Origin of the sequence: Pseudomonas sp. Pseusp16 (assembly GCF_047324915.1) — a bacterium.
In the GTDB taxonomy this organism is placed as follows: domain Bacteria; phylum Pseudomonadota; class Gammaproteobacteria; order Pseudomonadales; family Pseudomonadaceae; genus Aquipseudomonas; species Aquipseudomonas fluorescens_CD.
The window spans coordinates 2,793,646-2,849,031 of sequence record NZ_CP168522.1 but is presented as its reverse complement, the minus strand read 5'-3'; the positions used below and the strand labels follow the sequence as shown (position 1 = coordinate 2,849,031).

61 protein-coding genes and 1 pseudogene (2 of these 62 cut by a window edge) are annotated in these 55,386 nt (G+C 56.7%); 18 read left to right on the top strand and 44 right to left on the bottom strand.

The genetic code is table 11. The features are described from left to right. From ACEN8Q_RS12750 to ACEN8Q_RS12715, 8 genes are all read right to left on the bottom strand, one after another. Positions 1-111 carry the start of an aldose 1-epimerase gene (locus tag ACEN8Q_RS12750; RefSeq protein ID WP_413705286.1) on the bottom strand. It extends 801 nt beyond the left edge of the window, so 111 of the gene's 912 nt are visible here — the first part of the coding sequence; it begins with the start codon at positions 109-111; the stop codon falls past the left edge of the window. 14 nt (positions 112-125) lie between these two features. After that, complete coding sequence (locus ACEN8Q_RS12745; protein ID WP_222585632.1) at positions 126-1,217, bottom strand: mandelate racemase/muconate lactonizing enzyme family protein; 1,092 nt, start codon at positions 1,215-1,217, stop codon at positions 126-128. Then, positions 1,214-2,023: an NAD-dependent epimerase/dehydratase family protein gene (locus ACEN8Q_RS12740; protein WP_222585633.1), complete on the bottom strand. Its 810-nt coding sequence runs from the start codon at positions 2,021-2,023 to the stop codon at positions 1,214-1,216. Before ACEN8Q_RS12740 ends, ACEN8Q_RS12745 begins: the two co-directional genes overlap by 4 nt. 42 nt (positions 2,024-2,065) lie before the next feature. Next, positions 2,066-3,352, bottom strand: coding sequence for an MFS transporter (locus ACEN8Q_RS12735; protein WP_222585634.1), 1,287 nt, complete (start codon positions 3,350-3,352; stop codon positions 2,066-2,068). A gap of 151 nt (positions 3,353-3,503) precedes the next feature. Further along, the gene (locus ACEN8Q_RS12730; RefSeq protein WP_222585635.1) at positions 3,504-3,797 is read right to left on the bottom strand and encodes a Dabb family protein; all 294 of its coding nucleotides are present in this window, start codon (positions 3,795-3,797) and stop codon (positions 3,504-3,506) included. 12 nt (positions 3,798-3,809) lie between these two features. Further along, positions 3,810-5,216, bottom strand: coding sequence for an aldehyde dehydrogenase (NADP(+)) (locus ACEN8Q_RS12725; RefSeq protein WP_413705285.1), 1,407 nt, complete (start codon positions 5,214-5,216; stop codon positions 3,810-3,812). Next, complete coding sequence (locus ACEN8Q_RS12720) at positions 5,213-5,677, bottom strand: nuclear transport factor 2 family protein (RefSeq protein ID WP_222585637.1); 465 nt, start codon at positions 5,675-5,677, stop codon at positions 5,213-5,215. Before ACEN8Q_RS12720 ends, ACEN8Q_RS12725 begins: the two co-directional genes overlap by 4 nt. After that, complete coding sequence (locus ACEN8Q_RS12715) at positions 5,677-6,489, bottom strand: ribonuclease activity regulator RraA (RefSeq protein ID WP_222585638.1); 813 nt, start codon at positions 6,487-6,489, stop codon at positions 5,677-5,679. The genes ACEN8Q_RS12720 and ACEN8Q_RS12715 overlap by 1 nt, the downstream gene beginning before the upstream one ends. Positions 6,490-6,674: 185 nt before the next feature. Here ACEN8Q_RS12715 and ACEN8Q_RS12710 point away from each other — a divergent pair, with 185 nt between their 5' ends. Continuing rightward, entirely contained in the window at positions 6,675-8,285 is a 1,611-nt protein-coding gene (locus ACEN8Q_RS12710) for an IclR family transcriptional regulator C-terminal domain-containing protein (protein WP_222585639.1), read from the top strand. Positions 8,286-8,340: 55 nt separating this feature from the next. Next, positions 8,341-9,330: an alpha/beta hydrolase gene (locus ACEN8Q_RS12705; RefSeq protein WP_413705284.1), complete on the top strand. Its 990-nt coding sequence runs from the start codon at positions 8,341-8,343 to the stop codon at positions 9,328-9,330. A gap of 87 nt (positions 9,331-9,417) precedes the next feature. Here ACEN8Q_RS12705 and radC read toward each other — a convergent pair whose 3' ends face one another. The 11 genes from radC to ACEN8Q_RS12650 form a co-directional block, all read right to left on the bottom strand. Then, positions 9,418-9,912, bottom strand: a complete 495-nt coding sequence (gene radC / locus ACEN8Q_RS12700) for a RadC family protein (RefSeq protein WP_222585641.1) — start codon at positions 9,910-9,912, stop codon at positions 9,418-9,420. A 100-nt stretch (positions 9,913-10,012) separates the two neighbouring features. Beyond that, positions 10,013-10,270: a hypothetical protein gene (locus ACEN8Q_RS12695; RefSeq protein WP_222585642.1), complete on the bottom strand. Its 258-nt coding sequence runs from the start codon at positions 10,268-10,270 to the stop codon at positions 10,013-10,015. 71 nt (positions 10,271-10,341) lie between these two features. Next, positions 10,342-10,923 carry an STY4534 family ICE replication protein gene (locus tag ACEN8Q_RS12690; RefSeq protein WP_222585643.1) on the bottom strand — a complete coding sequence of 194 codons (582 nt, stop codon included), beginning with the start codon at positions 10,921-10,923 and terminating at the stop codon, positions 10,342-10,344. Between the two features lie 902 nt (positions 10,924-11,825). Beyond that, the gene (locus tag ACEN8Q_RS12685) at positions 11,826-12,080 is read right to left on the bottom strand and encodes a helix-turn-helix domain-containing protein (RefSeq protein WP_413705497.1); all 255 of its coding nucleotides are present in this window, start codon (positions 12,078-12,080) and stop codon (positions 11,826-11,828) included. Between the two features lie 476 nt (positions 12,081-12,556). Next, positions 12,557-13,474 (bottom strand): biotin-dependent carboxyltransferase family protein, encoded by a 918-nt coding sequence (locus ACEN8Q_RS12680; protein ID WP_222585644.1) that lies wholly within the window; start codon positions 13,472-13,474, stop codon positions 12,557-12,559. Beyond that, positions 13,471-14,175, bottom strand: coding sequence for a 5-oxoprolinase subunit B family protein (locus ACEN8Q_RS12675; RefSeq protein WP_222585645.1), 705 nt, complete (start codon positions 14,173-14,175; stop codon positions 13,471-13,473). Before ACEN8Q_RS12675 ends, ACEN8Q_RS12680 begins: the two co-directional genes overlap by 4 nt. Continuing rightward, the gene (locus tag ACEN8Q_RS12670) at positions 14,172-14,924 is read right to left on the bottom strand and encodes a 5-oxoprolinase subunit PxpA (RefSeq protein ID WP_222585646.1); all 753 of its coding nucleotides are present in this window, start codon (positions 14,922-14,924) and stop codon (positions 14,172-14,174) included. The genes ACEN8Q_RS12675 and ACEN8Q_RS12670 overlap by 4 nt, the downstream gene beginning before the upstream one ends. An 86-nt stretch (positions 14,925-15,010) precedes the next feature. After that, positions 15,011-15,862: an urea carboxylase-associated family protein gene (locus ACEN8Q_RS12665; RefSeq protein WP_413705283.1), complete on the bottom strand. Its 852-nt coding sequence runs from the start codon at positions 15,860-15,862 to the stop codon at positions 15,011-15,013. 15 nt (positions 15,863-15,877) lie between these two features. Beyond that, a complete protein-coding gene (locus ACEN8Q_RS12660) occupies positions 15,878-16,543 on the bottom strand; it encodes a GntR family transcriptional regulator (protein WP_222585648.1) in 666 nt (221 codons plus the stop codon). A gap of 17 nt (positions 16,544-16,560) precedes the next feature. Continuing rightward, a complete protein-coding gene (locus tag ACEN8Q_RS12655) occupies positions 16,561-18,069 on the bottom strand; it encodes an amino acid ABC transporter permease/ATP-binding protein (RefSeq protein WP_413705282.1) in 1,509 nt (502 codons plus the stop codon). A gap of 83 nt (positions 18,070-18,152) precedes the next feature. Next, positions 18,153-19,007, bottom strand: coding sequence for an ABC transporter substrate-binding protein (locus ACEN8Q_RS12650; protein ID WP_222585650.1), 855 nt, complete (start codon positions 19,005-19,007; stop codon positions 18,153-18,155). Between the two features lie 298 nt (positions 19,008-19,305). Here ACEN8Q_RS12650 and ACEN8Q_RS12645 point away from each other — a divergent pair, with 298 nt between their 5' ends. Then, on the top strand, positions 19,306-19,605 hold the full coding sequence (locus ACEN8Q_RS12645; RefSeq protein ID WP_261398003.1) for a hypothetical protein: 300 nt from the start codon (positions 19,306-19,308) through the stop codon (positions 19,603-19,605). A gap of 76 nt (positions 19,606-19,681) precedes the next feature. On the opposite strand, the gene ACEN8Q_RS12640 is transcribed toward ACEN8Q_RS12645, so the two are convergent. The 16 genes from ACEN8Q_RS12640 to ACEN8Q_RS12565 form a co-directional block, all read right to left on the bottom strand. Beyond that, entirely contained in the window at positions 19,682-21,649 is a 1,968-nt protein-coding gene (locus ACEN8Q_RS12640; protein WP_222585651.1) for a DNA topoisomerase III, read from the bottom strand. A gap of 224 nt (positions 21,650-21,873) precedes the next feature. Then, complete coding sequence (locus tag ACEN8Q_RS12635; RefSeq protein WP_222585652.1) at positions 21,874-22,344, bottom strand: single-stranded DNA-binding protein; 471 nt, start codon at positions 22,342-22,344, stop codon at positions 21,874-21,876. Beyond that, positions 22,341-22,859: a DUF3158 family protein gene (locus tag ACEN8Q_RS12630; protein ID WP_222585653.1), complete on the bottom strand. Its 519-nt coding sequence runs from the start codon at positions 22,857-22,859 to the stop codon at positions 22,341-22,343. Before ACEN8Q_RS12630 ends, ACEN8Q_RS12635 begins: the two co-directional genes overlap by 4 nt. Beyond that, positions 22,856-23,611, bottom strand: coding sequence for a PFL_4669 family integrating conjugative element protein (locus ACEN8Q_RS12625; RefSeq protein ID WP_222585654.1), 756 nt, complete (start codon positions 23,609-23,611; stop codon positions 22,856-22,858). The genes ACEN8Q_RS12630 and ACEN8Q_RS12625 overlap by 4 nt, the downstream gene beginning before the upstream one ends. Before the next feature lie 237 nt (positions 23,612-23,848). Then, entirely contained in the window at positions 23,849-25,039 is a 1,191-nt protein-coding gene (locus tag ACEN8Q_RS12620; protein ID WP_222585655.1) for an STY4528 family pathogenicity island replication protein, read from the bottom strand. Further along, entirely contained in the window at positions 25,036-25,584 is a 549-nt protein-coding gene (locus ACEN8Q_RS12615) for a DUF2857 domain-containing protein (protein ID WP_222585656.1), read from the bottom strand. The genes ACEN8Q_RS12620 and ACEN8Q_RS12615 overlap by 4 nt, the downstream gene beginning before the upstream one ends. After that, positions 25,581-27,167 (bottom strand): ParB family protein, encoded by a 1,587-nt coding sequence (locus ACEN8Q_RS12610; RefSeq protein ID WP_222585657.1) that lies wholly within the window; start codon positions 27,165-27,167, stop codon positions 25,581-25,583. The genes ACEN8Q_RS12615 and ACEN8Q_RS12610 overlap by 4 nt, the downstream gene beginning before the upstream one ends. Positions 27,168-27,181: 14 nt before the next feature. After that, positions 27,182-27,316 carry a hypothetical protein gene (locus tag ACEN8Q_RS12605; protein WP_261398004.1) on the bottom strand — a complete coding sequence of 45 codons (135 nt, stop codon included), beginning with the start codon at positions 27,314-27,316 and terminating at the stop codon, positions 27,182-27,184. A gap of 158 nt (positions 27,317-27,474) precedes the next feature. Then, entirely contained in the window at positions 27,475-28,317 is an 843-nt protein-coding gene (locus tag ACEN8Q_RS12600) for a ParA family protein (RefSeq protein ID WP_222590375.1), read from the bottom strand. 4 nt (positions 28,318-28,321) lie between these two features. Beyond that, complete coding sequence (locus ACEN8Q_RS12595; RefSeq protein WP_222585659.1) at positions 28,322-28,552, bottom strand: AlpA family phage regulatory protein; 231 nt, start codon at positions 28,550-28,552, stop codon at positions 28,322-28,324. A 115-nt stretch (positions 28,553-28,667) separates the two neighbouring features. Continuing rightward, on the bottom strand, positions 28,668-29,417 hold the full coding sequence (locus ACEN8Q_RS12590; RefSeq protein WP_222585660.1) for a hypothetical protein: 750 nt from the start codon (positions 29,415-29,417) through the stop codon (positions 28,668-28,670). A gap of 256 nt (positions 29,418-29,673) precedes the next feature. Continuing rightward, positions 29,674-29,967, bottom strand: a complete 294-nt coding sequence (locus ACEN8Q_RS12585; RefSeq protein WP_413705496.1) for a PhzF family phenazine biosynthesis protein — start codon at positions 29,965-29,967, stop codon at positions 29,674-29,676. Beyond that, positions 29,942-30,157, bottom strand: coding sequence for a hypothetical protein (locus tag ACEN8Q_RS12580; protein WP_222585661.1), 216 nt, complete (start codon positions 30,155-30,157; stop codon positions 29,942-29,944). Before ACEN8Q_RS12580 ends, ACEN8Q_RS12585 begins: the two co-directional genes overlap by 26 nt. A 120-nt stretch (positions 30,158-30,277) precedes the next feature. Continuing rightward, complete coding sequence (locus tag ACEN8Q_RS12575) at positions 30,278-30,553, bottom strand: hypothetical protein (protein ID WP_261398005.1); 276 nt, start codon at positions 30,551-30,553, stop codon at positions 30,278-30,280. Then, positions 30,544-30,807: a hypothetical protein gene (locus ACEN8Q_RS12570; protein ID WP_413424004.1), complete on the bottom strand. Its 264-nt coding sequence runs from the start codon at positions 30,805-30,807 to the stop codon at positions 30,544-30,546. The genes ACEN8Q_RS12575 and ACEN8Q_RS12570 overlap by 10 nt, the downstream gene beginning before the upstream one ends. A gap of 583 nt (positions 30,808-31,390) precedes the next feature. Continuing rightward, a complete protein-coding gene (locus ACEN8Q_RS12565) occupies positions 31,391-32,167 on the bottom strand; it encodes an IclR family transcriptional regulator (RefSeq protein WP_222585663.1) in 777 nt (258 codons plus the stop codon). Between the two features lie 167 nt (positions 32,168-32,334). On the opposite strand from ACEN8Q_RS12565, the gene ACEN8Q_RS12560 reads away from it, so the two are divergent. The 5 genes from ACEN8Q_RS12560 to ACEN8Q_RS12540 all read left to right on the top strand — a co-directional run bounded on the left by ACEN8Q_RS12560 (position 32,335) and on the right by ACEN8Q_RS12540 (position 36,281). After that, the gene (locus tag ACEN8Q_RS12560) at positions 32,335-33,093 is read left to right on the top strand and encodes an ABC transporter substrate-binding protein (protein ID WP_222585664.1); all 759 of its coding nucleotides are present in this window, start codon (positions 32,335-32,337) and stop codon (positions 33,091-33,093) included. Positions 33,094-33,142: 49 nt separating this feature from the next. Beyond that, positions 33,143-33,811, top strand: coding sequence for an amino acid ABC transporter permease (locus ACEN8Q_RS12555; protein WP_222585665.1), 669 nt, complete (start codon positions 33,143-33,145; stop codon positions 33,809-33,811). Then, positions 33,808-34,551: an amino acid ABC transporter ATP-binding protein gene (locus tag ACEN8Q_RS12550; protein WP_222585666.1), complete on the top strand. Its 744-nt coding sequence runs from the start codon at positions 33,808-33,810 to the stop codon at positions 34,549-34,551. Before ACEN8Q_RS12555 ends, ACEN8Q_RS12550 begins: the two co-directional genes overlap by 4 nt. After that, positions 34,548-35,834 carry an NAD(P)/FAD-dependent oxidoreductase gene (locus ACEN8Q_RS12545; RefSeq protein ID WP_222585667.1) on the top strand — a complete coding sequence of 429 codons (1,287 nt, stop codon included), beginning with the start codon at positions 34,548-34,550 and terminating at the stop codon, positions 35,832-35,834. Before ACEN8Q_RS12550 ends, ACEN8Q_RS12545 begins: the two co-directional genes overlap by 4 nt. Before the next feature lie 99 nt (positions 35,835-35,933). Then, positions 35,934-36,281: a cupin domain-containing protein gene (locus ACEN8Q_RS12540; RefSeq protein WP_222585668.1), complete on the top strand. Its 348-nt coding sequence runs from the start codon at positions 35,934-35,936 to the stop codon at positions 36,279-36,281. Between the two features lie 238 nt (positions 36,282-36,519). Here ACEN8Q_RS12540 and ACEN8Q_RS12535 read toward each other — a convergent pair whose 3' ends face one another. From ACEN8Q_RS12535 to ACEN8Q_RS12510, 6 genes are all read right to left on the bottom strand, one after another. After that, positions 36,520-36,975: a hypothetical protein gene (locus ACEN8Q_RS12535; protein WP_222585669.1), complete on the bottom strand. Its 456-nt coding sequence runs from the start codon at positions 36,973-36,975 to the stop codon at positions 36,520-36,522. Positions 36,976-37,218: 243 nt separating this feature from the next. Continuing rightward, a complete protein-coding gene (locus ACEN8Q_RS12530) occupies positions 37,219-37,947 on the bottom strand; it encodes an amino acid ABC transporter ATP-binding protein (RefSeq protein WP_222585670.1) in 729 nt (242 codons plus the stop codon). A gap of 10 nt (positions 37,948-37,957) precedes the next feature. After that, positions 37,958-38,653 carry an amino acid ABC transporter permease gene (locus tag ACEN8Q_RS12525; protein WP_222585671.1) on the bottom strand — a complete coding sequence of 232 codons (696 nt, stop codon included), beginning with the start codon at positions 38,651-38,653 and terminating at the stop codon, positions 37,958-37,960. 2 nt (positions 38,654-38,655) lie between these two features. After that, positions 38,656-39,390, bottom strand: a complete 735-nt coding sequence (locus tag ACEN8Q_RS12520; protein WP_222585672.1) for an amino acid ABC transporter permease — start codon at positions 39,388-39,390, stop codon at positions 38,656-38,658. Between the two features lie 92 nt (positions 39,391-39,482). Continuing rightward, on the bottom strand, positions 39,483-40,379 hold the full coding sequence (locus tag ACEN8Q_RS12515) for a transporter substrate-binding domain-containing protein (protein WP_222585673.1): 897 nt from the start codon (positions 40,377-40,379) through the stop codon (positions 39,483-39,485). A 202-nt stretch (positions 40,380-40,581) separates the two neighbouring features. Then, on the bottom strand, positions 40,582-41,487 hold the full coding sequence (locus ACEN8Q_RS12510; protein ID WP_222585674.1) for a MurR/RpiR family transcriptional regulator: 906 nt from the start codon (positions 41,485-41,487) through the stop codon (positions 40,582-40,584). A 229-nt stretch (positions 41,488-41,716) separates the two neighbouring features. Here ACEN8Q_RS12510 and ACEN8Q_RS12505 point away from each other — a divergent pair, with 229 nt between their 5' ends. The 3 genes from ACEN8Q_RS12505 to ACEN8Q_RS12495 all read left to right on the top strand — a co-directional run bounded on the left by ACEN8Q_RS12505 (position 41,717) and on the right by ACEN8Q_RS12495 (position 45,194). Next, positions 41,717-43,045: an aspartate aminotransferase family protein gene (locus ACEN8Q_RS12505; RefSeq protein ID WP_222585675.1), complete on the top strand. Its 1,329-nt coding sequence runs from the start codon at positions 41,717-41,719 to the stop codon at positions 43,043-43,045. 10 nt (positions 43,046-43,055) lie between these two features. After that, entirely contained in the window at positions 43,056-43,619 is a 564-nt protein-coding gene (locus ACEN8Q_RS12500) for a carboxymuconolactone decarboxylase family protein (protein ID WP_222585676.1), read from the top strand. Between the two features lie 312 nt (positions 43,620-43,931). Then, positions 43,932-45,194: an NAD-glutamate dehydrogenase domain-containing protein gene (locus ACEN8Q_RS12495; protein WP_222585677.1), complete on the top strand. Its 1,263-nt coding sequence runs from the start codon at positions 43,932-43,934 to the stop codon at positions 45,192-45,194. A 369-nt stretch (positions 45,195-45,563) separates the two neighbouring features. Here the strand turns inward: ACEN8Q_RS12495 and ACEN8Q_RS12490 are convergent, their stop codons facing one another. Then, entirely contained in the window at positions 45,564-46,112 is a 549-nt protein-coding gene (locus tag ACEN8Q_RS12490) for a helix-turn-helix domain-containing protein (protein WP_222585678.1), read from the bottom strand. Positions 46,113-46,495: 383 nt separating this feature from the next. Between ACEN8Q_RS12490 and ACEN8Q_RS12485 the strand changes: the two genes are divergently transcribed. Both ACEN8Q_RS12485 and ACEN8Q_RS12480 read left to right on the top strand, forming a co-directional pair. Next, on the top strand, positions 46,496-47,881 hold the full coding sequence (locus ACEN8Q_RS12485; RefSeq protein ID WP_413423992.1) for an NAD(P)/FAD-dependent oxidoreductase: 1,386 nt from the start codon (positions 46,496-46,498) through the stop codon (positions 47,879-47,881). A gap of 15 nt (positions 47,882-47,896) precedes the next feature. Continuing rightward, positions 47,897-48,240, top strand: a pseudogene (locus tag ACEN8Q_RS12480) (cupin domain-containing protein). Here the strand turns inward: ACEN8Q_RS12480 and ACEN8Q_RS12475 are convergent. Together ACEN8Q_RS12475 and ACEN8Q_RS12470 are read right to left on the bottom strand one after the other, a co-directional pair. Beyond that, positions 48,230-48,487, bottom strand: coding sequence for a PucR family transcriptional regulator (locus ACEN8Q_RS12475; RefSeq protein WP_413423990.1), 258 nt, complete (start codon positions 48,485-48,487; stop codon positions 48,230-48,232). The pseudogene ACEN8Q_RS12480 and the gene ACEN8Q_RS12475 overlap by 11 nt on opposite strands. After that, positions 48,376-49,068 carry a hypothetical protein gene (locus ACEN8Q_RS12470; RefSeq protein WP_413705534.1) on the bottom strand — a complete coding sequence of 231 codons (693 nt, stop codon included), beginning with the start codon at positions 49,066-49,068 and terminating at the stop codon, positions 48,376-48,378. Before ACEN8Q_RS12470 ends, ACEN8Q_RS12475 begins: the two co-directional genes overlap by 112 nt. 135 nt (positions 49,069-49,203) lie before the next feature. On the opposite strand from ACEN8Q_RS12470, the gene ACEN8Q_RS12465 reads away from it, so the two are divergent. The 5 genes from ACEN8Q_RS12465 to ACEN8Q_RS12445 form a co-directional block, all read left to right on the top strand. After that, positions 49,204-51,663 carry an FAD-dependent oxidoreductase gene (locus ACEN8Q_RS12465; protein ID WP_413423988.1) on the top strand — a complete coding sequence of 820 codons (2,460 nt, stop codon included), beginning with the start codon at positions 49,204-49,206 and terminating at the stop codon, positions 51,661-51,663. 145 nt (positions 51,664-51,808) lie between these two features. Continuing rightward, positions 51,809-52,255, top strand: a complete 447-nt coding sequence (locus ACEN8Q_RS12460) for an NAD(P)/FAD-dependent oxidoreductase (RefSeq protein ID WP_413423986.1) — start codon at positions 51,809-51,811, stop codon at positions 52,253-52,255. Positions 52,256-52,345: 90 nt separating this feature from the next. Then, positions 52,346-53,752, top strand: a complete 1,407-nt coding sequence (locus ACEN8Q_RS12455) for an NAD(P)/FAD-dependent oxidoreductase (protein WP_413705281.1) — start codon at positions 52,346-52,348, stop codon at positions 53,750-53,752. Positions 53,753-53,771: 19 nt separating this feature from the next. Beyond that, positions 53,772-54,119, top strand: coding sequence for a cupin domain-containing protein (locus ACEN8Q_RS12450; RefSeq protein ID WP_222585682.1), 348 nt, complete (start codon positions 53,772-53,774; stop codon positions 54,117-54,119). 127 nt (positions 54,120-54,246) lie between these two features. Continuing rightward, positions 54,247-55,386 carry the 5' portion of an MFS transporter gene (locus ACEN8Q_RS12445; RefSeq protein ID WP_413423980.1) on the top strand. 138 nt of this gene lie beyond the right edge of the window, so only the first 1,140 of its 1,278 coding nucleotides appear in the window; it begins with the start codon at positions 54,247-54,249; its stop codon lies off the right edge, out of view.

Here is a 55,386-nt window from a genome sequence, read left to right as displayed (position 1 = left end):
CAGGGCATGCTTGCGCACTTGCAGGCGACCGATTCGGCCGCCGTGCTCGGGGAGCAATTGCAGGCTCAGTTCGGCGTTTTGCAGGGTCAGTTGCTGAAAGCGGGTCGACATTGTCTGCTCCTGATTCAAGCGCGACGGAAGCGATCGAAGACGTTTTGATCCATCTGCTGGCCCAGACCAACGCCTTGCGGAATCTCGAACAAATGGCCTTTGCGCATGCCTTCGATGTCGTACAACCAGGCGTCCGGTTCGACGAACAGGTACTCGATCTGTGCGACCTGTTCTTGAGCGACCGCCAGGTGCAAGGTGGCGAGGAAGCCGGGGCCAAAGTAAGGGCAGTGTGGCAAGACCGGGGTGTTGTACTGCCGTGCGAGTTCGGCAATGCGCAAGCATTCACTGATGCCGCCGACTTTGGTCACGCTCGGCTGCACCGAGTCGACCGCTCCAGCCTTGAGCGCCTGCTCGAACTGGAAGGCGCTGCACCAGTTTTCACCGGCAGACAGCGAAACCCCCTGGCCGCGCAAGCTGTTCAAGGTCACGAAATCCTCCGGCGGGAAGATCGGCTCTTCCAGCCAGGCCAGCTGAAGATCTGCAAGCTTCGGTAGCCAGGCGCGGGTATCGGCAATTGACCAACTGCAATTCACATCAGTGGACAGCGGCACGTCGTAGCCGATGGCGTCCCGACATTGGGCGATTTCCCCCAGGGTCACTTCATGCAGCTTGATGTCCTTGAAACCCATGTTCAGTGCCTTGCGGCAGATGTCCGGCGCGACCTCGCCATCGGCGTAGCGCACCAGGCTCGCGTAGGCTGGCACATGGTTGCGCAGCTTGTCGGTAAACAGGCGATGCAGCGGCACGCCACGGCGCTGGGCCGCCAGATCCCAAAGCGCGATGTCCACCCCGGAAATGGCGAACATCGTCACGCCGTAACGACCGAACAGATGCAGCTGACGCTGAGTCTTCAGGTTCCAGGCGCCAATGTCCTCGACCGTGCTGCCCTCCAGCACTGGTGCGATTAATCGATCAATGGTGGCCTTGGTGGCATCTGCAGTGAAGTAACCAAATGCTTCACCCCAGCCTACATGCCCCTGATCATCCTCGATGCGCACCAGCACATTTTCCAGCGTGCGCCAGGTGGTGGGCGTGATGCCTTGGCCTTTGCCGCCGTCGTGAAAAGGGATTTCGACAATGAAGGTATCAACCTTGCGAATAATCATGCGGACTCCAGGCAGCTGGCCAGTGGGCTGACCGCATAGGCACCACCGAGGAGGTCTCGGCCGGAGCTTTGCGCGCACATGGCGTCGTAGTCGAGGTAGCCGGGAGCGATGAAGTCCTTGGCATTGTCCAGCGGGCGATAGCCCAGTTCCCTGGCTCGGGTGTTTTTGAAAAGTGGCTGTGGGCTTTCGGAGACCCCGTAAAGCACCTCGAAACGAATCTGCGGGTGCTCCATGCCGATGCACACCAACTGCGCCAGGTCACGGGAACTGACCCAGAGGCGCAACCGGCGGGCATCGCTGACCAGAGGGTCGGCGTTACCGATGCGAATCGCGCAGATCGCCATGTCGTAGCGTTGGGCATAGGTTGCGCAGGACGCCTCGCCAAACACTTTGCTCAGCGCGTAGTAGCTGTCCGGTGCCACGGGCAAATCGTCGAACGACTCGGCGGCATCAGTGCGATATTGCCCCAGCACATGATGACTACTGGCGAAGATAAACCGTTTCACACCGGACTTTTGCGCGGCCTCAAGCAATTGCATAGTCGCGTTGTAGTTGGGCTTGAGGGTGCTCTCGAAATGGATGTCGGTGCCGTGAGCGCAAGCCAGGTGCAGTACGCCGTCGACACCCTCGACCGCTTCGAGGATGTCTGCGGTGCGGGTCAGGTCACCGCAAAAGGCGCTTTCGTTTTCCGCCAAGTCGGTGATCGGCAGGCGATCGAACAGGCGCAGGGCGTAGTGCTCACGCAACAAGGGGCGCAGTGCCTTGCCGACAATGCCTGCGGCACCGGTAATCAGGATGGTTTGCATGTTTCGCTCCTCAAATGTGTTTGCGCATTGCTCAGCGAGGGTTCAGGCCGGCGAAAGGGATGGGGTCAAGGATTTTGGCTGGCCGACGAAGATCGCCACAATCAGCGCTCCGAGAATGCCCAGTCCACCAGCCAGGGCGAAGCCGCTGGCATAAGTACCGGACGTTTGGATGATGATCCCGGTGGCGGTTGGTGCGACGATCCCCGACAGGTTGGCCAGACCATGCATGAAGCCGCCGGCGGTACCGACTTGATGATCCGGCACGGCGTCCTGAATCAGCGACCAATAGGCGGGGGCGGTCAGCATCAGGAAGCCGATGGCGACGGTCATGACCACCACGCTTTGTGTCACGTCTTCGACCTGGCCGGTCAGTGCGATGCAGCACGCTGCTATCAGCAGGCAGGTCACCAGTACGACTTTGCGCGAGAACAACTGCTTGCCGGTGCGCTTGTAGATGTAGTCGATCAGCACACCACCACACAGGAAGCCGACGGTGCCCACCAGCCAGGGCAGCGCAGTGACGATACTCATGGACTTCAGATCGATGCCTTTGGCGTCGATCAGATAGCTGGGGAACCAGGTCATAAAGAAGTACAGGATGTAGTTGTAGCAAAACAGCGACACGCCGGTAACCAGTACCGAGCGCTGCAAAATGATTTCCAGCACCGGCGTACGTGGCGCTTCTGCAGCGGTCATGACCGGGACATCGCGTGCGGCGTTGATCAGGGCGATTTCTTCGGCGCTGACTTTCGGGTGTTCCTGGGGCGTTGAGGTTGCCATACGGAACCAGCAGACAGCCCAGATCAGGCCCATCACGGCCATCACGATAAAGGCCACGCGCCAGCCCAGCCAAAGAGCTAGGAAACCGACAATCGGCCCAGCCAATGCACCGCCCAGAGGGCCGCCCGCCTGGTTGATACCGATGGCGCGCGCCCGTTCCTTGATCGGGAACCAGTTGTTCACGGTTTTGTTGGCCGTGGTGGATACCGGGCCTTCACCCACACCGAACAGCGCGCGAACAATCAGCAGCGACCAGAAGTTGAAGGCCAGTGCGGTCAAACCGCAGAGGATCGACCAGCCGCTCATGGCGTAGGTGAGTACGCGCTTTGGGCCGTAGCGGTCGGCCAGATAACCGCCAACGAAGCAGAACAGCGCATAACCGATGAAGAAGCTGCTGAAGATCATGCCTTTTTCGGAAGGCGTGAGGTGGTATTCCTGGGTGATGAAGGGCATGGCGATGGACAGGGCAGCACGGTCCACGTAGTTGATGATCATGGCGATGAACAGCATCGTCAGGATCGTCCAGCGGTAGTTCTTTTTCTTGTGCATGTTGAATCTCCGGCCGGCATCTGGAGCATGCCGATTATTGTTTTTTTAGTGTTCGTTCGATCAGCTAGACGGACGTTCTTTTTGAGAACGCCCGTTTGAATCAGCCTCCATTCGGTGAAGTCCGATGAGGGCTCTGGCGACTGCTGACAGGTCAGTCGCTGTAATCGATGGCAGCCCATTCAAAGTATTTTTTCAGCTCTGCCACCAACGCCATGTGGGCAGGGTGAGGCAGGTAGCGCTGGACCGCTTCGGCATCATCGAACGTGGCTTCGAGCAGGTAGTCCCAGCAAATTGGCCGGTCCAGTTCGTTGGCCGAGACTTTCCAGTCGCGAACGAAATCGATGTCCTTTTCCAGGCCGTGCATCCACTGGACCAGGCGGGCTTCGAGTTCAAGGTTGGTGCTCACGTCGGGCAAACGACGGAACATCACAATGTGTTTCATCATGCTGTTTGCTCCTTATTCTTCGAGTGCCCAGGCCGGCGCGTCTTGCAGTGCCAGCGGCCGCAAAAAGCGTTGCAGAGCGGCATAACCGACCGATGTGGTTTGCGGTTGGGTCGACGCCGGCCATGGGCCGCCATGGTGTTGTGCGTGAGTCACAGCAACACCGGTCGGCACGCCGCTGAACAACACCCGACCGGCAATGCGTCGGGCGGCGCGGTACAAGCTTCGGGTCGGCTCGTCGGGGTTGTCGAAACCCCACAGGGTGACTGTCAATGTTCCGCCAATCGCCTCGATCACCTCGATTGCTTGCTCAATGGAGGCGACTTTGACCACTACGGCTGCGGGACCGAAGACTTCTTCGCGTAGTGTGGCGTTCTCGATAAATGCCTGCGCCGCTATTTCGAACAGTCGTGGTGCCGGGCCTTCGCCGTTGGCGTGAGGCGTAAACAGTGAGTGCGCGGCACTGGCCTGTTCCAGACTGGCAATGCCGTGATCGAAACCGCGACGCATGCTCGGCGTCAGCATGGGATGCGTTGGCAAAGGCTGCAAAGCGTCTGTCAGTTGCTTGATGAAACGCTCGCTGGCAGGGTGCTCCAGCAACACGATCACACCCGGGCTGGTGCAGAACTGACCGCAGCCCATGGTGATTGAGCCAGCCAGCGTTTTGGCCAGATGCTCACCGTCACGTTCGAGAATCTGCGGAAGGGCCACCAGCGGGTTGATCGAGCCCAGCTCACCAAAGAATGGAATCGGCCGAGGTCGCTCGTTGGTCGCTTTCCACAGTGCGCTGCCGCCCTGGAAGGAACCGGTAAAGGCCACTGCAGCAATCTGCGGATGTTCCACCAAGCGAACTCCGGCGGCCCGCGAAGCGCCTTCGACCAGCCCTAGAAGGCCTTGTGGTAATCCTTGTTCGGCGAGGACGCCAAGCGCGATCTCATACACGGCACGCGACAGTTGTGGATGGCCGGAATGGGCTTTGATTACCACAGGGCAGCCTGCGGCTAATGCAGATGCGGTATCACCTCCGAGCACCGAGAAGGCAAAGGGGAAATTGCTCGCGGAAAACATCGCCACCGGCCCCAGCGGTTCGGATACGCGGGTCAGCTGTGGCCGACCGACTGGAGGCGTGCCTGCTACCGCTTGATCATCAACACGGGCATAAGGCACTCCATTCAACACTTCAGTGGCGAACCCGCGGAGCTGGAAAGCCGTGCGGGTCACTTCACCGGTCAAGCGTGCCGTGCCCAAGTGAGTTTCCTCATCGGCCAGCGCAATCAATCGCGTTTGATGGCCTTCCAGTGCTGCGGCCAGGCCTTCGAGCAGTGCCGCGCGAACCTGAGGGCTGGATTGTGCCCAGAATGTCGCTGTGTCGGCGGCTTGCGCGACCACTTGGTCGATCTGAATCAGTTCTGATGTGCTCATTTCAAGCCTCCATTGAGAGGGTTGAGGTGGTAGCCCCGCGCTTGATAGTCGAAGTCCACCAGTTCATTGATGGCGACTTCCTTGTCTGCAGGCGAGGCGTAGTACGCCCGGATCTCTTTGATCAGTCCGCTGTGCGGGTCAAAGATGTACCACTCATCCCCACGCAAGGCCGTGCCGAGCTTGCCTTTCCAGTGGGTCCACTCGATCACCGCTTCGTGGCTGTCGTGGCTGACCAGAATTTTTTCGATGGTCCACTGCGAGCCCAGATTCTCCACACACCAGACCCACTTGGCGGCGATGGTTTCGGCGCTGCGCCAAGGGATTTCCGGCAAGCCGGCGGGGAAGTAATGCACGGCGTCCGGAGTGAAGCAGGCCACCAGTTCGTCGTGATCGGCGGCATTGCACGCAGCGAAGTAGCGGCGGATCAGGGCGGCGTATGGGTGTTCGGCGGGGGCTGACATCAGTTGCCCTCCTGCTGAGCGATGATGCTCGGAATCGGTTTGCGACCGTCAGCGATCCAGGCATGGTAAGCGGCAATGGCCTCCGGACCTGGCGGATAAACACCCCATAAGGCCTCGCCAGAAGCGATGCGCATGGCCAGGTAGTTTTCCAGATCGTCCTGGATCGAGCAGTACTCGGCCAGCTCCTCCGCGAGGTGGGCGGGAACCACGGTGATACCGTCCGCGTCGCCGACGATGACATCGCCCGGGTACACCGCGACGCCTGCGCAGCCAATAGGCACCTGCAAGTCCGCCACATGGTGGTACGAGATACGGGTGGTGGCGGTGATTTCCCGGGCATAGGCGGGTAGCGGCAGGGCGGCGATTTCGCTGCCGTCGCGCAGGGCTCCGTCGGTGATGATCGCTTTGGCGCCGCGAGCCAGCAGGCGGGTTACCAGAATGTTGCCGGCCGAGGCAGCGCGGGGATCATTTTGGCTGTCGATGACCAGCACATCCCCGGGCTGAATCTGCTCTACACCCTGCCATTGCAGGTTGTCGCCATTAGGCTTGGTGGTCATGGTGCCGTAAGTGTCGATGTCTTCCCGTGCCGGGATGAACCGCATGGTATAGGCGCGCCCGGCGAAGGGTTTGATGTTTTTGCTCAGGGCGCGCAGGCCGACCAGCGCCGGCTGGCGGAAACCGAGTTTGAACAATTGGGTGGTCAGCGAGCCGCTGCTGCAGCCGGCGAGCATGGTCAGCACTTCATCGCTGACCGTTACCTTGCGGTTCGCGGAATTGTCATACGCGTCAGCGTATTGGTGAATCTGCGTCATTCTTGTTCTCCTGGCTGAGTCATGCCGCTCAAATGCAGCGCGCATCTGGATGTTTATTCCCACAATTTGGGACTTATCTTCGGTGTTTTGTCTCGGGTTGAATTCGATGCTAAGACTTAATTGACTCGCGGAAAACGACGTTTATTCTGCGCAGACCGGTTTGTTCCAACGAGTGGGAATTTCTGATGACTACGTCCTCTGACGGCACTGGCGCCCTCGAAAAAGCCATGGATGTGCTTGAAGCCATTGGCTCAAAACCTGATGGCTTGTCCCAGGCCGATCTCGGCGCCCAACTGGGTCTGCCACGCACCACGCTGTACCGGATCATTGCCAGCTTGATCGAGCGCGGCATGATTCGCCGCGATCCGCTACGCAAGGTTTATCGGTTGGGGTTCCGCTATTTGGAACTGGTGCGCAACGCCTACCTGATGCCGGATCTGGTGGCCGCCGCCAGTTTCGAGTTGCGCTCGTTACGCGACCTGACCGGCGAAACGTCCTATCTTGCGGTACTCGATGGCAATCAGGTCATGTCGCTGGAGCGTTGCGATGGGGCACACACCCAGCGTTCGGCCGCAGCATTGGGTCAGAGCAAGCCGGTCTATTGCACGGGGCAGGGCAAGGCAATATTGGCGGCACTGGACGAAGTCAGCCGCGAAGAAATTCTCAAGGGGCTGACCCTCACCGCGCTTACCCCACTGACCATCATTGACCGGCGTCGCTTGCACACCGAACTGAAGATCACCCGGGCACGCGGTTATGCCATCGACGATGAGGAAATAGTGCTGGGGGTGCGCTGTGTCGCTGCCGCCATTCGTGACAACGCGGGCAGGGTTCGCGGCGCACTGAGTGTCGCCGGACCGGCTTACCGGTTGACCCTCGATCGCCTCGAATTGCTGGGCCCGGAACTGGCCGATGCGGCGCGGCGGGTAGGGGCGCAGCTGAGTGAATCCAGTGTTCGTATCGCCGACAGTGAAGTCGAGCTGGTGGAGGGTGCCTGGTCATTCAATGGCGCTTTTCCCCGTTGGTGTGAAGCGAGCCAAAGACTGTATTGGGCGGACACCCTGGCCCCGGCAATCTGGGTGCTCGATGCGCAGAGTGAACGAATTTTTGCCCGACTTGACGCCCCGATTTGTGCCATGGAACTGCATCGCGATGGCTTGCTGATCGCCCATGCCAACGGTTGGTCACTACTCGATAAGCAAGGGCAAGAGCATCCTTTGGTCAACTGGCCCGGCAAGCAACTGCTTGGCCTGGCCAGTCATCCCTCTGGCGCGCTTTGGGCTTGTCGGAGCAATGCAGGTGGCTGCTCACTTGGTGAGCTGGATACCCAAGGCGAGTTGCGTTCGTCATGGCAATTTCAGGAGCGCATCAGCGCGTTCTGTTGGGATGCGAACGGTGAGTCGTTGTTTGCCGTGGGACCTGACTCCGGCACCTTGTTCATCATGCAGACGGGGGCAAGCTCGGTGCGACGGTTCGCGTCTCTACCCAAAGGCTCAGGACGCTTGAGCGGCTTGGCGCTGGATGATCAGGGGGGCGTGTGGACGACCTTGCGCGATGGCTGGAGCCTGGTGCGCTTCAGCGAAGACGGCGGGCTCGACCGGACGATCGGTTTGCCGGTGCCAAGCCCCACGGATCTGGCGTTTGCTGGGCCGGAAAAAGACATGTTGTACATCACCAGTTCTCGTCACGACCTGACCATGGAAACCCTGAGCAACGCCCCTGCGTCGGGGCGTCTTTTTCGTGTTCGACCAGAGCTGACCGGTTTGGTGGCCAGGTGCACTGACTGGCGTGGTTAAAAGAACACTCGAATACGACTCACCCCCCTCACTCATTACACAGGCCATCCGTCCTATGAGCGTGTCTCAACGCGAGCGTTATCCTTTGTCACTCGAGATGCAGGAGTTTGTGCGCGTCAACCAAGGCTTCGCGGCCGCCGACGCCAGCCTCAACGCCAGACGTGAGGCGTTTCTACGAGGCTGTCGGCATTTCACCCCGGTCAAACCTCAGGGCCTGCAGGTCACCGACACGGCGCTTGGCAATCTACCTATTCGCCTTTACAAGCCTTCGGGCGGTGCCCCAAAACAAGCCTGGCCGGTACTGCTTTATTTGCATGGCGGCGGTTGGGATCTAGGCCACCTGGATACCCACGACTGGTTCGTTTATGCGCTGGCCAAACGGTTGAACCTGGTTATTGTCGCAGTGGCTTATCGTTTGGCGCCCGAGCATCCCTATCCTGCGGCGCTGGACGACTGCCTGACGGTCTGGAATGCCTTGCGGGCCGGTGAGTTAGGGGATGATTTGAGTCGCCAACAACTGGTGGTCTGTGGCGACAGTGCCGGAGGTACATTGGCAGCGGGACTGTGCATGACGTTACGTGCCAAGGGGGAGTCGCAGCCCTTGGGGCAGGCCTTGGTTTATCCCGTATTGACCACCGAAACCTTCCAGCCTTCTGCCACCCTCTATGCCGACGCGCCGTTGCTGTCGACTACGGGGCTAGAAGGTTCTTTCGAACGCTACCTCCCCGTTGCTCAAATGCGTAGCGAAGCATTGGCAATGCCGTTGATGGCCAACAATTTTAGAGGGCTCGCACCGGCTTTCATTGGTGTCGCCGAGTTCGACATTCTGCGTGACGAAGGCTACGCCTACCGGGATGCACTTGAGGCTGACCATGTTCCAGTCAGCCTCTACCTGGGCAAAGGCTTGCTGCACGGCAGTCTGCGTGCGCAGGGTGTCGAGCCAGTGGAGGCTTTTTACGATGCATTGGCGCAGTCAATTTCAACGTTTCTAGCGAACGCAAATGACTCCATTAAAGGGACGCCAAACGTTACAGATCTCGGTTGAGATCAGCTCTGATCTCAAGAGAGGGCAGTTCATAGTGACTCTCTGGACCACGAAAATGAACAAGGCGCCCGAAGGCGCCTGTAAGGGTTAAAGCCAGCCATGTTCGGCAAGGGAGAGAGGGTGACCTTCACCTACGATGAAGTGATCCAGTACGCGCACTTCGATCAAGGCCAAGGTCTCTTTCAACCGTGCGGTTAAGACGCGATCCGCCTGGCTGGGTTCTGTACAACCTGAGGGGTGGTTGTGAACTAAAATGGCGGCCGCAGCGTTATGCGCTAGGGAGCGCTTAACGACTTGGCGGGGGTAAACGCTGGCACCATCAATGCTGCCGTGAAAGAGCACTTCGAACGCCAGCACCCGGTGCTTGGCATCGAGAAAAATCACACCGAAGACTTCATGCTCTTGTTGCGCAAGGTGCAGTTTTAGGTATGAGGCCACAGCGTCAGGCGACGTCAGGTCAGGGCCACGGGTGAACAGCCGGCGATCTAGAATATGCAGCGCTTCGTCGATCACCTGGTTTTCTTGGACGATACGATCAGCCTCGAAATCCGAGGTTTCAATCAGTGTGAGTTGGGTGCTCATGGTGGTACCTCCGAAGGGAACAATCAGGGGTACACACCCGAAGGGAGTGGTGTCCCCGAGGTGGATAGAGAGTGGCGGGCATTAACCGATTGCGCGCTGTTTACAGCCGAGTGAATCGGTGGCGTTGACCGTGCAGGGGTGAGTCACAACCGTCGCAGGGCAATGGGGAAAAGGCTTTGATTCCCCAGCCGGTTTCGGGATCGAAGTCGGCACTGAAGGGCAATAACCGAACCAGTCCACGATGGATACCGGCGATACGCTTCCCGATTTCATCCGTCGTGTAGTAGAGCGATAACGTGCTGTAGTCCTCGTAAGCAGCCGCGAACAGGCAGTCGTCGCAAAGCCAGAAGGATTCCATGTAGGTTCTCCTGTGCTGATTACAGAAAAGGCGCTCGAGAGAGCGCCTTGATGAGGAACATCGTGGCTTGTTCAGGCGGACTGAACGGTAGGGGTGGCATCACGGTGGGCCGTGCGTGGAGCGGGTAGAGATTCAGGTTCAACCCGAGCCTCTGTTGGGTATTCGGTCTCCTCAGCTTCGGCATCAACCGACGTTGGAGAGGGTTCATTGATCGGCGCTTGCTCAGCAGGTGCTGTTGCTTCCTGCCTGGCGGGCGCTTTGTACTCGAACGTGCCGTTGACCTTGATCCAGTCGATGAACAGCAAACGACCTTTCAGGCTGGCGCCCGGTTGGCCTTGTTTATCGCCTTTCTCGTAGAGAAATGGATCGATCCACAGATCGCCGATACGGAACGACAGCAAGACCTTTTTCTCGGTGTTGACGGCGTCCATATAGAGACGAATCAAACGTTCAGCTTCACCCCCAGCGACTTTGCAGTCAAAGCGGGTGTACTCGACCGCATCGGTGGCACCGTGCAGGGCGGCGATATCGCAGGCCATGAACGGCTGGCCGCGGCGGACTTGTACTTCACGAACACGGTTGAGGTAACCGATACCGACAGTGTGCAGATTGAAGTATGTAGTTGCTTCTTGGGAGTGGTTGGCGTGGACCATGGTGGTTCTCCTGTTTCAAGGGAAAACGGTGACGCACAGTCCCTGACGGGGAAGTGAGCCCCCGTCAGGGTGGGTAAGGTGAAGGCAAGCGATGAGCGACTCGTCACCGGCAAGCCGATGACGATCAGAACGATGTGTCTGGGGAATAGCGGTGAAGCAGAAGAAAATCCGCGGTAGTGATCCGCGAACTTGCGGTAGTGGGCATTCATCACCGCTGAAGCGGTAACCGTGCGAGCCTCCGAACGCTGATCGCACTTGGGTAAACCACCACGAATGTGGCGTAGCCTTGAAGGTTCAAGCTACCTGGGCTGGGCCGTCAACGACAGCGAACCACGCCCTTTGTATAAGCCTGTCACAGGGGAGCGTCAAGACGCTGCAACCCGATTTTTTATGGCCGGAATACAGTGGTAGTCACTGGACTGAAGAAAGTGAAGAGTGGGCCTGGCGGGGTGCCAGGCGAGGAACAGAAAAGCCACCTTTGGCGGTCTTATGCAGTCACAAGCTCCTCGTAAAACTTGGTCTAACTGCGCCATGATTCGCCAACCGACCCTTGTCGTGGCCTGGGTCAGAACATGCTGGCACGCATCCGCGCACAAAAGGTGCCCAGTGTTTCCCCGGCGAGCTCCGGGACTGAATACGATCGCCGAAGCAGATGACCACTGTTGCCCTAGGGCAACAGTGGTCATCTGCCTCTACGATCAGGTCGAGCACAAAACGGGAACGACATCCCGCAAAAGAGAAGGCTCCGAACTCTAAGAGTTCGACCGAGCTGCCCGGAGCGAGTCGGTCTTGGGTCGCCGTTGGCGATGATCCTGCGGCACTACAGCAGAGAGGGTGGGACGACGTCAAGGCAGAAGGCGTCCCCCTTCGGCAGCCCCTATATCGAATGCGAGTGCATAAGCTCACTTGTTGGCGAGATGAGTAGCCAGGATAAAGGCAGGGGCGCTTTCTTTCAGACCGCTCAGCAGACCCGCGATCATCTGGCCCTGGTCATTGAGACGATTGCTCAACTCCGTCAGCAGTTCATCCATCCTGCAGTCGAAAATATCCGCTAACTGCATCAGCTTGACCACGGAAAGCTCCACCACACCCCGCTCCAGGAGCGATATGGCTTCACTGCCGATCCCCATGCGCTCAGCCACCTCTTCTTGGGTCAGATTACGCTAGGTCCGGTGTTTCGCGATCATGCGCCCGATTTGGGCTTGGGTTGGATGTTTATGTGCCAAGTGATGAGTTCTCCAGTTCAACTTGAATGGTTGAGCAAAGACCCATTGACATGAACATCCTTAACGGTTTGGTATCGACTTTTAAGGTTTATATATTGACTGAGATAGCTGTATGTCGCGACGTGACTTCTATTCTTCCAGGAATCAGAGCCCCGCAAGTCGCCAGTGAGAATGAGCGGTCTTATAGGGCCAAACGGAGGAAAGGTTGTGCGTGGGTGCAAAATTGCACGCCATTTGACCGCCAGAAGCATTCCCGTTGACCAAGCATTTGCATTTCCACTGACCACCAAATGGCGGAGGGGGGCATAACGGCAGGGGGTAAACGGGCGGGTCAGACGCGTTACGGATGAAGGGCGCATTGCGCCGAGACCACGCCCTGAAACCGGGCGTGGCGGTTTTCGTTTGCGTTAATGCCATTGAGCAAGCATGCGTAGATGTTGCCCGTGCGCGACCTCCTGGACGACAGGCGATAAACGCAGTTCGGCGCCCGGCAGGCACTGCGCTAAGCGAGCCAGCGAGCGCGGGGTCAAGGCGCCCAGGCGTGGGTAGCCGCCGATGGTCTGGCGGTCGTTGAGCAGGATGATCGGCTGGCCGTCCGGCGGCACCTGGATAGCCCCCAGGGGAATGCCCTCTGAGATCAGCGCTGTGCCTTGGTAGTGCAGGGCTGGGCCGAGTAGGCGCACACCCATGCGATCGGCCCTCGAGTCGACTTGCCAGGGGCTATTGAAGGCATCGAACAGGCTCTGCCCGGCGAAATCGGCGATCTGCGCGCCAAGCACGGTCTCCAGGGGCTTGGCCGAGCTTAGGTCAGGGATCTGGGTCGCCTCCAGTTCCCGTGGTGCCGGGGGTGGGGCGGACCAGCCGAGCCGATCGCCCGCCGTCAGCGCCCGTCCCGAGCCATCGAGGCCGCCCAGGCCTTCACGGCAGACGGTGGCCTTGCTGCCCATGACAGGCGTCGCATCGAAACCACCGGGGGCCGCCAGGTAGGCGCGCGCGCCCTGGACCGGCTGGCTGAACACGAGGCGTTGGCCACGGCGCACGAGAAAACTGCGCCAGGGTTGCAGCGGCTGACCGTCGAGGCTGGCGCCGAGGTCGGCACCGGCCAGGGCCAGGCAGGCATCCTGCTGGGCAATCAGACTGAGACCGCCGAGGGTGATTTCGATCACCGCCGCCTCCAGTGGGTTGCCCAGCAGCCAGTTGGCCCAGAACATGGAGATCCAGTCAGTGGAGCCTCCCTGGGTCACGCCGAGTTGGCGAATGCCAAAACGGCCGCTGTCTTGCAGTAGGATTAACGGGGTGCTGCGTTCTACCAGCAAGCCACTCATGGGTGCGCCTCCAGTGGTGTGTCGTCGCCGCCGAGACGGATGAACTCGTCATGGCTGACCGCTTCGAAGCGCACCCGGTCACCCGGTTGCAGCAGACTGTAACCATCCAGCGCGTGGTCGAACAGCCGTACCGGCGTGCGTCCTATCAGGTTCCAGCCGCCGGGCGAGGCTTGTGGGTAAGCGGCGGTCTGGCGTTCGGCAATGCCGACGCTGCCGGCCGCCACACGTTTGCGCGGGGTATTCAGGCGCGGGCTGGCGAGGATTTCCTCGACCAGGCCCATAAAGGCGAAGCCGGGTACGAATCCGAGGGCAAACACCTGGTACTCGTGGCCGCTGTGGCGCTCGATGACTTCATTGATGGACAGCCCGCTGCGGTGTGCCAGCAACTTCAGCTCGGGACCCACACAGGGGTCGTACCAGGTTGGCAGGCTGTGGCTGCGGCCACTGCCGCCAGCATCGGGCTGCAGGTTGTCGAGGGCCTGGGCGATCAGCCCTCGGGCCTTGCTCACCTGCAACTGGCGCAGATCGTAGTGCACCATCAGCGTGGTGTAGGAGGGCACCAGGTCGATCAGGCCCTGGCCGAAGCATTCGTGCAAACGCCGGGACGCCGCCAGCAGCCAGGGCATGTGGGCTTCGTCGATGGTGTCGAACAACCGCACCATCAGGCAGTCTACAGCGACGATTTCGATGCGGATCTTCATGCTTCTTGCAGCTCCCCGAGGGCCAGGCGAATGCGCTGTACGGCAGCGATCGAGCTGTCGTTGTCACCGTGCACGCAGATTGTATCGGCCTGCAGATGCAGAGCGCTGCCGTCATTGGCCATCAGCTCTTCGCCACGGGCCAGGGTCAGGGCCTGGTCGATCACGGTTTTTGCGTCGTGGTGAACCGCGCCGGGCAGGCTGCGTGATACCAGGTGCCCGGCCGGGTCGTAAGCACGATCGGCGAAGGCTTCGAACCAGACCGGTACGCCGAACTCGGCGCTCAGGGCCAAGGCCGTGGTGTTATCGCGTTGGGCCATCAGCATCAGCCGCAACTCGCCCTCGTAGGCGGCCGCGGCCTTGAAAACCGCACGCAGTGTTCTGGCATCGCGCATCATGTCGTTGTACAGCGCGCCGTGAGGTTTGACGTATTGCACTCGTCCGCCCAGTGCGCGGCAAATACCTTCCAGCGCACCAATCTGGTAGAGCATCAAATCTTCGACTTCTTGCGGCGAACAGCTCATGGAGCGGCGGCCAAAGCCGACCAGGTCCGGGTAGGCGGGATGGGCACCTATGCGCACGTCGTGGGCCAGGGCCAGGGTTACGGTCTTGCGCATGGTGCTGGGGTCGGAGGCGTGGAAGCCGCAGGCGATGTTGGCGCAATCGATAAAGGGCATGATGTCGGCGTCGCAGCCTGTGGTCCAGGCGCCGAATCTTTCGCCGATATCGCAGTTTAGTAGTGGTGTGTTCATGGTCGTTGACTCCTGCCTTGGCTGTGCGGCCAGTCTGCGAGACACCCGGGGCGAGTGGGTGCCCCAGGTGTCGATTTAGCCTGTCGTTATTTTTCCCACTCGGCTTTAGGAATCAGCAGGCCGTGGTTGCCGTTGTATGACGCGCGCTCGGGTTGTTTCCAACCGTCCAACAGCGACTCGTCGAGGCGGTAGATTTCCACGCCCAGTGGGCGGCAGACCTTCAGCGGATCCTCGGCGTCGGGGCCCCACATCGGCAGCGACAGGTCACCGCCCGGGCAGGTGGAGAGAGCACACAGCAGATCGATTTCGGCGAAGAACTCCAGGTAGTCGCCCTGTTTCGCCGGGCAGGCTTTCATGAAGTACATGTCGTCGTGATTGAGGCCGGTGCACTGGAAGATGTTCAGTACGTCGTGCACGTCGAACTCGGTCAGGCCATGGGGCAACACGGCACGAGTCAGGTTTGAATGGCAGTGGTGGTGGAAGTCCTCGCCGGTGAGCATCTTGTTCACGTAAGGGTCGCAACGGGTGCCCAGCAAGTCGTGCAGACGACCGCCGTGTTCGTCGATGCCGTAGTCGGCCAGGCTGTCGTCGGTGATGGTGACCATCGGCCTCAGGAAGGGAAGGTTCGACCACAGGCGGTCGTAAGTGGTGACGTGGGCGCCTTGCAGCTGGCGAGTACGGGCCGCCCACATGCGTTCGCGCGGGTCGTTAGCGCTCCACACGTTGAAGTCTCCAACCTGTGGGCCGACCGGTGTGGTCACGCGAAACACGTGGCCCGCTGGCACTTTCCAGGCGCGGCCGGTGCGGATCGGTACTTCGAATTGCTCGATCAGGGTGCGGCCATCCCTGGACTCGCGCACGCGGTCATAGAAGGCTTTGTCGACCTGCAATGCGGCGCCTTTGCTGAGTTGATAGGCCGCTGGATAGTCCTTGTACATGGGGGGATCCTCTTTTCAGTGTTTGGGGATGTTGCTCAGAATGTCCAGCAGCACCAATTCGGAGTCGTTGAGGTAGCTGCTCATGGCTTCCTCGGCTTCTTTCTTGCGGCCATCACCCAGTAGGTCGTGGATATGCCGGTCGCGTTCGAGCCAGGGTTTCTGAAAGGTTTCCTCGCTGGGAGCGTTGGAAAACACCAGACGCATCTGGGCCGCAACGTGGGTGAAGAATTCGTCGAACAGCGGGCTGCGCAACAGGCCGACGATGTGCTGGTGAAAACGCAAACTGTGGGTGCCGAAGGCTTGCCAGTTCTCACGGTCTTGGGCCAGTTGCGCGGCCTCGATGGCTTCGAGCATCAGGTCGGACTGGTATTCGCGCAGCGGCTTGCTCGCGGCGATCGCCTGCAATTCGAGGGTGCGGCGGACCTTGAAGATATCGCGCACGTCGTCGATGCCCAGCCGGCGCACCATCACGCCTTTGTTGCGCACGTAGCTGGTCAGGCCTTCACGACCCAGCTGGTGCAACGCTTCGCGCACAGTATTGCGCGAGGCGTTGTAAGCGTTGACCAGTTCGCTTTCTACCAGCGGCATACCTGGCAACAGGCGTCCGCCAATGATGTCTTCGCGCAGTTCGATGGCAACCTGATCGACCAGCGACAGACTTTTTTCCTTGGGTTGACTCACCGTTGTGCCCCCTCGGCTCACGCCAGTTGTACGTCTTTGAGGAACTTGGTCATGCGCTCGCTGCGCTGCTCCAGCATCTCTTGCGGCGCGGCGTTCTGGATAATCTCGCCGCCCTCCATAAACACCACCCGATCGGAGAGCTTGAAGGCGAAGTTCATTTCGTGGGTGACGATCACCATGGTCATGCCTTCGCGGGCCAGTTCCTCGATTACAGCCAGTACATCACCGACTAGCTCTGGGTCGAGGGCCGAGGTCGGCTCGTCGAACAGCATGACTGAAGGTCGCATCGCCAGCGCCCGGGCAATCGCCACGCGCTGCTGCTGGCCGCCGGAAAGCTGGTGCGGATATTTGCCGGCATGCTCGAGCATGCCGACCTTGCGTAGCAGTGCCAAGCTCAACAAGCGCAGCTCTTCGCCACCGCCATGGGCGTGATAGACCGGTGCGAGCATGACGTTTTCCAGGGCGGTCTTGTGCGGGAACAAATTGAAGCCCTGGAAGACCATCCCGACATGCACGATGCCCTGCATATGCACTTTGTTACCCAGGGCGCCCTCCGGTGCTTTGGTGCCACGCAGGAATGGTTGGCCTTGCAGGGTGATTTCGCCATGATCCAGGCTTTCCAGGCCATTCATGGTGCGAATCAGCGTGGTTTTGCCTGAGCCCGATGGGCCGATGATCGACACGACCTCGCCCCAACGCACATTCAGCTCGACGCCCTTGAGTACTTCCAGCTCGCCATAAGACTTGCGCACACCCCGCGCCTGCAGAGCAAATTCGCCTGGCTCGGACTGGCCGGCGGCACGCCGGGTCGCCACTTGCCCGAGTTCGGCGGGGGCGATGTTCTTCGGTTTGCGCCGGGTTACGTCCAGGTGGTTCTCCAGCAGGCGCAATAGGCGGCTGAACACGGTGACAATAAACACGTAGTAGAAGGCCACCGCGAACATGGTCTCCATGACCAGGAAATTCTGGGTATAGAGCTGTTGGCCTACCAGAAGGATTTCCGACAGCGAAATCACCGAGACCAACGATGTGAGCTTGACGATGGTGATGTATTCATTGGCCAGGGTCGGCAGGGCTACGCGTAGCGCCTGGGGCACCACGATCAGTCGCTGAACGCCGCGATAGCCGATGCCCAGGGCCTTGCCTGCTTCCAGTTGACCCTTGGCCACCGCCAGCAGGCCGCCGCGGTGAATCTCGGCGATGTACGCCGCTTCACTGAGCACCAGGGCGATCAGGCCTGCCGAGTAGGGATTGGACAGCAGCGCACTGGTGGATGGAAACACCTGGGGCAGGTTGTAGACGAAGATCAGCAGAACCAGCAGCGGCAGACTGCGGAAAAACCAGATATAGAGGCCGGCCGCATCCCGCAGAAAACGCCGCTGCGACTGTCGCGCCAAGGCCAGAAGAAAGCCGAAGACGATACCCAGCAGCCAGGTTTCCAGGCTCAGTTCGACCACGGTTGCCACGGCCCGCCAGAAGTCGCCGTTCCACAATAGGCCCAAGGTGTAATACCAATCGAATTGCATGTACTTACTCCGCGTTGCTGTGATTTTTCCGCAGAGCGGAAAAAATCAATGAATCCGCTACTGGATGCGTCCGGCGCAGGGTTTCAGGGTGTGGTGGTGCCCAACGCCGCGTTGATTTCTTCGGCATTCGGTTCGTCCAGGTTGTAGCGGGCGAGCAGCTCGTCGTAGCTGCCGTTCTGTTTGATCTGGTCGAGCGCTGTGGTCAGTTCTTCCAGTAGCGCCTGGTTGCCTTTGCGCACCGCCAGCCCGATGACGACTGGATAGATCAACTCGTTGGAGCTGATAACGGTTTTGCCCTGCAGTTTTTCTACGGTGATTTTGGCGACTGCGGGATCTTCCATCTGCACATCCACAGCCTGGGCCAACAAGGCCTGTGCCGCTTCGGGCGAGGTCGGGAATTCACGAGACTGGATCGCCGGCTTGCCCGAGGCCAGGCAGTATTCGGCGGAAACCTTGTTGAGCTTGGGCACCCAGGATGCGCCCTTGATCGAGCCCACGCGCTTGCCGCAAAGGTCTTCGGGTCGCTGTGGCCTGAAGTTGCTGGCACTGAGCACCATCAAAGAGGAGCCGGTCTTCAGGTAGCTGATGAAATCCACCTGCTTGGCGCGTTCCGGGGTGACATAGAGCGCCGAGGCGACCACGTCGAAGCGCTGGGCATTAACGCCCAGGATCAGGTTGGCAAAGCGGGTGTCGAGGAAACGCGGCTCCAATTGCAATTGTTTGCCCATCAACTGCATGAACTCGGGGTCGAAGCCACTTGGCTGCTTTTGCTCCAGATAGGTGTAGGGCGGATAGGTCAGGTCGGAACCGACTGACAGCTCTCCCTGTTTGAGCGTGCCCTTGATCTCTGCCGCAGACAGTAGCGGCACCACGCAAGCCAGGGAGATCGTCAACGCCAAGTTGCGCGTGGTTTTCTTGCTCGTCAGACCTTTTTGCATGTTCGTATCCTCGGTTTCTGAACGCAGTGAGTAAGGATGATTGTTCAACAATCTCATAGGTACACATATGCCTTTATCGTGCCAACTATTGAATTTTAGGTCTATTTGAACGCTTTCTGTAGGCGAAACACGTTTCATGAGCAGGCGGGGGCACTAAAGCGGCGCTATTTGTTACCGAACGCCACATCGTGGAGCACAAGAAGGTATTTTTGCGCGGGTGAGGTCCAGAGCTGTTACCGAGGGCGCGCGGCACCCGCATAGCTCGTAGCTGATGGAGGGCGGCAATGGACTGATCGTCATGCTTTGGGTCGAGATGCTACGTAATCCATCGCTGGTCAGTGCGAATGCAAATGCCTGCTCAACGGGAATGCAAGCCGGTGGTCTAGATAAAGCAATTACCCATCTGATCTGGGATCGAACGCTGGAGCTGTTCATCAAGATTCATGATTACCCTGATAACCCCGAGCACTTCGACAGCCTTGTTCATTGGCTCAACGAAAATCCTGTTCACCTTAAAGCGTTCAACGAACTGGGGCAGATATGGATTTCGACAGGTAGCGCCTTGGTCCGTGAAATCGGACAGCCTCTAAGCGACTAAGAGAGGGATCGGTTGCCGTTGATGATGCTCTGACCAGTCCATAGCCCCAATACTCATGTTGATCTCCAATGGAGCATTATGGGTGACGTGCATCTTTTCTGATCGGTACAGCACCCTTGCAATCCGGGTAGTGGGAGCATGACCAGAACGGCGCTGATTTCCCCTTTCGCCTGAGCATTGAGGCGTTGCAAATGGGGCAGGTCGGGCCGGCCTCGACAGGAATGGCTAAAGTAAGGGGGCCGCAGTGTGCGACTAACTGCGCAATCCAGTTCGCCTGCTTGGCGACGAACGCATCAAGAGTCAGACATCCCGCTTCGATTTCGTCCAGGGCCTGTTCCCAGATCGCGGTCATGCCCGGATCTGCGATTGCAGCGGGTACTGCCTCGATCAGGGTATGGGCCGCTGCGGAGGCCATCAAGGCGCGTTTTTTCTTCAGCAAATAACCGCGATCAATCAACCCCTTGATGATACCGGCTCGCGTGGCTTCGGTGCCGATACCGGTGGTGTCCCGAAGCTTCTGTTTCAGGCGTGGGTCGTTGACCAGCTTGGCCACATTTTTCATCGCCTTGATCAGATCGCCCTCGGTGAGGGGTTTGGGCGCGGCAGTGCGCATGGACTTGAGTTCGACGTCGTCCACTGCGCACTGCGTGCCCTGTTGCAAGACGGGCAATACTTGGGACTTGTGACTGGGCTCATCCTCTTCGGTATTTTCGCAGAGCAAGCCTTTCCAGCCCTGGACCAGGATCTGTTTGCCAACAGCGGTCAATCGCTCTCCGCTGCACTCCAGTTCCACCTGGGTTCGATCAAACTCATGATGCGGAAGAAATTGCGCGAGGTAGTGGCTACGGATCAGTTCGTAGACTTGGCGTTCTTGTTCGGACATCCGCACAAGGTTCGCCGGCTCGGTGGTGGGGATGATGGCGTGGTGTGCGGTGACCTTGGCATCGTTCCACACGCGGGAGTGCAGTGATCGATCGAGTCTTCCCAATGCGGGCTGCAGGGCGGGATCCGTTTTGAGCAGGGCATCGAATACCGCGGGTACCTCGTTGAACATACTCTCTGGCAAATAGCGGCAATCGCTGCGCGGGTAGGTGGTGGCTTTGTGGGTTTCATACAGTGCCTGGGCGATGTTCATGACTTCCTGGACTCCGAGCCCCAACTTGCGCGAGCAGACTTCTTGCAGTGTGCTCAGGTCAAAGGGCAGGGGTGGCGGTTCGTGGGAATGCTCAGTCTGCAGCGAGAGTACTGTGGCAGTCTTACCGCCAGAAATCTTTTGGGCCGCCTGAATGCCCAGCGCTCGTTGCAGGCAACGACCTGCCTCGTCCTGCCCTGAGCTGGGTGGTAACCACGACGCGATGAATGGTTGCCCCATTGAAGACAGGTGCACCTCCACGTCCCAGTAGGGCACCGAGACGAAGCTGGCAATCGCACGATCCCGATCGACTACCAGACATAAAGTGGGTGTCTGGACGCGTCCAACCGACAATACACCGTCGTAGCCCGCCCGCCGACCAAGAAGGGTAAACAAACGACTCAGGTTCATGCCGATCAGCCAATCGGCACGGCTGCGGGCGAGGGCTGAGTGGTAAAGCAGGAAGGTCTCCTGACCAGACTTCAGTGAGGACAGTGCCTTGCGAATCGACGCCTCGTTGAGTGCGGACAACCAAAGTCGTTGAACGGGACCTCGATACTTGCAGAGTTCCAGTAGCTCGCGGGCAATCAGTTCACCTTCGCGATCGGCGTCGGTCGCGATCACGACGGTGGAGGCTTCACTGAGCAGGCGCTTGATGACTTTGAACTGCGCCGTAGTCTTGGGTTTGATCTCGACCTGCCACTGCGCGGGAATGATCGGTAGATGATCCAACGACCAGTTCTTGTACTGAGTGCAATAGGCTTCGGGTGGGGCCGTCTCCAGCAGATGGCCGATACACCAGGTGACGGTTGAGTCGGTGCCGATCAGGCAACCATCACCGCGCTGGGTGGCTCCGAGTACTTTGGCGATGTCTCGACCTTGGGAAGGTTTCTCACAGAGGAAGAGGCGCATAGAACTGCTCCGGATTGAGTTCGGAGCAGCGTTGTTGGAAACAGCCGTTGCGAGATACGAGAAACCTGAATTCCAGGTTCCTCATATTAGTCGGAGAGGGCAGGCTTAAAGCCCGAGGCTACTACCCAGTTTTAGCGTGGACGACAGGGTGGATCTTCACGAGCAGCGAGTAGTAACAGGCCATCAACTTCGCGCAGAGGCGCAATTTTTATGCCTGAAGTCTGTCAGTCCGTAGATGGCTGCCCTCTGCGTTTTTTGGGTTTCGACGCAGGTGAGCTGGTCTGCTCTGTATGTTGCCCGACGTGTATTGCAGATGCCGCCGCTTCACTGGAGCGTTCCCGCATGACCACGCTGTGCACCCTGTGAGGCAGGATGCCGACGCGACGGGCCTCGATCTTGAAGGTCACCCGCGCATTGTCTTCGCTGTCCTCCCACTCATCGCGCACGGTGCGGCCTTCGACCAACACGCGCATGCCTTTCTGGTACAGCGTGCTCCAGTGTTCAGCCTCGCGGTGCCATAGCTCAACCGGCGCCCAATAGCCGCCTCGATCTTCATAGCTGCCCTCGCGTGGTACGGGGTTGTCGAAGTACACATTCAGCCGTAGCAAACGTCGTGGTTCGTCATTGCCTGACGGAAATTCCTGGAACTCTGGCGCACTGCCGATATTGCCTTCGCCGACAAAAAAAGTACTCATCGTGATACCTCCGCTGCGGTTGTGAGTTGGCGCAATAACCGTTCGGCACTGGCCATTTTGATCGCGCAGGTGGTGGCCTGGCGGTAAAGCGAATGCACCACGCTCATCTGCAGGTTCAGTGCAATGCGGTTGCATTCGAAACAGTGCAATCCCTCGTGTACGGCCAGCGGCAGGACTTTGTTGCTCACCTGGCGTTCCCAGATCGAAACCCCCATGCGGGCGTAGTCACGGGTGCGCCAACGCAAAAAGGTGCTGCCAGCGCTGGTGTTCTGCAGCACCAATCGAATATCCAGCAGTGAGTAAGGGGGCTGTCCGGCCTGCTGCACCACAGCCTCCATCAGGTGGCATAACTGCGCCTCGATTTCCCTCGCCACTTGCGCCAGATGCTCCAACTCCCCCTTACCCTTAAAAGGTTTTAAAAGGCCTTTTAGGGAGGCTGCGTGTTCGAGCTGCCGATAGGCATCCGGTGTCAATGCTTCGAAGGGCATCGGCTGAGCCGAAGTCAGGGGATTCATGCTTCGTCCTCAGGCTCATCCACCGTTGCAGATAGCTCTCCCATCTCCTCTGCCAACACGTCAGCATCATCCACTGCCACAGCACCACGGCGAATGATTGGCGGCGCGAACTGGGAGCGGCGATGCCCTTCAAGGATGTCCATTGGGGGCAAACCCATTTTCTCGATGGCCGCAATGGCACGGGCGTTGTTCTCCGCCATGTCATCACGTGTGACGCCGGCATGCCGATAACGCTGCGCCTGGCCGAACAAGCTACGCAGCAGATGGGCACCGTCATCGATCCAGGCTTCCATGTCCCTGCGACCGATCAAGGCGGTGTGATGGGCCAATAGGGTCCGGCGCACGAGGGTGTCGTAGTCGGTTAGCAGGTAGACCGCCAGAAAACCCAGCTGGCTGCTGATGTACAACGGCAAGGTGACGGGGTGAATGTTGAGGTTGTCGCTCATGTCGATCTGTGTCGGCAGGTCCTGCCTGATTCGATCCAGCTGCTGGGTCAGTTCCAGCATTCCAGCCTTGGCCTGCATCAGTTTTTCTTCGAGCTGCACGATAGCCCAATCGGCATAAGGGTCGTCCTGGGCCGCGGTTTGTTTGATCAGATTGGTGACGCTGATGTAGCCGGCCATACCCATGATCGAGTGGACGCCTTCACGTGCGGTTCGACCTTGCCAGATACGGGCGGCGTGGTGGGTGTGCAGGGTCAGGGTGATGCTGCTGCGCAATGAGCCCAAGTTGAGCTGATAGTGATCGGCCACGGTGTTGTCCTCGCATAGGCTTGGACGGGAACGTTGCGACAGATAAAGGTCAAGGACAGCCAAAAAGCTGAATGCGGTCTATTCGGTTTGAGAGGGTTAATTTCGGAGACGTTCGCGAGTGACGCCGGTGGCATCATTTCCAGGGATGGTGATGGCTGTATCGCTCGGCTTGCGCAGATTCGGCCCTTTGCGATCTCACATTAGAACTCAGTAGATTTGATGCCACTGGCATCAAATCTACTGACGTCCAGAGCGTTTGCCGCTCAGTTGGCGTAGCTCATTCAGGCACGCTTGGGCGAGGGCGGAAGCGGGTTCGCCCTGTTTTCGGGACGGGCGTGACGGTGCTGTTGGGGGCGGTTCTGCAACGGGTGAAGGCTTTGTCTGAGCTGCCCAAGGACGAAAGTCGCCTTTCAGTGCGCGCTGTATCAGGCCCATCAGATAGGCCGCTGGCTTGCGAATACCTCCTGCCGTACAGCGTGCACCCGCTTCGTTGAGCACCGCCTGACGATCCGCTGGTTTGAGCTTGTTCAGCGCCACGGCAACGGCCTGACGCTCGCTTGGACTCAGGTGCAGCGGCTCGGGCCAGTGAAGGTTATCCACCGCTGGGGTCGCGCGCGGTACAGTACAAGTACTTTCTTTTAGTACAGTACAGGCGGCGTTCGGATTCTGAACGGGGCCGGAAACAATGGCGTTCAAGCCTGGTTCGGATTCCGGACGAGGGCCTGCACGATTCCGAACGCGGTGATCGCCACCCAGTTCGGAATCGTGTAAGGCGTCCTCAGTTGCGAGATCCAATCCTTGCTGCGTCCAGTGTTCGCCCCAGCTGTCGAGCCGCGTCGGTAGTCGACCCTGATCGATATCCGTGTCTTGGCGGATTTCTTCCAGAACATGCTGAGCAACAATGCGCACAGCCTTGGTCGCATGACAGAGGGCATGTCCGACCAGTTCCAGGTAGTCCTGATCCAGCTCCATAGCTTCGGCGGGGGTTAACGGTTCATCGTGCAGGACGTATAGAGAACCTTGTAGGCGCCCGCTGAGCTGATCGCGGCCACGACTCACCAAGCTGAGCCAGCGGGTGAGCCTGAGCATCGTCAACACGCGAGCAATGGTTTCACGGGAGGCTGACGCGCCATAGGGCACGCTCGACAGATAAGGTTGCAAATCCTCATAGCGCGGCGTGACCATGCCTTGCCCTTGCAGCATAAGTCGAAACACCTGCCAGGCATTCCGTTCCAATGGCGTCAGCCGAGTATCTAACAGTAGCCGACGCGGTACGACTTCGTGTGATTGGCCACTGAATAGAAAACCAGCCTGTAGAGCCTGGCTGGAGGGTTGTTCAGTGGTCGGGCGTGGGGGCCAGCGTTCACTCAGCTGCTGGGTACATTGCTGCAGGACACGCTGCCAGCGACTGGAAGGGGCGGTGTTCATGCTCCATTGCTGTACTGGTCGATCTGCTGCCAAACGATGGTCAAGCTGATCTGCTGTTCTTCGGCCAGCATCATCATGGCGTCGAGCTGATCCTCGGTACCGTCCTGAGCGCGTAGCTGGCACCATCGCTGCCAGAGCGCATGTTCCTGCGCTTCGCTCAAATTTTGGGGACGACCTTTTCGGGTTTCTATCTTAAGCAGGCGGCGACGCAGGGCGGTTTCCGAATGCGCCAGGCCGAAGCACTGATACATGATAGTGCTGCTGGCGCCGAGCGTGAGCGCCCGGTTGATCAAGCGCTCGTTCTGTTCGTCGCGTTCGACTTGCTCAATCAACCGATGCAGCACCGGCGAGTCAATCTTGACCTCAACCCAGGGGACGGAGGCATGGGCCAGACGCGACAGCGTGGTGGGCGGTAAGGATTGCAACAGGTAGATGTCGTCCTCACCCAGTCCGAGTGCCTTGCAGCGTTGCAAATTACCCAGGCGCAGTTCATGCAGCACCTGGGTCAGCATGGCCTGGTTGAGCACATTGAAGGAGAGGTTCATGGCAGCTCCTGCGGTGAGTCGTCTTCAGGCGGAAGCGTTAAGTCGATCAGGCGTCGGGCCAGGCGGATCAGGCGATACAGTTTGATTAACAGACCGTCGGGCAGTCGCTCCAGCCCTACGTCCATGGCGGGACGATCGGTCAGCGGGAGTTGATAGACCCCCAATAACAGTTGCCCGAACAGGGCGGAGGGCAGTTGCTTGCGATCTTCCCAGTCCACGTCGTCTTGAGCGCGCGACAGGGCCAGGAGCAGCAGGTGAACGCCGGTCGCGCGAGGCGCTGCAAGATCCAGTCGCTCGATGTTCAGGGCGAAGCCCAAGCCATGCTGCTGATCGATGATGCTCTCGGGATGTCCGGCATAGGCCGCCATTTCCCGAGCCAGTCCGGCAATGGCTAAACGCAGTTGTTCGGGGCTATCCAGTGTTGGTGCGATGATCCAGATGTCGGCGATCGTGCACATTTCGACGGTCGATTCTGCTTCGGCGGATGTCTCTCGATCGATCTGCTCGCGAATCTGCTGAACTCGCGACGCAGGGCAAACTGCTGATATGACTTTCGTTTCGGGTGGAGTGAGCAGCTCCTCTCGAGCGGTTTCGGTCTGGGTTCTGATCTCAGCTGATTGGGGACGGGACTCGGAGGAGGGCGATCCTGCCGCAGCTTCATCAACGCTCGGCAGATGACTGCTCTCTGAGGGGGCTGCGACGACAACGCCAGGCGTCGAGATGACCCGATGGGTATCGCTCAGCTCCAGGGCCAACATACGATAGGACGATCCGAGCAAGCGGCTCATGCGTTCGAGCAGTTCATCCTGGATTTGCTCAAGATCGAAGGACTCGGGGTCAGTATCGAAGTAGCCCAGGGTATCGAGCCAAAACTCGGTGAACGCAACGGTGGCGGTTGGATAACGGTTCCAGGTTCGCTCTGCCTGACTACGTAGAGCGATCAGGCGTTCTATCTGGGGTTTACCCAGCCCGGCATACAGGGTTTGCGGAATGGCCGGCAGTAGGTGTTCGAGGGTGTCGAGCATCCGGCTGATGTGCGACTGTGAAATTGGATAGCCTCCAGCGGCAAGACGTCGTGCCAGCTCACGTTGCGAGAGTACTGCTCCATCTGGTTCGAGCATGGTTTTGAGTTTGGCTACCGCCAATGCACGTTCGATGAAGGTGAGTTGGCCGTGTAGATCGCTTTCGGCTAGATGGCCGAGTAGGGTGGTGATTTCATTGGTCCAGGGTCGGAACAGGCAATGAATGCGGAAGAAGCGCTCGTCGCGAGTTTCCTGCCATAGCTCGCCGAGAATCGCCAAACGCGTATTACCGCCGTTGCGGATGATGAAATAGGTTTCTCCCGGGCGGCGAGTAATCGGCGGCGGTTGATCCAGCCCGCGTTCACGGATGGACGCCTTGATATCGTCATACAGCGGATTGCGGATGAAGCGTGGGTTGAGTTCGTAGGGCCGCAACTGCTCCAGCGTGACCAGCATAGGTGTGTCGATGAGTGGATCGGACAGCCGCTCCAGTTCTGGGCCCCGAGGGAAGTGGTCCTGGTGCAGCTTGTCAGTGATCTCCTCCTGACTGAGCTTTTTCATCGGAACAACCTCAGTTAACGCCGGGTGCGCAAAAGGTCACCGACCTCGAACTTGACGATTTCGACGGTCCCCGAACCTTCGAAATGTCGGGAGATTTCTGCGAGGAACCACGCCGTGACCGAGCGCCCACCCTGCAGGTGAAAGACCACAGTGCAGTACTCCTCGCAAGGTGGGAGTAGTGGTCGAATGGATGGTTGGACGATGATGGGCAGTTGATCCAACATCAAAAGACTCCTTGCCAAACGCTGTTGGCCTCAAGGTCGATAAAAAAATGACTTGGCGAGAAATGGTGGCTTGATGATTCGTCTCATTGATCCTCCGCGCACCTGCTGACCGTAGCGATCGCTTCGCGCCATTCCGGAAACAACTCGATGGCCAGCGCCTGCATGATTTCCAACGCTGAGTGCGAGCCTCGTTCACGTGACCGACGCGTTTCGATTCGGTGGACCGGTAGGCCGAGGGAGGCAGCATTGAGATACGCGACTCGATCGGGAATTACGGTATTTAGGACCAAGATGTGGGTAGCCCCAGCGAAGGTCTCGCGCAGGCCTTGGATGATCATCCGGGTATCCACCCGAATGGCGTTCACCCGGTTTAGTAGCAGTCGCAAGGATGGTGGTGGAATGCCCAGGTAGCTGAACGGTTCGAGTTCGCTGAGCAGCTTCAAGGTGCCGCGCCGCAGTTCGCGGGCGGCGAGCATTTCAGGCGTGATGGGAGAAAGGGCGAGATCGGAGGCGAGGATGGCCATCTCCAGCAGCACGCTACGTGCGCCTTGGGTGTCGATCAAAAGCAGGTCATAACTGGAACGGAAATGGTCGAGCAAGTTGCGCAGCCGTAATCGCCCGTCAGGAACGTGCAGCAGCAAGGTGCTCAGTCGGCTTTGGTCGTCGTTGGAGAGGATCAGGTCGAGACCGACGACCTCAGTCGTGGAAATTATCTGCGCGGGATCTGTCTGGTTGAGCGCAATGAGTTCGTACGCACCCGCGATGGCCTCGTGGTTCAAGGCGTAATAGCTGGAGAGGGTGGGTTGGCTATCCAGATCGAGCAGCAGGACGCGTAGGCCAGCATCCGCCAGCAGACCGCCGAGGTTCGCAGCGACTGTGGTTTTCCCCACCCCACCTTTGGTAGAAACCACCGATACAACTCGCATGGCATCAGGCCTGCTGGTCCAGGCGTTCAACGATCCACCGTTCGATCTCCCGCGAGTCCCAGCCGACAGCACGCAATCCAATGCGTTTAGCCTGAGGGAATTTACCTACTTTCATCAGGTTGTAGATGTGCGCACGCTTGAAGCCGGTTTTTCGCTCTACCTCGTCACGGCGCATGATGTGACGTTCGACTTGTAGTTGAGGAGCTTCAGTGATGGGGGAAGGTTGACTAGACATGCTGGTCACTCCTGGCGCCGATTGGCGCGTTATGGGAAGTGACCCGAATTGAATACTAGAAGTGGGATCGAGTCATTGCACTGCAATCGGGTGGATTGCAGCGCAATTTCTTGGATTATTTGCTTTTTTTGAGACTGCGGTTAGCTGTAGCAAATTTTTCGTCCAGTGTCCGTTTGCTAATGCCTGGCACATCTTTATAGCGTGCGATAATGGCATCGACGATTGCTGCTTGATTCTTAAATACGGAAAGAGGCTTTCCAGCGGGAGAATGATCCAGGAGTAGGTTGACCAAAACACCGATGATGTTTTGGTATGTGAGTTCGCTACGCTCGCTGAGTTGTCCGTGCGTTTTGACAAACACTTTGAGGTCATCCCGTTCAACCCCTATCGCCTGAAGATCTACCAAAATATCCTGATGGTGAAGACGTAGCGTGTTGAGCTCCTGCAATAGGATATCTCTATCCGCCTGTAGCGCCAGGAACGTCCCTAAACTGACTTTTTCATGTGAGTCTCTGCCTGACTCAAACAAGAAGCTAGGTTTCTGATCGGGGTAGTAAATCTCCATCCATTGGCGTAAATCTGAGTGACGTATTGTTAATTGATAGGGTTCCACGTAAGTCCCCATGGGAACCGAAATACCGAGGCAACCATAAGGCAATTCTCTATTACGTACCGCATCGTAGATTTTTTCGGTGGTTGCGTGTAGGCCTGGCCATTGCGGGAATAGGGACGCAAGTTTCCCAGGACAAGACCATGCAGCTTGCACTATTTGTGCTTCATAACGGATGAGGTTGCACCACCGCAATGCTGCGTCGATGGGGCGGTAGAAGGTTTTTGTCTGCGGATTGTAAATATAAACGGACATGTACGGATGGATCTCCATTCCTGATGGATAGGCCTCCCGCGAATCATCTGTATATCAACCTAGCTGATGGCAGCGGCTGTTTTACTCGACTCTGTCACTCGGTGAGGTCATTCCATTTACCTATCACTCACTATGATCTTCATGATTGTTTGTTCAACCCCTATCCCTTGGTGGATGGATAGGTTCTCGCGATCTGTTTTCCATTTCTGAGCCTAGATACCGAGGATCGATTTCACGGTCAGTGAAGTACAGGTGGCTAGGCTAATTTGCAGACAATCGATTTCGGGTTAGGTTCAAGCAGTGAATCGGTTGTCGATGACCCAAGACAAGGGGGCAGACACGATCTCTCTAGGAAGTACGTCCAGAACTTCTCGCGAAAAGCTGTGGAATGTCGAGCGGTACCTATGCGGCTTGTTCGATACTCGCAACTCATCGACGCGGTGAGAAATATCAACGAAGCCTTCTCGTTATTGATCAGTAGGTCGTGTGCGGTCGCCAAGGTGGTGTGGCCGCAAAAATCGAATTCATGCGCTGGAGCAAACCGGCGCAGATCCCATTCCCCATCGGGCCGGGCTTTGAAAAAAAACCGTTTCGGCGAGATTGTTGTCCTGTGTAATAGTCAGGTACCAGGTCGTCCGGCTGCCAGTCTTCAAGTACGAGAACGGCAGCTGGGTTCCGGGAAAAAAGCCGGCGGTGAAGGCATCGACTTGATGCATTCGCATGCTTAGATCTTTGGTCATAGGTGGCTTGCCTGTTAGTGGTCTCGACAGACTCATTCCTGCTGCTCATCGAGATACCTGCAATCCAGATGCGAGGTGCATCGCCGATGTTCCAGCCGCGCTCAATGCGGGCTTGCAGTCTCAGTTGACAACGGTAATAGCGCCAATCGCGATGGCGGCCACCAGCATGACCAGGACTGTCCCGAGTGTCCATTTCAGGGAGACTCGCTGGTTGATGCAACCAGAGGGCTGAGGAGGTGAAGGTTGGCCGACGAGTGAAGCAATCGCCATTTCATTCGGGCCGCTTCCATAGTGAGCCGCCGTCGCGGCGAGAACGGGTAGCACGCCAAAATAAAACGCATCGTTTGTCAGTACATGAGTGAAAGGCACGCTTAGCAAGGCGGTGATCAACGACATGTAATGCCCAGCCTGTGCCGGCAGGATCGTGATGATGTTGTCCGAGTTGCCTTGATCATCCCGGTGCCACTCATGATGCCGACGAATATGCCCGCGCCGAAGATCAGCAGGGTAACCGCCATAACGTTGTCGGCATGACGAGCGATGACCTCTTTCTGCTGTTTCAGGCTTGGGTAATTGACCAGGCAAGCCAGGCCAAATGCCAGCATGAACAGGATCGACAGGGGCATCCACCTGGGCAAGATGATGGGCAAGCGAGCATCACTGCATACCACCTCGTTGAGAGACCGTTCTCTGGTGGCCAAACAAGCCATTGTCGCCGGCGTTTTGCGCGACGCCTGGCCTCATATTGAGGCAGGGCGGGTAGTTCCCGTGATTGACGATGTGTTTAACTTCGAGGAGATCGTGGAGGCACACAGGCACACAGGCACACAGGCACATGGACTCAGGCGATCACATAGGGAAGATCGTCGTCCGAATGCCAGGTCGATAGGCCATTGGAGCCCGCTCTAAAGGGCAGGGCGGGCTTACTTGCTACAGAGATCGTCGTGGTTAAACGAGTTGCACACCTTAGCGCAGTGCCATTTTATCGGCGAGCTTTCCTGTTTTTCCACCCCGCCCTTCCGGCTACTCTTTTCAGCCCGCCGACCTTGCCGACGCAGCGCTCGATTCGTGTACCGGGAACCACGAAGCGATCGAGACGTCGGTTCACCTGGCGACTGCACTAGGGGCCGACCAAGCGTAGCGCCTGCAGGGCGATGCCGAACAGGCCGAGGCCTCATTTTCAGGTAGGGAGAGGGCTACCAGTCGGGGGGGGAGGGCGATTGCAATTCATCATCAGAGAGAACGTATCGAGGTGCTGATTGCGTGGGCACACTTTACGACCGCTGGAGCTATCTGTCGTTGCGCCTCCTCTAACGTCCATCGGCTGGTCGGCGCAACCACGTGCACCGAGGCCACGGGTTTATGGTGGCTGTTGATGACAGGCGCCGCAATGGTCATATCCCCGAGGTAAAGCTCCTCAAGGTTGACGGCATAACCTTTGTCTCTGACCGCCTGAATCGCGCTGACAATCTCGTCCACCCTTGTCAGGGTGTGTTGCGTATGCCGCTTCAGATCACTGGCAGCCAGCACCTCACCAAGCCCCTCATCGCTTAAGGTGCTTAGATAAGCCCTGCCAGAAGCGGTGCAATACATCGGTATGCGACTGCCGATAGGCAGGTGGATCGGAATGAACTTAGGGGCTACGAAACGAGCCACATAGATCATTTCCAGGCCGACCGGTTCGGTGAGGTTCGTGGATTCCCCCGTGAGCTGAGCCAGTTCGGCGAGAAAAGGATTGGCGACGTCTACCAGCGTATCTGCGGCCAGATAGTTGTAACCAATTTCCATGACGCGGGGAGTGAGCTGGAAACGCCTGGATTGAGGGTTTTTGCACACGTACCCCAGCGTCTCCAAGGTGAAAATCATGCGCTGTGCAGAGCTCTTGTTGATGCCTGCGGCCTCGGCAATTTCCGCCAGATTCATTGTCCGCTGGCGCGCGTTGAATGCACGCAGCACTGCTAGCCCCTTCTCTAGAGACTGATTGAAGAGGCTGTTTTCGTTCTCACTCATGGCTCATCTCTCTGGCTTGATTGGTTTTAATATCGATATGCGATACTTATAAACCGCTTTACGATTTTTGTAAATCGTATATATTTAATTCAAGGCCGACTTTTGATACGAGAAGGCTGTCCATCACGCACAACTACAACAAACCGCGTCAAACTGGAGTATTCGACATGTATCCTCGTCTTCGTGTGTTCGCCTGTACCATTGCTCTGTTCGCTGGCTGTACTGCTTCGCTTGTTGCTCAAGCGGAAACGTTCAAGGTCGGTGCCACCGCCACCGGAGTACCCTTCACCTTCCTGGATGTGAAAAGCAACAATATCCAGGGCATGATGATCGACACCGTCGAAGCCGTCTCCAAGGCTGCTGGCTTCGAGGTGGATATCGCGCAAACCACCTTCGCTTCGCTTATCCCGTCCCTGACAGCCAGTAAAATTGACATGATCTCAGCAGCGATGGTGCGTACCCCGGAGCGCGAGAAAATCGTGCAGTTTTCCGATCCGGTTTTCGAGTACGGCGAGGGTTTGGTAGTGCGGGCTGACGACAATACGCCGTACACCGGCATGGATGACTTCAAGGGTGAGGTGGTGGGTGCCCAGGTCGGCACCATTTTCCTCGATGCGCTCAATAAGCGCGGCATCTACAAGGAAGTACGTGGCTATGACTCGATCGCGGACCTGACCCGCGACCTGTCCCTGGGGCGGATCAAGGCCGGTTTCGCCGACCGCCCCATCCTGGCGTACCAGATGTCTTCAGGCACCCTGCAGAAGGTGCGGCTGGTTGACTCCTATCAGCCTCAGATCAAGGGTGAGGTATGCCTGATTCTGCGCAAGGGCGATGAGCAGGCGCTCACCAAAGTGAATAAGGGCATCGCCACTATCAGGGCAGATGGCACCCTCGCACGCATTGTCGAGAAGTGGAAGCTTAACTAAGCGCCTTTGTTGGCCTGGTACCTCGCCAGGCCTTGGTTGAACTCGCCTCATGGATAATCCTATGTTTCTCCAGAATGCTCTGGACTTCCTTCCCATTCTCTTGAGCGGGGCGGTGGTCACTTTGCAGGTTACGGTTGCATCCTTCCTGCTCAGTTCGGTCATCGGCCTGGTTTTGGCCTTGATGATGGTGTCCAAGGTCCGCACCATTTCGTTGTTCGCGATCACCGTGGTCAACTTGATCCGCGGTCTTCCAATCATCGTTCAACTGTTCTACATCTATTTCGTACTACCCGAATTCGGCATTCAACTGACAGCTATGCAGGCCGGCATTATCGGTCTCGGTATTGCCTACTCGGCCTACCAGGCAGAGAACTTCAGGGCCGGCATACAGGCTATTCAGCAAGGGCAAATCGAGGCCGCGGAATCGCTGGGTATGCGCAGTTACATGGTGATGCGCCGTGTTGTCCTTCCGCAAGCATTCCGTATCGCTTTGCCACCCTACGGCAACACCTTGGTAATGATGCTCAAGGACTCATCGCTGGTGTCCACTATTACCGTTGTGGAGATGACCCGAGCAGGTCAACTGATCGCCTCATCCACATTCGAAAACATGACGGTCTATACCCTGGTAGCGCTGCTCTACCTCACTTTGAGCCTGCCGCTGTCCTTCGCGTTACGCCGCCTTGAGAAGCGGCTTGGAATGAGGAAATCGTCATGATAGAGATCAAAGCCCTGCGCAAGAGCTACGGCAACACCTGCGTGCTCGAAGGTATCGACCTGCAAGTTAATAGCGGTGAAGTGGTTTGTCTGATCGGTCCGTCAGGCTCTGGTAAATCCACGCTTCTTCGGTGCATCAATGGCCTGGAGACTTATGAGGGCGGGGACATCCTGGTGTCCTCCGAACGCGTTGATCGTCACGCCAAAAGCATCCACGAGATCCGTACTCAGGTTGCCATGGTTTTCCAGCGTTTCAATCTGTTCCCTCATCGCACCGCCCTTGAGAACGTGATGGAGGGCCCGATCTATGTGAAAAAGGAAAACCCTCAAGAAGCTCGCGAGCACGCTCGCCAGCTATTGGAGAAGGTTGGCCTTTCGCATCGTATCGATGCCTTCCCGGACGAGCTTTCGGGCGGTCAGCAGCAACGGGTAGCGATCGCGCGTGCATTGGCGATGCGCCCGAAGGCCATCCTTTTCGATGAACCGACCTCTGCGCTCGACCCTGAATTGGTGGGTGAAGTACTGGCGGTAATGCGCAAACTGGCCGACGAAGGCATGACCATGGTGGTGGTGACTCATGAGATGGGATTTGCCCGGGAGGTTGCTGATAAGGTCTGCTTCCTTTATGGCGGTCGTATCGTGGAAGAAGGTCCTGCCCAGGAAGTTCTGGGTGCACCCAAGCATGCACGAACTCAAGATTTTTTGCGCCGTCTGCTCAACACCGATGAGGTGTCGGCATGACCGGGCAGCCGTTGGCATTACCTCCTTCTCTCTGGGCATCCACGGCCGCTACCGGGCCGGTGACACCGCGGCTTGGTGAAAACAAGCAGGTAGACGTTGCTATCGTCGGGGCCGGCTATACCGGCCTGGTAACGGCCCTGCACCTGGCGGCAGGTGGTGCGAATGTGTGCGTTCTGGACGCAGCCGAGCCTGGCTGGGGAGCGTCGGGACGCAATGGAGGCCAGGTAATTCCGGGGCTTAAGCACGATCCGGACGATTTGCTAAGGATGTTTGGGGGCGAGCTCGCCGAGGCCCTGATCGATGTGGTAGGCAATGCGGCTGACGAAGTGTTCGAACTGATCGATCGCTACGGTATTGAATGCGATGCCACCCGTAAAGGTTGGATTCAACCAGGTGTATCCGCTACGGCAATGCGAAATATCGAGAGCCGGGCAGAGCAATGGCGACGACGTGGCGTGCCTGTGGAAATGCTTGATAAAGCCAGCGTGACCAAGCGAATCGGCAGTCATGATTACTTGGGGGCCTGGGTCGATCCACGTGCCGGTAGCGTGCACCCATTGAACTATGCCCGTGGACTGGCTCGCATCGCCCTCAACCACGGTGCTGAAATTTATGGTCACAGCCCGGTCGTTAAGCTGGAGTCCAGGGACGGCTATTGGAATTTGACGACGGGCCAAGGTTGCAAGGTCCGAGCCCAGCATGTGGTACTCGCGACTAATGGATACACCGACAACCTCTGGCCAGGTTTGCGGCAGACGGTCCTTGCCGCCAACAGCTTCATTATCGCGACCCGGCCTCTGCCCGAAAAGCTTAGGAAAACGGTATTACCTGGTGGCGAAGTCTGCTCCGACGCCCGTCGGCTGCTGACCTATTTTAAGCAAGATGCTCAAGGTCGAGTTCTGTTTGGTGGTCGTGGGCCATTTTCAGAGCCAAGGTCGAATACTGACTGGGCTCATCTGGAGCGATCATTGACAGGCGTCTTTCCACAACTGGAAGGCGTGCCTTTGGAATATCGCTGGAGCGGTCGCGTAGCACTGACAAAGGATTTCCTGCCTCATGTCCATCAGCCAAAGCCGGGCTTGAGTATGCTGCTTGGCTATAACGGACGCGGTATTGCACTTTCAACCAGCCTGGGTCGCCATTTAGCCATGAACATTCTCGGTAACGGGCAGAAATTCCCTTTTCCGATTACCGGCATCAAGCCGATTCCGTTTCATGGCCTGCAGCGTTTGTATGTCGGCCTGGGTATCGCTTGGTACCGTCTGCTCGACGCTTTGACCTGACGTCCAGTGGCGCCCAACTGACTCAGCATCTCGGGGGCAGCCGCTGTCGATCAAAATCCCCGCATCGCCTATTCGACGTAAAACATCAAGGAGACCAACATGTCCGTTGTCCGCATCCGTTTGCATGACCAAAGCACATTTTCCCCCAAAACTCCGGTGGGGCAGCCTATTGGAGAGCCCATCGCGATGACCCGTACAGCCGAACACATTCCCCTGGAAGGCTGCGACGCAGTGACAGGTTTCTGGGAGTGCAGCCCAGGGCAATTCCGCCGTCAAGTGGTAGGCGCCGAGTACAGCTACATTGTCAGTGGTGAGGGCACGTTCACGCCGGATAATGGAGAAGCCATCCAGTTCAAGCCAGGCGATGCACTCTTTTTCGAGGCCAACTCCCACGGTACCTGGGATATCCGCGAAGCGGTGCTCAAGACTTATCTGATATTCGAGTGATTGTCGATCACACATGGAGACATCCGGGCGCACATACCCTCTGCTGTGCAAGATTGAACACGTCGAAGTGCGCCTTTCAGTCTCCCGCCAGCACCCGAACTTGTTGCCGTCGTCCGGAAACCGACAAGCAGTTCACAACGACGCCTACTCAACTTTTGAGCAGGAGTACACTGAGTGATCAGTACGGACATGACAGGAAAAATCGGCGGATGTAATTGTGCGACAAGCTGTCGCTGCGTCAGTTCGCCAAACGTTCGGGGCTGTCGCGTAATACTCTCGCCACTGGAGATCGTGCCGCTGCAGCTGCGGTGCACCATGGGCGTTTGCGGGGATCGTAGTCAGCCGGCCGGTTGCCGGCCGGGATCGAATACATTGCGCCTTCCGCGGAACCGAACTGAGTGAAGGCGTAGCGCTCTGAGTAGCTAGTCAGCGAAATGCTCTGCAATACCGATGGACCAGAGGTCCCGTCTCTGCCGATAGTTTCAGAAAGCGCCTGTAACGTATCGATTTGGCCGTTGAGCCAAGTACTGATACCGGCGGCCATTAACTTCCCAGTCTTGGATAACTGAGCGACTGCCTCTTTGTTCAAGAGCTCCATTTGCCGAAAATTATTCAGTCCGACCGACGCGGCGAATGCCCCCAGCAGAACACTCGCGACGACCAAAAGCAGCTTACTTTGAAAAGATAAACTCACCACTGTACTCCGTATTCAGTGTTCAAAAGCCATAGCGATGGCTTGGCCACCGCCGATGCACAGCCACGAGTTTTTTCCGCTTTCGCCTTTCATCATCTCCTGTAGCCGTGAAACAACGATTTGGCAGCCAGCGGCTCTTGAAGCTATTGCATCTGGTTGGTCAACGATCCTTAAAAGGTACCGATCGCGTCGCGGCATGGATTGCAACGTCTGCACTCAGTGCTCCGAGTGCCTGTTACGGAGTCAATGAGTAAGGATTTTTGAAAGGAATTGTTGAGCCCGATCTGACTCGGGTGAATCGAAGAACTCTTGGGAATTTCGGTCTTCGATAATTTCGCCCTGGTCCATGAAGATCACGCGGTTGGCGACCTTGCGTGCAAAACCCATTTCGTGGGTAACACACATCATCGTCATTCCCTCTTCGGCCAGTTCAACCATAACGTCCAAAACCTCATTGACCATTTCCGGATCGAGCGCGGAGGTCGGCTCATCAAACAGCATGCAGATCGGATCCATCGCCAGTGCTCGTGCGATCGCAACGCGCTGTTGCTGCCCACCAGACAGTTGACCCGGGTGCTTATGTGCGTGCGCTTGAAGTCCGACACGCTTTAACAGGCCCTGAGCTTTGCACATTGCCTCTTCGCGAGAGCGTTTCAGGACTTTGACCTGCGCGATGGCGAGGTTTTCGGTAATACTCATATGTGGGAACAGCTCAAAATGCTGAAACACCATGCCGACTCTTGAGCGAAGGCGTGGCAGGTTTATTTTCCCATCGGTCACGCTTGTACCGTCCACCGAAATGCTGCCCGACTGGATAGGCTCCAGTGCGTTGACGCATTTGATCAGCGTTGATTTGCCCGAGCCAGAAGGTCCGCAGACAACAACCACTTCGCCTTTTTTCACTTCTGTGCTGCAGTTCTTCAGGACCTGGAATGGGCCGTAGTGTTTTGAGATATTCTCAATTTTGATCACGATTCAACTCCTAGGCGTTAGCGCTGCTGCGGTTGAGTCGTGACTGGTAACGGCGCACGACTTTGGACAGGGTGAAACAGATGACGAAATATACGATTGCTACAAAGGTGTAGAACTCAACGAGTCGACTATCCCGCTGGGCAACCTTAGAGGCGGCGCCAAGAAAATCAGTTGCGGAAATGACGTACAGCAGCGAAGTGTCCTGAAAAAGGATGATGACTTGGGTAAGCAGCACAGGAATCATGGCTCGAAATGCCTGGGGCAAAATGACGTATCGCATGTTCTGCACGTAAGTGAAGCCGACGGCCTGTCCTGCCGCGCTTTGCCCTTTCGCAACGGATTGGATACCAGCACGAATGACTTCGCAAAAGTAGGCGGCCTCAAAAATCGTGAAGGCAATGAACGCGGTTTTTGTGGTGCCGACTTGGACTGGTTCAGGAGATCCTAACAGCCAAGCGACAATTTCCGGTACCAGGAAGAAGATCCAGAATATCGCCAGGATTAGAGGGATCGAACGCATCAGATTGACGTATGCGCCTGCCAAGGATCGCAACCAGACAAGTTGGCTCAAGCGCGCAAGCGCCAAAAGCGTCCCGAAGATGATGCCGCCGATCATCGCGACCGCCGTGACTTGCAAGGTAAACAGCATGCCTTGTGCGAGGTAGGGCAGAGCGTTGAGAACGACGCTGAAATCGAGGTTTTGCATGACTAGCGCTCCTGGGTTGCCGTACCGGGGATGTAGCTGGCACGTTCGATCATCGCCATCAGTCGGTTGACTGTCAGCGCTACCAAGACGTAGATCAGTGTCGCTGCACCGAAGGCTTCGTAGGTCCGGAAAGTGAATTCATTCATCTGCTGGGCTTGTGCGGTCAGCTCAATAACACCGATGGTCAAAGCAACCGAAGAGTTCTTGAAGATGGTCATGAACTCGCTGGTCAGTGGTGGGATGATCCTGCGTCCGGCCATAGGCAGCAGCACATAGCGATACGCTTGAGTCAGGGTCATACCCATCGCAAGTGCAGCAGCACGTTGTCCCTTCGCCAACGAGTTGATACCGGCCCGCACCTGTTCGCTGATACGTCCGGAGGTAAAGAGACCCAGGACAATCATCGCAGTGAAGAATGGTCCCCATGGAGCGCCGAACGATTTGATCCAGTCTCCCAGGTCAGTCGGTAGAAGCTCAGGTAAAACGAAATAAAACAGGAACAGTTGCACCAGCAACGGAATGTTTCGAAACAGCTCGACATAGCCATTTCCCAGGCGCACCAGCCAAGGGTAGGGAAGCGTCCGTGCAACACCGACCAGTGTCCCCATCACCAGCGCAATGATCCACGCTGAGAGAGCCAACGCCACGGTCCAAGCGAGGCCGGAGCCCAGCAGGCCAATGTAAGTCATCCCGGGCTCAGGCGATTGCTGGAGATACACGTCGAAATTAAATGACATCGGGAACTCCACGCCGCACCACGCTTCGTCCGGGAAGCGTGCGTGGGCTATAAATCAGAGGGCATGCCGTTTCCTCGGCATCAGGAGATCAATTAGCTGGAAGCCTTGTCCGAAGGCGCAGCAAACAGCTCCTTGAGGCGGCCGGGCATAGGGAAACCTATGGTGATGCCGGCAGGCGGGATAGGGCTCAGGAACCATTTCTCATACAGTTTAGTTGCCTGCCCATCGCTCATCATTTCACCGAGCGTGGCATCGACTTGAGCTTTGAATTGCGGATCGTCCTTGCGGAACATCAGCGCATAGGGATCGCCGCCAAAAGAGTCGTTCAGCAACTTCAAGGATGCAGGATCGCGCTCCTTCGCTCGAAGGCTTGAGACTAGGATGTCGTCTTCCATAAACGCTGCGGCGCGGCCCGTGGTGACCATGAGCAGTGATTCCGCGTGATCTTTACCTGCCTGGATTCGAAGGTCCAGGTTACGCTCTTCATTAATCTTGCGGATCAGCAGGGCCGTGTCGGTGCCTTGGGTTACAACAACAGGCTTACCCTTGAGGTCATCGATAGTTTTGTATGGTGAGTCGGCCTTGGTGATTAACCGCTTGGAGACCCAGAACGTAGAGTCGGAGAAGGCGACCTCTTTCTGTCTCTCCAGATAGTTTGCCGTCGAGCCGCACTCAAGATCCACCGTGCCGTTTTTCACGAGCGCGATGCGGTTGGATGAGTTGACTGGCTGGAAGCGGACGCTCAGGTTGTCCAAACCTAGCTTCTGCTTGATGGCCGTAACTACTGCCATGCAAAGATCCATGGAGTAACCCACGGGTTTCTGCTGGTCGTCATAGTACGAGAACGGCATTGATGATTCACGATGCCCGAGCACGATGGTGCCGGATTTCTGGATTTTATCGAGGGTTCCGGACAACGATTCTGCCGCCTGCACATTGAGCGCAGCGCCGAGGGTCAAGATACCTATAACTTTATAGAAGCGCTTCATAAGACAATCCCTATTATTTTCTGGGTGACAGTACTGTTGAAGGCAGAGAATGGTGCAAATGCAGGTTTTTTTTGTATTGGCTATCTGCATATGCACATGTAATCATGCATATTGAATATTTGCAATGAAAATTTGCATTTTGCGGACGAGCGTATGGGGGCGCAAATGGCGACGTAGCAAGCCCGACGGAGGGCGCAGTTCGCTACAGGGAAGAGTTGAGCTCAGTGATCAATGTTTCTCGATACTTCAGGGCGGCTACGCCTTCTTCGCCCAGTCGTCCGGCAACGGCGGTCAATAGCCCCTGAGCCAAGAGCATGAATGCACACATGCTGTTGCTGAAAAAAAGGCTGTGGTTGGGCACGTAAAATCGGTGCATCGCGACCTTGGCCAAGGGTGAGCTTGCAGAGTCGGTCAGAGCAACCACCTTGATCCCGTGCCGTGCTGCGACTTCGGCCGTTGCGATTACGCTAGGCGTATAGGGGAAGCAGCTGGATACGACAAGAACGTCGCCCTCATCGAGTTGCGCAATTGCATCGGCTACCCCTTGGCGACTTGAGTCCAGGGCGGCAACGTCAGGCCTCAGCATGCCCAACCCGTATGCCATGAAAAGCGCGAGGGAATTGAATTGACGCATGCCATGTATTCGAACGCGGTGCGCAGTGCTCAGCAACTCAACGGTTTCCAAAAAAGTCTGCGGATCAACATGCTCGATCATGCTCGCGATGTTGGCGCTTTCTTGGCGACCAAGTCGGGTGAGCTGATTCATCGCGTCGTGGTCAATAGAGGTCAGCATCAAACGACTCGCTTGGTCGCTATAGAAGCTTTTGCCTTCGGTGATTTCCCTACGAAAGACATCTTGCAGTTTGCTGAAGCCTCCATAGCCAAGACGCTGAGCCAGGCGCGAAAGAGTTGAAGCGTTAACTTCAAGCTGAGCTGCCAGCTCACTTATCGAAGACACAGCTGCACGCTGAGGCGACTCGATCAACGCCATCAGCACACGCCTTGAGCTCCCGCCTAGAACGATCTCCGACTCCCTGCGCTCAATCGACTCAAGGAGTTGCTTTAGACCGGCGAGAGTTTCGGGAACCACATCTTGCAACCGTGTCATGGTCGATTTCCATCTTGTGGGGGGGGGCTTTTGGGCGCGAACGCCAAGCATCCCAGCAAGTAAACCTCCCATGGTCTCCTAATGCAATTTTTCCGTGCAAAACGGCGTGCATAAAAGGCAGCCTCACGCATTAACGGATGCAAATAAAAACTGCTTGTCGGATAAAATGCAAAAAAACATTGCACAATAGCTTTGTGCATTTATGATTTGCACAAACCCGGAGGACATCATGAGCCACGTATTTCACCGCAGTCTCAAACAACAATATCCAACTGCCGTCAAAGGTGATGGTCCCTACCTGATCGATGCTCAAGGGCGTCGCTATCTGGATGCCAGTGGTGGTGCGGCGGTGTCCTGTCTAGGGCATAGCGACCCCGAGGTGGCCCAGGCGATCAACGCGCAGGTGGCAAAGGTCGCATACGCGCACACATCCTTCTTCACTACCGAGGTCATGGAAGAGCTCGCCGATTTTCTTGTTGCTCGCGCACCTGAGGGTATCGATTCGGTCTACTTCGTCTCAGGTGGATCGGAAGCTGTCGAGGCTGCGCTCAAGCTGGCTCGACAATACTTTGTTGAAGTTGGCCAGCCTCAGCGCAAACATGTAATCGCGCGCCGTCAGAGCTATCACGGCAACACGTTGGGTGCCCTCGCAACTGGCGGCAACGAATGGCGTCGTCAACAGTTCGAGCCGTTGCTGATTGATGTAACGCATGTAACTCCATGCTATGCCTATCGCGAGCAGCGCCCAGGAGAAACTCCGGAAGCTTTGGGTGTCCGACTCGCTGCCGAACTCGACTCGCAAATTCAGGAGCTGGGTGCCGAGAATGTTATGGCGTTTGTTGCTGAGCCTGTGGTTGGTGCGACGCTGGGTGCCGTAACAGCCGTACCAGGCTACTTCAAACGTGTGCGGGAGGTCTGCGATCGCCATGGTGTGCTGCTGATTTTGGATGAAGTTATGTGCGGCATGGGCCGCACCGGCACTCTTTTCGCTGCTGAACAAGAAGGTGTCACCGCCGACCTGATCACCATCGCCAAAGGGCTGGGTGCCGGCTACCAGCCTATCGGGGCAACACTGGTGAGTGCGCGAATTCGTGATGCAATCGCGCAAGGCTCCGGCTTCTTCCAGCACGGTCATACATACATTGGCCACGCCACGGCCTGCGCTGCCGCACTGGCGGTACAGAAGATCATCGAATCCAAAGGTCTGCTCCAGCAGGTGAACTACCTGGGAGAGCGTCTGCGTGATCGTCTAGTCGAAGTGTTTGGCACCCATCCGAACGTGGGTGATATACGCGGACGCGGCCTGTTTCAGGGTATTGAATTCGTAACTGACCGTTCAACTAAGGAGCCTTTTGATCCAGCTCTTAAGCTCCATGCACGACTTAAAAAAGCGGCGATGGCTGAGGGACTGATGTGTTACCCGATGGGCGGGACCATTGATGGCCTACGCGGTGACCACATCCTTCTCGCGCCTCCATTCATTCTGAATGACCTCCATCTGGAAGAACTCACCGGCAAGCTGGTTACAGCGGTTCGCAAGACGTTAGCCGAGGTCTGAGGAAAACATTATGAACATTCAGTCTCGCCTCACCGATTTGAACGAATCACAGATGGATGACGCACAGCGCGAGGTCCTGAAGGAAATCCTTTCGGGGCCCCGCGGTAATCTGGATGGGCCGTTTCTAGCCTGGATTCATAGCCCGGCCTTGGCAAACCATGCTCAGCGTCTTGGGGCTTTTTGCAGGTATCACACCAAGCTTGAGTTACGCCTTAGCGAGTTGGCCATCCTAGTGACTGCGGCTTGGTGGCAGTCTCAGGCTGAGTGGCAAATTCATGAGCCGATTGCGCGCAAGGCGGGCTTGGCTGAACAAGTGATAGACGCTGTGCGTGAGCAACGTAGTCCGGCGTTCCAGCGCAGAGACGAGGCCATCGTCTATCGAGTCGGTGAAGAGCTATATCGGACGCGCAGAGTCAGCGAGCAGCTGTACGCCGAGGCAGTCGATGTATTCGGTGAGCCGGCGGTGGTCGAGCTGGTAGGGATATTTGGCTATTACGCACTGGTTGCGATGACATTGAACGTTTTTGCCGTGCGTCGAGATACGGACATCCCACTCCCATTTATCGAGCCCTAAAGGTTTATGGGGGGCTTCGGTTTCACGTCACCGCGGCACCCCTTTTTTATTCAGCGTGATAGGCAACACCGTAAAGCAGGTAGTACAACATGAACAAAATCTACCCTGAATCATCACCGACCTTGCGGTCATGGACGTTTGCGAGCAGGGGCTTCGACTTGTCGAACTCACCCCAGGCGTTAGTCAGGATCAGGTTCAAGCCGTCTCAGGCTGCAAGCCTGATCTGATTTCCTCGAGGTTGTCATAGTCAGCTTTAAACCGCGGCTACTGATGACCTTTTTTTGCGAACGTCTATAGCCATGAGGTTCCGGCATGCTCTCTCTCACGCTGCCCCAGACATCTGAAAAGTCCGAGTCCCAAGCGCGATTCGATGCTGCAATTGCTGATCTGGTTACCCCCGAAATGCGTGCGCAGATTAGTCTTTTCGCTCAGCAATTTTTCAACGTGATTGCGATTGAGGAACTGAATCAGCGACGTCTTGCGGACCTGATCGGTTGCACGCTGTTTTCTTGGAACATGCTCCAGGATTTTCACGTGGTCGCCCCTAAAGTAGTCGTCTTCAATCCTGATTACGAAAAGAACGGTTGGCAGTCGACTCACAGCGTAGCCCTCATTCTTCATGCGGATTGTCCTTTCCTGGTCGACTCAGTTCGTACAGAGATCACTCGTCGCGGATATAGCATTCACGTGCTGCAGAACAGCGTGCTGAGCACGCGCCGCGACGAACACAGCAGGTTGCAGGAGCTGGTTGCTGATGCTGAGCAGGTAGAGGCAGTCGGTCGTGAGTCTCTGATGTTCATCGAGTTAGACCGTTGTGCGACTGCGGCCGAGCTGACCGCTCTCCAGGACGCGCTTGAAGATGTTCTAGCCGAAGTGCGTCTGGTGGTTCAGGACCATCAGGCGATGCGTGAACGGGTTATTGATCTGCGGAATCAACTTCGTAAGAGCAAATCGCTCTCTTCAGAGCAGACGCTCGAAGAAACCGAGTTTCTGGATTGGATGCTCGAGGATCGTTTTACCTTCCTCGGATACGAAGAGTTTAAATTGGCCGAAAATCACGAAGGTGCTCGCGTGGTTTACGATCAATCATCGCTGCTGGGGCTTTCAAAGCGCCTCCGTTTAGGACTCGACGAAGCAGTGGTTGAGCCTTTTGTAGCAGCTTATCTGCGCGAGCCGCTGCTGCTTTCGTTTGCCAAGGAAGACAGTTTGAGCCGGGTGCACAGACCTGCTTATCCAGATTTGGTTTCCATTCGGATTGCGACTCCAAAAGGTAAGGTGCTGAAGGAATGCCGTTTTGTAGGCATTTTTGCAAGCCGGACCTACAACGAAAGTGTTCGTGATATTCCGCTTATCCGGAACAAGGTCACTCAGATCGCCAAGGGCTCCGGATTCATTCCACGCAGCCACCTGAGCAAAGAACTCATCAAGGTTCTGGAAGTACTTCCTCGGGATGATCTGTTCCAGACTCCAATTGATGATCTTCTTGCCACTGCGGTCGCGATCAGCCCTTGTCCATTAACCACTCAAGATGGGCAGCTTATCAAGCCGACCTTGAATGTCGTAGTTTTCAGGTAGGTAGGGAGCGGCTGAAGTACAGGTGTTTTTCTGGTAGTAATGATCAATCCGAATGCAGTGAAGACTTCAAAATAAGGGAGGCGCAGTGCATAGACATAAGGCAGACCTGAGCGCCGCATGTGCATTGCCGATTTACGCCAAAATAGATTGAGCCAGGTCCGTGACATGGGGATATATGAACTATCCGGATTGGAGTCTTTAGGCCCCGTTTGGAGGATACGAGCAGTCTGGGAGCAGAAGAAAACCCCTGACTGGGGCCTCCATGATTATCTTGAGATAAAAGAGGCTTCCGGAGGGCTCCTGTAGCCCATTTATCAACATGTGATCAGCACTGGAGCCCCAAAAACATGAGGCTCAGTCATCTGGTGCTCAGTTATAAACCCAAAGCACTCGTGTAACGACCTCACTTTTATTAGCGCAGCGACAAGGTATTCCAGCCGGAATCTGAAATCCGTCCCCTGAGCCGATACGTATCTCTTCCTCATTGACCCAAAGGGTCAACTCACCTTCCAGTACATAGCCGCCCTGTTCTGAACTGTCAATGATATTGCGGTCGCCGAAATCCGATCCCGGATCCAGTGTGGTCTCGAGCATGATCAGCTGGTTGGACATTGATGGAGATATCACCTGATCGGTTACGCCTCGTGCATACGTCAGCGTCCGTCGCTCGTCAGGATGAGTTATCCACTGTTGCTGAGGTGAGGCGACAGGGTCCATGAAGTATTTGTAAGGAACGTTCAAGGCCCGGCTGATAGCGTCGAGATCCTCCACGCTGGGTTGCGAAAGTCCGCGCTCGATTTGGGAAATAAATCCGATTGAGCGGTCAATCTTACTCGCTAACTGACGGACCGTGACATTCTTGCGGGTGCGTAAATCACGGATTATCTTAGCCAAATAAGCTGTGTCAGGCGTGGTCATGCAGGGCTGTCCCTGGTTCTGAGAGAAACGTAGCGCAATTATGCCGGGTCTCTGGTTGGACACAAGGTGCCTGGCTACTGAATGCCTTAGTAAAATCCTAAGATCTCATGGTGGAGATGATCATTTACGGAGGTTGATCGCCTCTAGCCTCGGGGGAGTACGCCGTTTTTCATCTCTGGGGTGCCATTGGCCCCGCTTTTAAGAGAGGGCCAACGAGCCTCGTCGAGGCCAGCCAAGGGTTGCCGGTGATCCCAATGTAGCTCGTGACGAGCCTCATATTTTTGTATGAGGCTCGCTCATCAGTTTGCTCCAAACAGACGATTGTTGCCGGCGTGGGGAAGGGCCACTGTGAACCACCTACAGGTCAAGCATGGATTACAACAATGAAACGATCCTTGTGGTTGGAGGAAATCGGTTCCGAGCTGACGCCTCTACCCTCATTGAAGGGCAATCTCTCTGTCGATGTAGCCATCGTCGGGGGTGGTTTCGTGGGGCTGTGGACTGCGTTGAAGCTGCTAGAGCAGGAGCCTGGTTGCCAAATCGCAATTATTGAACGTGATATTTGCGGCGGTGGTGCCTCAGGGCGAAATGGCGGCTTTGTCATGTCGTGGTGGCCAAAAATTAGCTCTCTTTCTGCGCAGTGTGGAAAAGAGGAAGCCGTACGCTTAGCTAGAGCTTCGGTTGCCGCCATTGGTGAGATCGAACATTTTTGCCAGGCCCACGGCATCGATGCCCACTTTCGTCGTGCAGGCTGGCTGTGGACAGCGACCACTGACGCCCAACGCGGTGCGTGGAACGATGTATTAAAAACGTGCCAAAAGCTGGGTGAGGCTGTCTTTAGCCCATTATCCAATGCCGAAGTCGCCAGGCGTGCTGGATCAGCTGCGCACTTGGAAGGTGTGCTCGAAATCAGCAATGCAACCGTGCAGCCGGCACGGCTGGTGCGTGGATTGCGCCGGGTTGCGTTGGAAAAAGGGGTAAAGATTTTCGAGAACACTGCAATGATCAGCCTTGAGCGGACCGCGCCGGCAGTTCTAAACGTGCCGGGTGGGACGTTGACTGCACGAAGCGTAGTTTTGGCTCATAACGCCTGGGCCGCTGGGATCCCTGAGCTGAGCAGTACGATATTGCCGGTTACCAGTACGATTGTGGCAACAGCCCCGATCCCTGAGCGCCTCAAGGACATCGGCTGGACCGGAGGAGAGACCATCACGGATTCGCAGTTGATGGTGGATTATTACCGGACGACTTTGGATGGTCGCATCGCCTTCGGTAAAGGGACGGGGATGATCAGCTACGGCAGCCGGATTAACGCTGGTTATGACGATAACCCGCGGCTGAGTGCCGATACTGAGCAAGATTTCCGACGCACTTATCCGCAGCTCAAAGATTTGGCGATCACCCATACTTGGTGTGGGCCGATCGATCGCACGTACGACAGCCTTCCAGTGTTTGGTCATTTGAAGAATGCCCCAAACATCGTTTATGGAATCGGTTGGAGTGGTAATGGTGTGGGGCCGAGCCGTTTGGGCGGGAAAATACTCGCCAGTCTCGCGCTGGGCCGTAAAGACGAGTGGAGTAGCTGTGGTTTAGTGGGTCGTAATCCTAAATGCTTCCCTCCTGAACCATTCCGATACCTAGGCGGGCTTTTGGTGCGCAGTGCGGTTAAACGCAAAGAAGCGGCAGAAGCTGAAGGCAGCAGCCCAGCTTGGCTTGATCGTCAACTCGCGGGGCTGGCACCTGCGGGCCTCGAAGACAAAAACCTTTAAGATAAGGAGAACCTGATGCCTCAACCTTTGTTGTTTGGTGCTCCGGCCACTATGGAATTACCGGCTTCCGTTCCAGTAGTTGAGCCGCTTGGCGCGCAGGTCGCGGCGACCTCCACTCATGCCGTCGAGGGAGAGGACAGCGTGCTCGCGGGGGGTTGGGAGTGTTCCCCAGGACGCTGGCGGCGGAAAATTCTCTCGAAGGAATTCAGCCATTTCATCGCTGGCCATTGTATTTTTACCCCTGATGGGGGGAGCCTATCGAGCTTCGTGCCGGCGATGCAGTATTTTTCCCTGCGAACTGTGAGGGGACTTGGGAGATCATTGAAACCGTGCGTAAAAGTTTTGTCATCATTCGCTGACTCCAGAAATTCCCGCAATTTCGGCGGAGCAGAATGCAATCCGTAGGATTGCGACATCTTCTGTCAGGTCCAGAGACCGACCTGTAATCTCCTCAATACGTCGAATCCGATATACCAGCGTCTGTTTGTGCACATTCAGGCGCTGGGCAGACTTTTGCCAAGCCCGATTCTGCTCCAAGAAAACCCGTAACGTGTGCTGGAGCTGTCCGCCTTGTTGAAGGTCGTAGTCAGCGAGTGCGCCAAGCACGCGTCGGTGTAGCCTGCGCGCCTCATCCAGCGTGCTAGGCAGCCATGACTGCTCATCTTGCGCCTCGGCATAGAAAACCAGCGGCCGCTCTTGGGTCCGTGCGCAAGTGCCAATCGCGCCTCGCGCAGTGCCTCTACGGTACGCAGGCCTCTCAGTAGAGCATTACTCACTCCTAGGGGGCATTGCAGCTGGTGCTGCAAGAGCTGTGCATCGGCGCGATCCTTCAGCAGCAAGATCAACTCTCCCCCTTGCTTGCGTATTAGTACCTCAAGTCCTTCCCTGCGCAGCTGTAACGGCCATTGAGCCGCCAGCTCGGTCTTAGGGCGCGCCAGTACAAGACACGCTTGATCAAGGGGGAAATTCAGCTGTTCCAATCGCTCTTGTGCAAAGCGCTCGGTCAAGCGTTCTTGTAGCAGCTCATCGATCAATTCTGAGCCGACTCTGAGCACACGCTCATGCTCCACCTGCAAGCGTTCGAGTTCGATCCCTAGTACGGCGACAAGGTGATGCAGTAATCCGTAATCGATCAGGTCTCCTCCAGTTGCGAGTATCGAGCAATTGTCCAAAGACGGCAGGGCCATGACTAGCGCATCGGAAGTGCCATCGGTGCATCGGATGATTATGGCCTGAGTGAGCAAACAATCAACGTTGTCATGTGAACATTATTTGGTTAATGTTCATGAACACACATGGTTTTTTGTTCACAGGTGCCCAACATGTCTCGTTCTCTTCCTCCCCATGCCCGTGCAGTCATCATCGGCGGCGGCGCCATGGGTACCAGCATTGCCTACCACCTTGCCAAGCTAGGCTGGACCGACATCGTTCTTCTAGAGCGGGATCAACTGACCTCCGGGACCACATGGCATGCGGCAGGGCTAATCGCCTCTGCCGGTATGTCATGCGAAACGTTGCTCTGGTCGCAGCAGTACACACGCAAGCTTTACGAGAACCTTGAGGCTGAGACGGGATTGTCTACAGGCTTCAAGCGTATTGGTCACCTGCACATCGCTACTAATGCAACTCGTAGAGAGGTCCAGCGCCGTGAGATTAATTTCGCGCGCTCCCAGGGTCTTGATAAATTCGAGCTGGGTCCAGATGAGATCAAAGAGCTGTTTCCACTGATCGAAACGGCTGGACTTGTCTCTGGCAGCTACACCCCTTCAGATGGCCGCGCCAACCCTGTTGACGTGACGATGTCTTTGGCTAAGGGGGCTCGGATGCATGGGGTGCGCATTTTCGAGGACGTCCAGGTTCAAGACGTCATCGTGACGAACCAACGCGTGACAGGGGTAAAAACCAATCTGGGTGACATTACGTCCGAGGTGGTAATTTTGGCTGCCGGCATGTGGTCACGTCAGCTTGGAGCGAAGCTCGGCGTCTCTGTCCCGTTACAAGCCGCAGAGCACTACTACCTCCTTACCGAGGACATTGAGGGCGCTCACCCTAATCTTCCTGTGGTGGAAGATCCTGATACGTATTCATATGTTCGAGAGGAGAACGGAGGGTTGCTGTTTGGCCTCTTCGAACCGCAAGGAGCTGTATGGTCTCCGCAAGGGATCGCAGACAATGCAAGTTTTCTGCACCTTCAGCCTGATTGGGACCGGATGACTCCGTTCTTGGAAAAAGCGTTCGAACGATTCCCCGTTATGAATGACGCCGGAATTCGGACATTCTTCTGTGGGCCAGAAAGCTTTACTCCCGACGGGTCCTTCCTGATGGGCGAGGCTCCTGAGGTTGATGGTCTCTACGTTGCAAGTGGATTGAATTCACTTGGTATTCTATCTGCGGGTGGCATGGGGCGTTTGGTGGCCGAGCAAATAGTGTTCGGTAACGCCTCTCAGGACATGACCGGCGTCACCCTCGCGCGTACGCCTCGACATGAATCGACGCGTTCATTCCTTGCTGATCGCATTCCTAGCGCCCTTGGCTATACGTTCAGCCACGCTTCATTGCCCAATTACAAGCATAAGAGTGCGAGGGGCGTGCGCCGCTTGGCATTGCACGACCGTTACGCTGCTAGAGGTGCTTACTTTGTAACACTGAGTGGTTGGGAAATGCCGTATTGGTTCAGCCAGGACGGCGAAATGCCGGAAGTTGAGTATCGCTTTGGACGGCAGAAGTGGTTCAAATATTCTGAAGCTGAACACCGTGCCACTCGCGATGCAGTGGCACTGTTCGATAAATCGTTCATGGGGAAATTCATCGTTCAAGGACCGGACGCAGAAAAGGTTCTTAATCGTGTCAGTGCAAACTCTGTTTCGATTCCGGTGGGTCGAAACATCTACACTCAATGGTTGAACTCCCAAGGCGGCATCGTTTCTGATCTGACGATTACAAGACTTTCCGAACAGGAATACATGCTAGTTACCGGCGATGTGCTACAGCGCATTACTCTCTCCTGGTTACGGAAGCACACGTCCAATGGAGAGATCTGTACGGTTACGGACGTGACCTCTGCTTATACGTTACTCAGCTTGCAGGGTCCAAAGTCTCGTGACGTACTGCAAAAAGTGACCGGGGCAGATCTATCGACTGAGACATTGCCTTTCAGGGCAAGTTGTGAGGTTGAACTCGGTTATGCCCGCATTCTGCTGGTCCGGGTTACGTACATGGGAGAGTTGGGGTATGAGCTTTACATTCCGACCGAATATAGCCACTGCGCTTATGACACATTGCTCAATGGCGTGGAGGCTCAAGGTACGCCGCTAGTACATGCTGGTCTCATGGCCTTGGAAAGCCTCCGCTTGGAAAAGGGTTATCGCGATTTCGGAGTAGATATCGACAACACCGACACCCCGCTGGAGGTGGGGCTCAGCTTTGTTGTTGACTTCAACAAGGACGAATTCATTGGTCGTGATGTACTAGTAAAACAACGCGAGGAAGGTCCTCTGAAAAAGCGTCTCGTGCAATTCCTGCTCAAAGACCCTGAACCGCTTTTTCATGGGCAAGAACCCATCCTTTGCAATGGTAATTATGTGGGTTACATGCGGTCAGGTGCTTTCGGTCATACCTTAGGCGCTTCCGTCGGGCTCGGCGTAATCGAGTTGGAGGTCGGTATTACGGGTGAGCAGCTTCGTAACTGTCACTTTGAAATCGAAATCAATGATAAGCGGGTCGAGGCTGTTGCATCACTTGCTCCGCTCTATGATCCAAAAAGTGAGCGTATTCGTATCTAATTTCTAATGATGCTGCTGCGCACGGCCTGGGCAGGAAGTGCGTAGCTGCATCCAAGAAGCATTTTAAAGGTGCTTATATCTGCTGCGTTAGCAGGTGAAATGCCCCGCCTTGCTATCTGCTAATGATCAAAACAGGAATGCCGTCATGTTGCTCAAGGCACCAGTTGAAAATGATGAACATACCTCCACCTATTATGCAGCCACACTGGGCGGACACGTCACGTACCCTGAACTTATGGGGCAAGAGCGCGCAGATGTTTGCGTTATTGGTGGTGGGTGTTCCGGCGTCTCTACAGCTCTCCATTTGGCTGAAAGAGGCTATAGGGTGATACTGCTTGAGGCGGCTCGCATTGGGTGGGGCGCTAGCGGGCGTAACGGGGGGCAGATTCTGGGTGGGTTCTCCACAAGCGCTGAATCACTAGGTGAAAAATTGACCGAGGATGAGGCTCGCCTTTTTTGGGAAATGGGCAACGAGGCTGTCGATATCATCAAGGCGCGCATAGGAACCTACAAAATCGACTGCGATTTGGCCTGGGGTTATTGCGCATTGGCCTTGTTGGTGCTCCAGATTCTGTTTCGTCTGATGTTATGAAGGCCTCGTATCATCTTCCTAATAACGCTCAATGGTGAGGCCGTTGTAGACGAGGGGAAACTGTGCAAAACAACACAGTGGAGTTCTCCCATGCGCCTGGCGTCTTCTCGCCCTCTGACACGTAGCTACTGGCTACAGAGTCTGGAGGAAGATCTCCAACCATCATCCCCCCTTAATGGCGAATACTCTGCCGACATTGCAATCGTCGGTGGCGGTTTCGTTGGTCTGTGGACGGCTCTCACGCTCAAAGAGCGCGAACCCAACATCGATGTCGTTGTATTGGAGCAGGATATTTGCGGTGGCGGGGCGTCCGGTCGTAATGGCGGCTTCGTAATGTCCTGGTGGCCTAAGATTGGCTCGCTGCTGAACTTCTGTTCCAAGGAACAGGCGCTCTTCCTGGCAAACGCCGCCGAGCACGCCATCACTGAGTTAGGCGAGTTTTGCGAAAAGCATCAGATCGATGCGCACTACACACGTAAAGGCTGGCTCTGGACGGCGACGACGCCGGCTCATATTGATAGCTGGAATGGGACGCTTGAGACCTGCGCTCGCCTTGGTGTCGAGCCCTTCGAGCGGTTGTCGGCGGGTGCTGTTGCCAAAATGACTGGCTCCGATGTGCACCTTGCCGGGGTTTATGAGCGCAGCAACGCCACGGTGCAGCCGGGTGCGCTAGTTCGTGGCATGCGGCAAGTTGCAATGGAAGCCGGGATCCGCATCTACGAACAGACGCCGGTCATTTGCATAGAACCAGGCAGAACGGTGCGCCTGACCTCCAACTCGGGCTCTGTCAGCGCGGATAACGTTGTGCTGGCCACCAATGCCTGGGCGGCGGCCATTCCCGAGTTGGCAAAGCTGATCGTACCGGTGAACAGCTCGATCGTGGTTACCGAACCCATTCCTTCGAAGCTGGAAAAGATGGGTTGGACGGGGCAGCAATCGATCACCGACTCGCAGTTGATGGTCGACTACTACCGCACTACTCGTGATGGTCGCATCGCATTTGGCAAGGGCACAGGTGCCTTAGCTTATGGTTCGCGAATTGATGACACGTTCAGCCAGCACCAGGACAGCATCGAGCTGACCGAGGCTGACTTCCGCCGTACCTATCCAGGCTTGGCTTCGACTCAGCTTACGAATGGTTGGTCAGGGCCAATCGATCGTACTTACGACAGCCTGCCGTTGTTCGGCACTCTAGCCGGCACCCAGAACATCCATTACGGCATTGGCTGGAGCGGTAATGGAGTCGGGCCCAGTCGACTCGGTGGGCGCATCCTCGCAAGCCTTGCACTCGGGATCAAGGATGAATGGAGTACTTGCCCACTGGTTAACCGCCGCTGCAAAACCTTTCCTCGGGAGCCATTCCGTTACCTGGGTGGCAGCCTCGTCCGAAACGCCGTCATCCGCAAAGAGCGCGCAGAAATGAGCGGCGCTCAACCTTCCATTATTGACCGCATGCTGGCCGGGCTTGCCCCAGCCGGACTTGAAGATAAAGCCTGACCATACAGGAGCCAACAGCATGACCCCAATTGTTAAACGCCTTACTGCAGATACTCCATTTTCCGCGCATGCACCAGTTGCTCAGCCTCTCGGTGATCTGATTTCCCAATCCCGTCTCGCCATTGATGAGGTAGTTGAAGACCCGCGTTTTTCGCTGGGTGTCTGGGAATGCTCGCCCGGTGCATGGCGGCGTCAGGTGCTTCAGGCTGAATACAGCTATTTCATCAGCGGCAAAGGAATTTTCACGCCTGACGATGGTCAGGCCATCCACTTCCAGGCCGGGGACGCCGTGTACTTCGCGCCAAATACAACCGGTGTTTGGGAGATCGAGGAAACGGTCACCAAGCACTACTTCATCGTTGGCTGACTGCCTTTGACACCTCCATAAGTTTAATAAGAAAGGTCTTTATATGAGTGTATTCGATATAATCGAAAATTCTCCTGTCTCAAAGTTTCACCGCAAATTACTTCTTGCCTGCTGCGGTGGCCCATTCTTGGACGGCTACATCCTCAGCCTGATCGGCATCGCCCTAATCGGTTTTGCCAATGACATTCCAGCTACGCCTGTTGAAACCGGACTCATTGGTGCAGCTTCATTGCTGGGTATCTTCTTTGGCGCGACGGTGTTCGGTGCGGTCACAGACCGGATCGGTCGCGAGACCATGTATGCGCTGGATTTGACTGTACTCATCATCGCGTGCGGTCTGAGCGCTTTTGTGACTGATGCTTGGCAGTTGATCTTGTTGCGATTCGTCATAGGCTTGGCGGTCGGTGCGGACTATCCCATCGCGACCTCGTTGCTTACTGAGTTCACACCCTCGAAGCGTCGCGGCTTCATGATCGGATTGTCTGGCCTAGCTTGGTCAGTAGGTGCGATGACGGCGTTCGTGGTGGGCTACCTAGTGGTCAACTTTAGTGGCGACCACTCGTTGTGGCGCTGGATGTTGTTCAGCGGTGCTGTGGTCGGCTTGATAGTCGTGATTATGCGTCGTGGTATTCCCGAATCACCACGCTGGCTGGCCAGCAAGGGTCGTGTGCATGAAGCGGAAGAGGTCATTCGCAAGGTCTACGGCAAGTCCGTAAAGATCACTCAATATGATATTGATCAGCTCAATGATGGAGGGCGACCACGCTCCATGCTCGCAGATCTGAAAATGATTTCTTCGGGTGGCTACCTCAAACGCACCATCATGTGTGGCGTGCTTTATTTTGCTCAGATTACCCCTCAGTACGTGCTATACACCTTTGGTGGAATGATCCTGATATCCGCCGGCATCAAAGGCACAAACGCGTCGACGTTGGGCGAACTGTTGATCGCCACACTGTTCGCAGTCGGGGTGATTCCAGCGCTGAAGCTCGTGGAAACATGGGGTCGTCGTCCCATGGTATTGGTGCCGTTCGCGTTGATGGCGATCCCGTTGTTCGTCCTAGGTCTTTGGGCGGATGCCCCGCCCTGGTTCATCATCGGCGCCTTCGCGTTCTACGCCTTCGTATCGGGTGGGCCAAGCATCCTGGAGTGGATCTACCCCAACGAACTGTTTCCCACCTCCGTTCGCGCTACAGCTGTCGGCGTAGCGGTGGGTATCAGTCGCATAGGAGCTGCAGCCGGTACCTACCTGACTCCAATCAGTATC

Coding starts and splice junctions, on each gene's coding strand:
- ACEN8Q_RS12745 (WP_222585632.1), bottom strand. CDS start 1,217: ATGATTATTCGCAAGGTTGATACCTTCATTGTCGAAATCCCTTTTCAC.
- ACEN8Q_RS12555 (WP_222585665.1), top strand. CDS start 33,143: ATGGATAATCCTATGTTTCTCCAGAATGCTCTGGACTTCCTTCCCATT.
- ACEN8Q_RS12720 (WP_222585637.1), bottom strand. CDS start 5,677: ATGTCAGCCCCCGCCGAACACCCATACGCCGCCCTGATCCGCCGCTAC.
- ACEN8Q_RS12550 (WP_222585666.1), top strand. CDS start 33,808: ATGATAGAGATCAAAGCCCTGCGCAAGAGCTACGGCAACACCTGCGTG.
- ACEN8Q_RS12590 (WP_222585660.1), bottom strand. CDS start 29,417: ATGTCCGTTTATATTTACAATCCGCAGACAAAAACCTTCTACCGCCCC.
- ACEN8Q_RS12595 (WP_222585659.1), bottom strand. CDS start 28,552: ATGTCTAGTCAACCTTCCCCCATCACTGAAGCTCCTCAACTACAAGTC.
- ACEN8Q_RS12525 (WP_222585671.1), bottom strand. CDS start 38,653: ATGCAAAACCTCGATTTCAGCGTCGTTCTCAACGCTCTGCCCTACCTC.
- ACEN8Q_RS12655 (WP_413705282.1), bottom strand. CDS start 18,069: ATGCAATTCGATTGGTATTACACCTTGGGCCTATTGTGGAACGGCGAC.
- ACEN8Q_RS12600 (WP_222590375.1), bottom strand. CDS start 28,317: ATGCGAGTTGTATCGGTGGTTTCTACCAAAGGTGGGGTGGGGAAAACC.
- ACEN8Q_RS12615 (WP_222585656.1), bottom strand. CDS start 25,584: ATGAACCTCTCCTTCAATGTGCTCAACCAGGCCATGCTGACCCAGGTG.
- ACEN8Q_RS12485 (WP_413423992.1), top strand. CDS start 46,496: ATGAAACGATCCTTGTGGTTGGAGGAAATCGGTTCCGAGCTGACGCCT.
- ACEN8Q_RS12495 (WP_222585677.1), top strand. CDS start 43,932: ATGCTCTCTCTCACGCTGCCCCAGACATCTGAAAAGTCCGAGTCCCAA.
- ACEN8Q_RS12610 (WP_222585657.1), bottom strand. CDS start 27,167: ATGAAAAAGCTCAGTCAGGAGGAGATCACTGACAAGCTGCACCAGGAC.
- ACEN8Q_RS12500 (WP_222585676.1), top strand. CDS start 43,056: ATGAACATTCAGTCTCGCCTCACCGATTTGAACGAATCACAGATGGAT.
- ACEN8Q_RS12725 (WP_413705285.1), bottom strand. CDS start 5,216: ATGAGCACATCAGAACTGATTCAGATCGACCAAGTGGTCGCGCAAGCC.
- ACEN8Q_RS12730 (WP_222585635.1), bottom strand. CDS start 3,797: ATGATGAAACACATTGTGATGTTCCGTCGTTTGCCCGACGTGAGCACC.
- ACEN8Q_RS12515 (WP_222585673.1), bottom strand. CDS start 40,379: ATGAAGCGCTTCTATAAAGTTATAGGTATCTTGACCCTCGGCGCTGCG.
- ACEN8Q_RS12560 (WP_222585664.1), top strand. CDS start 32,335: ATGTATCCTCGTCTTCGTGTGTTCGCCTGTACCATTGCTCTGTTCGCT.
- ACEN8Q_RS12520 (WP_222585672.1), bottom strand. CDS start 39,390: ATGTCATTTAATTTCGACGTGTATCTCCAGCAATCGCCTGAGCCCGGG.
- ACEN8Q_RS12620 (WP_222585655.1), bottom strand. CDS start 25,039: ATGAACACCGCCCCTTCCAGTCGCTGGCAGCGTGTCCTGCAGCAATGT.
- ACEN8Q_RS12470 (WP_413705534.1), bottom strand. CDS start 49,068: ATGGCCCTGCCGTCTTTGGACAATTGCTCGATACTCGCAACTGGAGGA.
- ACEN8Q_RS12460 (WP_413423986.1), top strand. CDS start 51,809: ATGTTGCTCAAGGCACCAGTTGAAAATGATGAACATACCTCCACCTAT.
- ACEN8Q_RS12640 (WP_222585651.1), bottom strand. CDS start 21,649: ATGCGCCTCTTCCTCTGTGAGAAACCTTCCCAAGGTCGAGACATCGCC.
- ACEN8Q_RS12630 (WP_222585653.1), bottom strand. CDS start 22,859: ATGAATCCCCTGACTTCGGCTCAGCCGATGCCCTTCGAAGCATTGACA.
- ACEN8Q_RS12670 (WP_222585646.1), bottom strand. CDS start 14,924: ATGAACACACCACTACTAAACTGCGATATCGGCGAAAGATTCGGCGCC.
- ACEN8Q_RS12580 (WP_222585661.1), bottom strand. CDS start 30,157: ATGACCAAAGATCTAAGCATGCGAATGCATCAAGTCGATGCCTTCACC.
- ACEN8Q_RS12510 (WP_222585674.1), bottom strand. CDS start 41,487: ATGACACGGTTGCAAGATGTGGTTCCCGAAACTCTCGCCGGTCTAAAG.
- ACEN8Q_RS12650 (WP_222585650.1), bottom strand. CDS start 19,007: ATGCAAAAAGGTCTGACGAGCAAGAAAACCACGCGCAACTTGGCGTTG.
- ACEN8Q_RS12455 (WP_413705281.1), top strand. CDS start 52,346: ATGCGCCTGGCGTCTTCTCGCCCTCTGACACGTAGCTACTGGCTACAG.
- ACEN8Q_RS12490 (WP_222585678.1), bottom strand. CDS start 46,112: ATGACCACGCCTGACACAGCTTATTTGGCTAAGATAATCCGTGATTTA.
- ACEN8Q_RS12545 (WP_222585667.1), top strand. CDS start 34,548: ATGACCGGGCAGCCGTTGGCATTACCTCCTTCTCTCTGGGCATCCACG.
- ACEN8Q_RS12645 (WP_261398003.1), top strand. CDS start 19,306: ATGCTTTGGGTCGAGATGCTACGTAATCCATCGCTGGTCAGTGCGAAT.
- ACEN8Q_RS12505 (WP_222585675.1), top strand. CDS start 41,717: ATGAGCCACGTATTTCACCGCAGTCTCAAACAACAATATCCAACTGCC.
- ACEN8Q_RS12450 (WP_222585682.1), top strand. CDS start 53,772: ATGACCCCAATTGTTAAACGCCTTACTGCAGATACTCCATTTTCCGCG.
- ACEN8Q_RS12465 (WP_413423988.1), top strand. CDS start 49,204: ATGTCTCGTTCTCTTCCTCCCCATGCCCGTGCAGTCATCATCGGCGGC.
- ACEN8Q_RS12690 (WP_222585643.1), bottom strand. CDS start 10,923: ATGGTCCACGCCAACCACTCCCAAGAAGCAACTACATACTTCAATCTG.
- ACEN8Q_RS12740 (WP_222585633.1), bottom strand. CDS start 2,023: ATGCAAACCATCCTGATTACCGGTGCCGCAGGCATTGTCGGCAAGGCA.
- ACEN8Q_RS12710 (WP_222585639.1), top strand. CDS start 6,675: ATGACTACGTCCTCTGACGGCACTGGCGCCCTCGAAAAAGCCATGGAT.
- ACEN8Q_RS12675 (WP_222585645.1), bottom strand. CDS start 14,175: ATGAAGATCCGCATCGAAATCGTCGCTGTAGACTGCCTGATGGTGCGG.
- ACEN8Q_RS12695 (WP_222585642.1), bottom strand. CDS start 10,270: ATGGAATCCTTCTGGCTTTGCGACGACTGCCTGTTCGCGGCTGCTTAC.
- ACEN8Q_RS12715 (WP_222585638.1), bottom strand. CDS start 6,489: ATGACGCAGATTCACCAATACGCTGACGCGTATGACAATTCCGCGAAC.
- radC (WP_222585641.1), bottom strand. CDS start 9,912: ATGAGCACCCAACTCACACTGATTGAAACCTCGGATTTCGAGGCTGAT.
- ACEN8Q_RS12635 (WP_222585652.1), bottom strand. CDS start 22,344: ATGAGTACTTTTTTTGTCGGCGAAGGCAATATCGGCAGTGCGCCAGAG.
- ACEN8Q_RS12680 (WP_222585644.1), bottom strand. CDS start 13,474: ATGAGTGGCTTGCTGGTAGAACGCAGCACCCCGTTAATCCTACTGCAA.
- ACEN8Q_RS12705 (WP_413705284.1), top strand. CDS start 8,341: ATGAGCGTGTCTCAACGCGAGCGTTATCCTTTGTCACTCGAGATGCAG.
- ACEN8Q_RS12735 (WP_222585634.1), bottom strand. CDS start 3,352: ATGCACAAGAAAAAGAACTACCGCTGGACGATCCTGACGATGCTGTTC.
- ACEN8Q_RS12665 (WP_413705283.1), bottom strand. CDS start 15,862: ATGTACAAGGACTATCCAGCGGCCTATCAACTCAGCAAAGGCGCCGCA.
- ACEN8Q_RS12540 (WP_222585668.1), top strand. CDS start 35,934: ATGTCCGTTGTCCGCATCCGTTTGCATGACCAAAGCACATTTTCCCCC.
- ACEN8Q_RS12565 (WP_222585663.1), bottom strand. CDS start 32,167: ATGAGTGAGAACGAAAACAGCCTCTTCAATCAGTCTCTAGAGAAGGGG.
- ACEN8Q_RS12575 (WP_261398005.1), bottom strand. CDS start 30,553: ATGTCGTTGATCACCGCCTTGCTAAGCGTGCCTTTCACTCATGTACTG.